The organism is Brevundimonas naejangsanensis (assembly GCF_000635915.2).
In the GTDB taxonomy this organism is placed as follows: Bacteria; Pseudomonadota; Alphaproteobacteria; order Caulobacterales; family Caulobacteraceae; genus Brevundimonas; species Brevundimonas sanguinis.
On sequence record NZ_CP015614.1, the window covers coordinates 1543266 to 1599116 of the forward strand.

Annotated in this window: 57 protein-coding genes and 1 pseudogene (2 of these 58 running past the window's edge); 8 read left to right on the forward strand and 50 right to left on the reverse strand. The window is 67.6% G+C overall.

Features of this window, described 5'->3' with window-relative positions; all coding sequences use genetic code 11:
- Positions 1-2243, forward strand: the 3' portion of a protein-coding gene (locus DA69_RS07285; RefSeq protein ID WP_025978116.1) for a TonB-dependent receptor. Its footprint begins 511 nt before the window's first position; the window shows 2243 of its 2754 coding nt (coding positions 512-2754); the start codon falls outside the window, past its left edge; it ends in the stop codon at positions 2241-2243.
- 196 nt (positions 2244-2439) lie between these two features.
- Here the strand turns inward: DA69_RS07285 and mce are convergent, their stop codons facing one another.
- From mce to DA69_RS07310, 5 genes are read right to left on the reverse strand one after another with little or no spacing between them, the layout of a single operon-like run.
- On the reverse strand, positions 2440-2862 hold the full coding sequence (gene mce, locus DA69_RS07290) for a methylmalonyl-CoA epimerase (protein ID WP_025978117.1): 423 nt from the start codon (positions 2860-2862) through the stop codon (positions 2440-2442).
- The gene (gene scpA / locus DA69_RS07295; RefSeq protein ID WP_025978118.1) at positions 2859-5018 is read right to left on the reverse strand and encodes a methylmalonyl-CoA mutase; all 2160 of its coding nucleotides are present in this window, start codon (positions 5016-5018) and stop codon (positions 2859-2861) included. The genes mce and scpA overlap by 4 nt, the downstream gene beginning before the upstream one ends.
- Positions 5015-6394, reverse strand: a complete 1380-nt coding sequence (locus DA69_RS07300; RefSeq protein WP_025978119.1) for a methylmalonyl-CoA mutase family protein — start codon at positions 6392-6394, stop codon at positions 5015-5017. The genes scpA and DA69_RS07300 overlap by 4 nt, the downstream gene beginning before the upstream one ends.
- Positions 6395-8371: an acetyl-CoA carboxylase biotin carboxylase subunit gene (locus DA69_RS07305; protein ID WP_025978120.1), complete on the reverse strand. Its 1977-nt coding sequence runs from the start codon at positions 8369-8371 to the stop codon at positions 6395-6397.
- Between the two features lie 9 nt (positions 8372-8380).
- Positions 8381-9916: an acyl-CoA carboxylase subunit beta gene (locus DA69_RS07310; RefSeq protein WP_025978121.1), complete on the reverse strand. Its 1536-nt coding sequence runs from the start codon at positions 9914-9916 to the stop codon at positions 8381-8383.
- Between the two features lie 144 nt (positions 9917-10060).
- On the opposite strand from DA69_RS07310, the gene DA69_RS07315 reads away from it, so the two are divergent.
- Positions 10061-11473, forward strand: a complete 1413-nt coding sequence (locus tag DA69_RS07315; protein WP_025978122.1) for a short-chain fatty acyl-CoA regulator family protein — start codon at positions 10061-10063, stop codon at positions 11471-11473.
- Positions 11474-11611: 138 nt separating this feature from the next.
- Here DA69_RS07315 and DA69_RS07320 read toward each other — a convergent pair whose 3' ends face one another.
- Positions 11612-13114, reverse strand: a complete 1503-nt coding sequence (locus DA69_RS07320) for a CoA-acylating methylmalonate-semialdehyde dehydrogenase (protein ID WP_025978123.1) — start codon at positions 13112-13114, stop codon at positions 11612-11614.
- Between the two features lie 103 nt (positions 13115-13217).
- On the opposite strand from DA69_RS07320, the gene DA69_RS07325 reads away from it, so the two are divergent.
- The 4 genes from DA69_RS07325 (at position 13218) to DA69_RS07340 (ending at position 18582) form a co-directional block, all read left to right on the forward strand.
- Positions 13218-14111, forward strand: coding sequence for a LysR family transcriptional regulator (locus DA69_RS07325; RefSeq protein WP_025978124.1), 894 nt, complete (start codon positions 13218-13220; stop codon positions 14109-14111).
- 102 nt (positions 14112-14213) lie between these two features.
- The gene (locus tag DA69_RS07330) at positions 14214-14924 is read left to right on the forward strand and encodes a response regulator transcription factor (protein ID WP_025978125.1); all 711 of its coding nucleotides are present in this window, start codon (positions 14214-14216) and stop codon (positions 14922-14924) included.
- Positions 14925-14945: 21 nt separating this feature from the next.
- Positions 14946-16283 (forward strand): FecR domain-containing protein, encoded by a 1338-nt coding sequence (locus DA69_RS07335; RefSeq protein ID WP_025978126.1) that lies wholly within the window; start codon positions 14946-14948, stop codon positions 16281-16283.
- A gap of 1 nt (position 16284) precedes the next feature.
- Positions 16285-18582, forward strand: coding sequence for a CHASE2 domain-containing protein (locus tag DA69_RS07340; RefSeq protein ID WP_025978127.1), 2298 nt, complete (start codon positions 16285-16287; stop codon positions 18580-18582).
- On the opposite strand, the gene DA69_RS07345 is transcribed toward DA69_RS07340, so the two are convergent.
- The 14 genes from DA69_RS07345 to DA69_RS07410 form a co-directional block, all read right to left on the reverse strand.
- Positions 18579-19082, reverse strand: coding sequence for a hypothetical protein (locus DA69_RS07345; RefSeq protein ID WP_025978128.1), 504 nt, complete (start codon positions 19080-19082; stop codon positions 18579-18581). The genes DA69_RS07340 and DA69_RS07345 overlap by 4 nt on opposite strands.
- A 69-nt stretch (positions 19083-19151) precedes the next feature.
- Complete coding sequence (gene gspM, locus DA69_RS07350) at positions 19152-19619, reverse strand: type II secretion system protein GspM (RefSeq protein ID WP_082891463.1); 468 nt, start codon at positions 19617-19619, stop codon at positions 19152-19154.
- Positions 19616-20719: a type II secretion system protein GspL gene (gene gspL / locus DA69_RS07355; protein ID WP_025978130.1), complete on the reverse strand. Its 1104-nt coding sequence runs from the start codon at positions 20717-20719 to the stop codon at positions 19616-19618. Before gspL ends, gspM begins: the two co-directional genes overlap by 4 nt.
- 10 nt (positions 20720-20729) lie before the next feature.
- Entirely contained in the window at positions 20730-21716 is a 987-nt protein-coding gene (gspK, locus tag DA69_RS07360; RefSeq protein WP_025978131.1) for a type II secretion system minor pseudopilin GspK, read from the reverse strand.
- Positions 21713-22300 (reverse strand): type II secretion system minor pseudopilin GspJ, encoded by a 588-nt coding sequence (gspJ, locus tag DA69_RS07365; RefSeq protein ID WP_025978132.1) that lies wholly within the window; start codon positions 22298-22300, stop codon positions 21713-21715. Before gspJ ends, gspK begins: the two co-directional genes overlap by 4 nt.
- Positions 22297-22692 carry a type II secretion system minor pseudopilin GspI gene (gene gspI, locus DA69_RS07370; protein ID WP_051582125.1) on the reverse strand — a complete coding sequence of 132 codons (396 nt, stop codon included), beginning with the start codon at positions 22690-22692 and terminating at the stop codon, positions 22297-22299. The genes gspJ and gspI overlap by 4 nt, the downstream gene beginning before the upstream one ends.
- A gap of 112 nt (positions 22693-22804) precedes the next feature.
- A complete protein-coding gene (locus DA69_RS07375; RefSeq protein WP_419177550.1) occupies positions 22805-23401 on the reverse strand; it encodes a GspH/FimT family pseudopilin in 597 nt (198 codons plus the stop codon).
- A complete protein-coding gene (gene gspG, locus DA69_RS07380) occupies positions 23310-23762 on the reverse strand; it encodes a type II secretion system major pseudopilin GspG (protein ID WP_025978135.1) in 453 nt (150 codons plus the stop codon). The genes DA69_RS07375 and gspG overlap by 92 nt, the downstream gene beginning before the upstream one ends.
- Before the next feature lie 11 nt (positions 23763-23773).
- Complete coding sequence (gene gspF, locus DA69_RS07385) at positions 23774-24988, reverse strand: type II secretion system inner membrane protein GspF (protein ID WP_025978136.1); 1215 nt, start codon at positions 24986-24988, stop codon at positions 23774-23776.
- Complete coding sequence (gene gspE, locus DA69_RS07390) at positions 24988-26481, reverse strand: type II secretion system ATPase GspE (protein ID WP_025978137.1); 1494 nt, start codon at positions 26479-26481, stop codon at positions 24988-24990. Before gspE ends, gspF begins: the two co-directional genes overlap by 1 nt.
- Positions 26478-28598 carry a type II secretion system secretin GspD gene (gene gspD, locus DA69_RS07395; RefSeq protein WP_025978138.1) on the reverse strand — a complete coding sequence of 707 codons (2121 nt, stop codon included), beginning with the start codon at positions 28596-28598 and terminating at the stop codon, positions 26478-26480. Before gspD ends, gspE begins: the two co-directional genes overlap by 4 nt.
- On the reverse strand, positions 28595-29407 hold the full coding sequence (locus tag DA69_RS07400) for a type II secretion system protein N (protein ID WP_235599132.1): 813 nt from the start codon (positions 29405-29407) through the stop codon (positions 28595-28597). Before DA69_RS07400 ends, gspD begins: the two co-directional genes overlap by 4 nt.
- A 250-nt stretch (positions 29408-29657) precedes the next feature.
- Positions 29658-32363: a TonB-dependent receptor domain-containing protein gene (locus DA69_RS07405; RefSeq protein ID WP_025978140.1), complete on the reverse strand. Its 2706-nt coding sequence runs from the start codon at positions 32361-32363 to the stop codon at positions 29658-29660.
- A gap of 89 nt (positions 32364-32452) precedes the next feature.
- A complete protein-coding gene (locus DA69_RS07410) occupies positions 32453-33958 on the reverse strand; it encodes a hypothetical protein (RefSeq protein ID WP_029972656.1) in 1506 nt (501 codons plus the stop codon).
- Positions 33959-34258: 300 nt separating this feature from the next.
- Between DA69_RS07410 and DA69_RS07415 the strand changes: the two genes are divergently transcribed.
- Entirely contained in the window at positions 34259-35686 is a 1428-nt protein-coding gene (locus DA69_RS07415; protein WP_025978142.1) for an amino acid permease, read from the forward strand.
- A gap of 74 nt (positions 35687-35760) precedes the next feature.
- On the opposite strand, the gene DA69_RS07420 is transcribed toward DA69_RS07415, so the two are convergent.
- The 29 genes and pseudogenes from DA69_RS07420 to rpsJ form a co-directional block, all read right to left on the reverse strand.
- A complete protein-coding gene (locus tag DA69_RS07420; protein WP_025978143.1) occupies positions 35761-38523 on the reverse strand; it encodes a M14 family metallopeptidase in 2763 nt (920 codons plus the stop codon).
- Positions 38524-38726: 203 nt separating this feature from the next.
- Positions 38727-39146 carry a 50S ribosomal protein L17 gene (rplQ, locus tag DA69_RS07425; RefSeq protein ID WP_025978144.1) on the reverse strand — a complete coding sequence of 140 codons (420 nt, stop codon included), beginning with the start codon at positions 39144-39146 and terminating at the stop codon, positions 38727-38729.
- Positions 39147-39262: 116 nt separating this feature from the next.
- Complete coding sequence (locus DA69_RS07430) at positions 39263-40282, reverse strand: DNA-directed RNA polymerase subunit alpha (protein WP_024353160.1); 1020 nt, start codon at positions 40280-40282, stop codon at positions 39263-39265.
- 88 nt (positions 40283-40370) lie between these two features.
- On the reverse strand, positions 40371-40760 hold the full coding sequence (gene rpsK, locus DA69_RS07435) for a 30S ribosomal protein S11 (protein ID WP_003164390.1): 390 nt from the start codon (positions 40758-40760) through the stop codon (positions 40371-40373).
- A gap of 16 nt (positions 40761-40776) precedes the next feature.
- On the reverse strand, positions 40777-41145 hold the full coding sequence (gene rpsM / locus DA69_RS07440; RefSeq protein ID WP_025978145.1) for a 30S ribosomal protein S13: 369 nt from the start codon (positions 41143-41145) through the stop codon (positions 40777-40779).
- 141 nt (positions 41146-41286) lie between these two features.
- Positions 41287-41979 (reverse strand): energy transducer TonB, encoded by a 693-nt coding sequence (locus tag DA69_RS07445; RefSeq protein WP_029972657.1) that lies wholly within the window; start codon positions 41977-41979, stop codon positions 41287-41289.
- 84 nt (positions 41980-42063) lie between these two features.
- A complete protein-coding gene (locus tag DA69_RS07450) occupies positions 42064-42627 on the reverse strand; it encodes an adenylate kinase (protein WP_024353163.1) in 564 nt (187 codons plus the stop codon).
- A 24-nt stretch (positions 42628-42651) separates the two neighbouring features.
- Entirely contained in the window at positions 42652-44028 is a 1377-nt protein-coding gene (secY, locus tag DA69_RS07455) for a preprotein translocase subunit SecY (protein WP_025978147.1), read from the reverse strand.
- Positions 44029-44340: 312 nt separating this feature from the next.
- Positions 44341-44781: pseudogene (rplO, locus tag DA69_RS07460) on the reverse strand (50S ribosomal protein L15); the annotation flags it as partial.
- Between the two features lie 162 nt (positions 44782-44943).
- A complete protein-coding gene (gene rpmD, locus DA69_RS07465) occupies positions 44944-45138 on the reverse strand; it encodes a 50S ribosomal protein L30 (protein WP_025978149.1) in 195 nt (64 codons plus the stop codon).
- Between the two features lie 3 nt (positions 45139-45141).
- On the reverse strand, positions 45142-45741 hold the full coding sequence (rpsE, locus tag DA69_RS07470) for a 30S ribosomal protein S5 (protein WP_024353167.1): 600 nt from the start codon (positions 45739-45741) through the stop codon (positions 45142-45144).
- Between the two features lie 13 nt (positions 45742-45754).
- The gene (gene rplR / locus DA69_RS07475; protein ID WP_025978150.1) at positions 45755-46111 is read right to left on the reverse strand and encodes a 50S ribosomal protein L18; all 357 of its coding nucleotides are present in this window, start codon (positions 46109-46111) and stop codon (positions 45755-45757) included.
- A 3-nt stretch (positions 46112-46114) separates the two neighbouring features.
- The gene (gene rplF, locus DA69_RS07480) at positions 46115-46648 is read right to left on the reverse strand and encodes a 50S ribosomal protein L6 (protein WP_024353168.1); all 534 of its coding nucleotides are present in this window, start codon (positions 46646-46648) and stop codon (positions 46115-46117) included.
- 1 nt (position 46649) lies between these two features.
- A complete protein-coding gene (rpsH, locus tag DA69_RS07485; protein ID WP_025978151.1) occupies positions 46650-47048 on the reverse strand; it encodes a 30S ribosomal protein S8 in 399 nt (132 codons plus the stop codon).
- Between the two features lie 15 nt (positions 47049-47063).
- On the reverse strand, positions 47064-47369 hold the full coding sequence (rpsN, locus tag DA69_RS07490; protein ID WP_003170022.1) for a 30S ribosomal protein S14: 306 nt from the start codon (positions 47367-47369) through the stop codon (positions 47064-47066).
- A gap of 19 nt (positions 47370-47388) precedes the next feature.
- Positions 47389-47946 carry a 50S ribosomal protein L5 gene (rplE, locus tag DA69_RS07495; protein WP_025978152.1) on the reverse strand — a complete coding sequence of 186 codons (558 nt, stop codon included), beginning with the start codon at positions 47944-47946 and terminating at the stop codon, positions 47389-47391.
- Positions 47946-48254 carry a 50S ribosomal protein L24 gene (gene rplX, locus DA69_RS07500; RefSeq protein ID WP_025978153.1) on the reverse strand — a complete coding sequence of 103 codons (309 nt, stop codon included), beginning with the start codon at positions 48252-48254 and terminating at the stop codon, positions 47946-47948. Before rplX ends, rplE begins: the two co-directional genes overlap by 1 nt.
- Before the next feature lie 2 nt (positions 48255-48256).
- Positions 48257-48625 carry a 50S ribosomal protein L14 gene (rplN, locus tag DA69_RS07505; protein ID WP_003164378.1) on the reverse strand — a complete coding sequence of 123 codons (369 nt, stop codon included), beginning with the start codon at positions 48623-48625 and terminating at the stop codon, positions 48257-48259.
- An 18-nt stretch (positions 48626-48643) separates the two neighbouring features.
- Positions 48644-48886, reverse strand: coding sequence for a 30S ribosomal protein S17 (rpsQ, locus tag DA69_RS07510; protein WP_003164377.1), 243 nt, complete (start codon positions 48884-48886; stop codon positions 48644-48646).
- 10 nt (positions 48887-48896) lie between these two features.
- Positions 48897-49094, reverse strand: coding sequence for a 50S ribosomal protein L29 (gene rpmC, locus DA69_RS07515; protein ID WP_003164376.1), 198 nt, complete (start codon positions 49092-49094; stop codon positions 48897-48899).
- Positions 49094-49531 carry a 50S ribosomal protein L16 gene (gene rplP / locus DA69_RS07520; protein ID WP_003164375.1) on the reverse strand — a complete coding sequence of 146 codons (438 nt, stop codon included), beginning with the start codon at positions 49529-49531 and terminating at the stop codon, positions 49094-49096. Before rplP ends, rpmC begins: the two co-directional genes overlap by 1 nt.
- A gap of 6 nt (positions 49532-49537) precedes the next feature.
- Positions 49538-50281, reverse strand: coding sequence for a 30S ribosomal protein S3 (rpsC, locus tag DA69_RS07525; protein WP_025978154.1), 744 nt, complete (start codon positions 50279-50281; stop codon positions 49538-49540).
- On the reverse strand, positions 50281-50661 hold the full coding sequence (rplV, locus tag DA69_RS07530; protein WP_003170028.1) for a 50S ribosomal protein L22: 381 nt from the start codon (positions 50659-50661) through the stop codon (positions 50281-50283). The genes rpsC and rplV overlap by 1 nt, the downstream gene beginning before the upstream one ends.
- A 3-nt stretch (positions 50662-50664) precedes the next feature.
- The gene (rpsS, locus tag DA69_RS07535) at positions 50665-50943 is read right to left on the reverse strand and encodes a 30S ribosomal protein S19 (RefSeq protein ID WP_003164372.1); all 279 of its coding nucleotides are present in this window, start codon (positions 50941-50943) and stop codon (positions 50665-50667) included.
- A gap of 2 nt (positions 50944-50945) precedes the next feature.
- Positions 50946-51782, reverse strand: a complete 837-nt coding sequence (gene rplB / locus DA69_RS07540; RefSeq protein ID WP_025978155.1) for a 50S ribosomal protein L2 — start codon at positions 51780-51782, stop codon at positions 50946-50948.
- A gap of 4 nt (positions 51783-51786) precedes the next feature.
- A complete protein-coding gene (locus DA69_RS07545; protein ID WP_003170030.1) occupies positions 51787-52092 on the reverse strand; it encodes a 50S ribosomal protein L23 in 306 nt (101 codons plus the stop codon).
- A complete protein-coding gene (gene rplD / locus DA69_RS07550; protein ID WP_025978156.1) occupies positions 52092-52730 on the reverse strand; it encodes a 50S ribosomal protein L4 in 639 nt (212 codons plus the stop codon). Before rplD ends, DA69_RS07545 begins: the two co-directional genes overlap by 1 nt.
- Entirely contained in the window at positions 52730-53476 is a 747-nt protein-coding gene (gene rplC, locus DA69_RS07555) for a 50S ribosomal protein L3 (protein WP_025978157.1), read from the reverse strand. The genes rplD and rplC overlap by 1 nt, the downstream gene beginning before the upstream one ends.
- Before the next feature lie 23 nt (positions 53477-53499).
- Positions 53500-53805: a 30S ribosomal protein S10 gene (gene rpsJ / locus DA69_RS07560; protein ID WP_003164367.1), complete on the reverse strand. Its 306-nt coding sequence runs from the start codon at positions 53803-53805 to the stop codon at positions 53500-53502.
- 582 nt (positions 53806-54387) lie between these two features.
- Between rpsJ and DA69_RS07565 the strand changes: the two genes are divergently transcribed.
- Positions 54388-55146, forward strand: a complete 759-nt coding sequence (locus DA69_RS07565; RefSeq protein ID WP_025978158.1) for an outer membrane protein — start codon at positions 54388-54390, stop codon at positions 55144-55146.
- A gap of 157 nt (positions 55147-55303) precedes the next feature.
- Here DA69_RS07565 and DA69_RS07570 read toward each other — a convergent pair whose 3' ends face one another.
- Positions 55304-55851 carry the 3' portion of a GIN domain-containing protein gene (locus DA69_RS07570; protein WP_025978159.1) on the reverse strand. The gene runs 343 nt beyond the window's last position, so the window shows 548 of its 891 coding nt (coding positions 344-891); its start codon lies off the right edge, out of view; it ends in the stop codon at positions 55304-55306.

Sequence of the window (55851 nt, forward strand, 5' to 3'; positions counted from 1 at the left end):
CCGACCAGGGCGGCCGCACAATGACCGACCTGGAAAGCAACATCCTGCGCATCTCGGGCAAGCAGCGCTGGACGCTGGACCTGGAATACGAACGCGACACCCCCCTGTTCGAGACCGAGCGCAACATCACCCGCGACGGCGTTCCCTACGACCTGATGGGCAATGTCACCGCGCCCGGCGGCGGCGAGATCGACCCCGCCCTGTCGGCCCTGCTGGGCCAGAGCGTGACGACCGCCTCGGTCGGGGCGGGCGCGGCGGGCGGCGCCAGCCTGTCCGACTTCGGCGTCGGGCCGCGCACCGACGACCTGACCGCCTATCGCACCTTGTCGCCCAAGCGCGAGAACAGCTCCATCTCCGGCTCCCTGGTGCGCGACCTGAACCAGACCATGTCGATGACGCTCAGCGGCGAACTGGAGGATACATCCAGCTTCTCCTACCTGGGCCTGCCGGGCCTCAGCCTGGCCCTGCCCTCGGCCAGCCCCTATTCGCCCTTCGCCGGCGACGTCCTTCTGCATCGCTATATCGACGCGCCCGGCGCGCTGGGGCGGCAGACCGACACCCTGTCAGGCCAGTTGGGCTTCCTGGTCGACGGCTATCTGGGCGACTGGCGCTGGACGGTGAACGGCGGCTACGACCGCACCGAGACCAAGACCCGCACCGGCCGAGGCCTCAACGACGACGCCCTTCAGGCGGGCGTGACGGCGGGAACCATCGACCCGTTCGGCGATCTGGGCCAGCTGCCGGCCAATCCGTTCGACACGGCGCGCTCCATCTCCAGCAAGTCCAGCCTCGAGGGCGTCATCAACGGCACGGCCTGGGAAGGCCCGGCCGGATCGCTGACCTCGACCTTCAAGGTCGGCTTCGACAGTCAGTCGCTGGACTCCGAGAACCTGCGCTTCTCCGAGGAACAGCAGGCCAGCGTCTTCTCCGAACGCTCCCTGTCGCGCGACCGCACCAGCGCCTCGGGCAACTTCAACCTGCCCATCGCCAGCCGCGACCGCGAGGGGCTGGGCGCGCTTGGCGACCTGTCGGCCAACCTGAACCTCGCCTATGAAGACCTGTCCGACTTCGGCGGCCTGTCGGCCTATACGGTCGGGCTGAATTGGTCGCCGTGGGAGCCGGTCAACTTCACCGCCAGTTGGGCCGACGAACAGAAGGCCCCGTCGATGTCGCAGCTGAACGACCCGACGATCTCGACCCCGAACGTGCCGGTCTATGACTTCGCCACCGGCCAGTCGGTCAACATCGTCCGCATCGAGGGCGGCAACCCCAACCTGTCCGAGGAGACCAAGCGAGTCCTGAAGTTCGGCGTCAACCTGACCCCGCTGAAGGACAAGGATCTGCGCCTCACGGCCAACTACACCCGGACCGAGACGGAAGGCTCCATCGCCTCCTTCCCGACCATCACGCCCGAACTGGAAGCCGCCCTGCCCGAGCGCTTCACGCGCGACCTGGACGGCAATCTTTTGTCGATCGACGCCCGGCCGCTGAACTTCCAGAAGGCCGAGCAGCAGGAAATCCGCTGGGGCCTCAACTTCTCGACCGCCTTCGGCAAGCCGGACCCGGCGGCTATGGCCCGCATGAACACGCGCAGCGGCGGCGGCCAGCGCGGACCGGGCGGCGGCGCGCCGACCGTCATGCGCGTCCAGGGCGGCCCGCCTCCGGGAGGTCACAGCGCGGGCGGCGCGCCCTCTGGCGGCGGAATGCGGATGCAGTCTGGCGGCGGACGCGGCCGGGGCGGCGGCATGATGCCGGGCCAGGGGCGCTTCAACATCTCGCTCTACCACACCTATCGCATCCAGGATGAGATCACGATCCGCGACGGCCTGCCGGTGTTCGACCTGCTGGACGGCGCCGCCATCGGCGCGCGCGGCGGCCAGTCCCGCAATGAAGTCCAGCTGCAGATGGGCGCCTTCAAGAGCGGCATGGGCGGCTTCCTGAACGCCAACTGGAAGGAATCCACCCGCATCAACGGCGGTTCGTCGCCGGACGACGACCTGAGCTTCTCGGACCTGACGACGGTGAACCTGAACCTGTTCGCCGACCTTTCGTCGCGGGAGAGCCTGGTCTCGCGCTACCCGTGGCTGAAGGGCGCCCGCGTCAGCGTCGGCGTCGAGAACATCTTCGACCAGCGCCTGAAGGTCCGCGACGGCCTGGGCGAGACGCCGCTGTCCTATCAGCCCGACTACCTCGACCCGCTGGGCCGCACGTTCCGCATCAGCCTGCGGAAGATCTTGTACTGAGCCGACACCTCCCGCCGTCATCCTCGGACTTGATCCGAGGATCGAGGAAACCCGCGCACTCTTCCTGTCCGCCGCCCCTCAGGCGGATGGCCCGATCCTCGGATCAAGTCCGAGGATAACGGCGAAGAAGGCATCAAGAAAAAGGCCCGGTCTCGCGACCGGGCCTTTTGTCTGCATCGGTTTACAAAACCGGAGCTCAATGCGCCTCTTTCGGCGTCTCCATCAGTTCGATCAGCACCCCGCCCATCTCCTTGGGATGCAGGAACACCACCGGCGTCCCGTGCGCCCCGATGCGAGGCTCGCCCGTGCCGAGAATGGTCACGCCCTTGGCGCGCATTTCGGCGATGGCGGCGTGGATGTCGGCCACCTCGAAGCAGACGTGGTGCTGGCCGCCCTTCGGGTTCTTGGCCAGGAAGCCTGTGATCGGGCTGGTCTCGTCGAACGGCTCGATCAGTTCGATCTGGGCCGTCGGCGTGTCGATGAAGCAGACCTTCACCCCTTGGGCGGGCAGGTCGAACGGCTCGCCGATCTTCGTGGCGCCCAGAATATCGCGATACAGCTTGATCGACTCGGCGATGGAGGGCGTGGCGACGCCGACGTGGTTCAGATTGCCGATCACTTCTTCGTCTCCACAGGCGCGGGCTGGGCGTAGCCCAGGCGCTGGTTCAGCTTCTCGATCAGGTCCGCCGCCGTCTCGGCGATGACCGACCCCGGCGGATAGACGGCCGCCGCGCCCATATCGAGCAGGGGCTGCACGTCCGACGGCGGAATGACCCCGCCGACTACGATCATGATGTCCTCGCGCCCCAGCTTGGCCAGTTCGGCCTTCAGCTCGGGCACCAGCGTCAGGTGCCCCGCCGCCAGCGACGAGGCGCCGACCGCATGGACGTTCTTCTCGACCGCATCCTTCGCCGCCTCGGCCGGCGTCTGGAACAGAGAACCGGCCGTCACGTCGAAGCCGATGTCGCCGTATCCGGTGGCGACGACCTTCTGGCCCCGGTCGTGGCCGTCCTGCCCCAGCTTGGCGATCAGGATGCGCGGCGGGCCGCCGTCGTTCTCGACGAAGGCGGCGACCATCTCGCGGGCGCGAGCGACCTTGGGATCGTTCCCGGCCTCCTTGGCGTAGACGCCCGACACCGTCTTCACGGTAGCGATGTGGCGGCCGAAGGCGGCCTCGAGCGCGTCGGAGATTTCGCCGACGGTGGCCTTGGCGCGGGCGGCCCGCACCGACAGCTCCATCAGGTTGGCGTTCCCGCGCGCACCTTCGGTCAGGGCGTCGAGAGCCGCCTGCGTCGCCGCCTCGTCGCGCTCGGCCTTCAGCCGTTGCAGCTTCTCGATCTGGCGAGCGCGCACCTCGGCGTTGTCGACCTTCAGCATCGGAATGTCGTCGACGACCGGGTTCAGATATTTGTTCACCCCCACGACCGTCTGCTGGCCCGTGTCGATGCGGGCCTGCGTCTTGGCGGCGGACTCTTCGATCCGCAGCTTGGGAATGCCCGCCTCGATGGCCTTGGCCATGCCGCCGTAGGCCTCGACCTCCTCCATCAGGGCGCGGGCCTTGGTCGCCAGCTCCTGGGTCAGGCGCTCGACGTAGAAGCTGCCGCCCCACGGGTCGATGACGCGCGTCAGGCCCGTCTCGGCCTGCGCCAGGATCTGGGTGTTGCGCGCGATCCGAGCCGAGAAGTCGGTCGGCAGGGCCAGCGCCTCGTCCAGCGCATTGGTGTGCAGGCTCTGCGTCTGGCCGCCCGCCGCCGCCATGCACTCGACCATGGTGCGCGGCACATTGTTGAACACGTCCTGCGCCGCCAGCGACCAGCCCGAGGTCTGGCAGTGGGTCCGCAGGGACAGCGACTTCGGATTGACGCCGCCTTCGCGCTTGACCGCCTCGGCCCACAACAGGCGGCCGGCGCGCATCTTGGCCACCTCCATGAAGTAGTTCATGCCGATGGCCCAGAAGAAGCTCAGGCGCGGCGCGAAACGATCGATCTCCATGCCCGCAGCCTTGCCCGCGCGCAGGTATTCGATCCCGTCCGACAGTGTGTAGGCCAGTTCGATATCCGCCGACGCCCCCGCCTCCTGCATGTGATAGCCGGAGATGGAGATGGAGTTGAACTTGGGCGTTTCCTTCGCCGTCCACTCGAAGATGTCGGCGATGATCCGCATCGAGGGCGCGGGCGGATAGATGTAGGTGTTGCGGACCATGAACTCCTTCAGAATGTCGTTCTGAATGGTCCCGGTCAGTTTGGCGTGGTCGACGCCCTGCTCCTCGCCCGCCACGACGTAGAGCGCCAGGATCGGCAGCACCGCCCCGTTCATCGTCATGGACACCGACATCTGGTCCAGCGGAATGCCGTCGAACAGGGTCCGCATGTCCAGAATGCTGTCGATGGCCACGCCCGCCATGCCGACGTCACCCTTCACCCGCGGGTGGTCGCTGTCATAGCCCCGGTGGGTGGCCAGATCGAAGGCGACCGACAGGCCCTTCTGACCGGCGGCCAGGTTGCGGCGATAGAAGGCGTTGGACTCCTCGGCGGTCGAGAAGCCCGCATACTGGCGGATCGTCCACGGCGCGCCCGCATACATGGTCGGATACGGCCCGCGCACGAAGGGCGCAAAGCCCGGCAGGCCGTGGATGAAGTCCAGCTCGTCCAGCGCATCCGGCCCATAGGCCGTCTCGACCGTCAGGCCTTCGGGCGTGGTCCACGGCGCGCGATCCGGCCCGACGCCGGTGGCGTCGAGGTCGAGGGCGATCTTGGAGAAGTCAGGGAAACTCATTGAACGGCCTCCTCGAAGGCGGCGGCGAAGCGGACAGGCGACAGGGCCTCGAACGCCCCGATGACGGCAGGCGCGGCGGGCGCAGGCGTCACGGGCGCGGGGCGCACATCCGGGTCGACGAATTTGGTGACGCCGACGATCTGAGCAGCGCCGTCCCGATACGCCTTCTCAGCCATGTCGCGGGCGCGGGCGATGCGGGGCTGGATCACCCCGCCCTCCAGGCAGGCGATGACGCCGCCTTCGGCCTCATAGAGCTGGAACTCGGCCCAGGCCGCCTCGGCCAGCTCGCGGGTGCGGGCGTCCAGATACCAGGAGCCGCTGGCCGGATCATCGACGCGGCCCAGGTTGGATTCCTCCATGAGGATCAGTTGGGTGTTGCGCGCCTGACGCCGGGCGAAGTCGTCCGGCAGGCCGGCCGCGCGGGTGAAGCTGTCCAGCACCACCGCATCGGCCCCGCCCACGGCCCCGGCGAACCCGGCCGCCGTCAGGCGCAGCATGTTCGGCCACGGATCGCGCGCCGACAGCATCCGCCGCGACGAGCGCGCTTCGATCTTTGCTTGAACTTCAACGCCAAAGGCCTTGGAAAGACTGGCCCAGATCAGGCGCAGGGCGCGGTTTTTCACCAGAGAGTCGAAATAGGCCTGATCCACGGCGACGCCCAGAACCACGCCCTTCAGCGCCGCCTCGACCGACAGATCTGCCTCGACGGCGGCCTTCACATAGGCCACGGCCGACGACGCGGCGAAGGCTAGTTCCTGCGCGATGGAGCCGCCCGCCTCATGCGCCACGCGGCCCGAGGCCATGAACAGCGTCGCCTCGGGATAGGTCGCAGCGTGGGTCGCCGCCGCCTTGGCCGTCTCGCCCATGATCGCCGCGACACCGCCCGGCGCCCCGCCTGCCTCGGCATAGGCCGAGATCGGGTCGAGGTGGAAGGCCAGCTTGGCGCGGGGCGAGCCCTTGGCGGCCGCCGACAGGGCCTCCGCCGCCTTCACGCCGTCGAACCCGGCGTCCAGCGCCACCGGCGCCAGCTCCAGCGCCACCCCGTCCAGCGCGCGAGCCAATCGGCCTGCGTCCGCCGCGACCGGCCCGGCGATCAGGACGGAGGCCGCCCCGTTCTCCAGATCGGTCAGGATGGCGCGGTTCAGGGCGTCCGCATCCTCGCCTTCATTCAGCGCCCGCACGTCCCACGCCCGGCCTTCGGAATCCGAGGGCCGGGGCGCGAACACCGGCTCGCCGCCATTCGCCGCCCCATACAGCGGCTTCGTCGCCAGATGGTCCGCATCCAGATGGATGAGGCTCTCCAGCGGACGCTCCTTCAGCGCCTTGACGGCGGCTTCGCGCCACTCCAGCGGGGTCGGGACGGCGAACTCGGTCATTTACTCGAACTCCACCAGCACGTCGTCGGCGGCGACCGGGTCGCCGGCCTTGGCCTTGACGGCCTTCACCTTGCCGTCGCGCTCGGCCTTGAGGATGTTCTGCATCTTCATGGCTTCGATGATGGCCACGGTCTCGCCGGACTTGACCTCCTGGCCCTCGACCACAGGGATGTCGACCACCAGACCCGGCATCGGCGAGAGCACCAGTTTGGACGTATCCGCCGCCTGCTTCTCGGGCAGCAGGGCGTAGAGATGCGCCACGTCGGGGCGCAGCACGCGCACCCGCGCCCGCGCCGCGCGGTGGCGGATGTCGAAGCCGTCGGCGGCGCGCTTCACCTCGGCGGTGAAGGCGTCCTCGTCCAGCACCGCCTTGAACAGCGACAGGCCCGGACGCCAGTCGATCTCGGACAGGGAGACCTCTTCGCCGTCGATGGCGACGATCAGGTCCTCGGCCTCGTCATAGCCGACCTCGACCTCATAGGCCGTCTTGTCGACCAGGACGGTCCAGTCGGTGCGCTCGCTGGGGTCGCCGTCCTGTTCGGCGATGACCTCGTTCATGGCCACAGCCGAGGCGATCAGGATCTTCACCTGCTCGGGGCTCGGCGCCAGGCCGTGGAAGCCCTCGGGGAACTCGTCCTTGATGTAGCTGGTCGACAGCTGGCCGGACTGGAAGCGTTCCTGATCCATGACCGCCGCCAGGAAGGGCACATTGTGGCCCAGCCCCGCCAGATGGGTGTCCTCCAGCGCGCGGGCCATGCCGCGCACGGCGTCCTCACGCGTCTCGCCCCAGGCGCACAGCTTGGCGATCATGGGGTCGTAGAACATGCTGATCTCGTCGCCCTCGCGGACGCCGGAATCGTTGCGGACCGTATAGTCGCCCTGATCGCCCTCTTCCGGCTGCTCATAGCGCACCAGACGGCCGATCGACGGCAGGAAGCCGCGATAGGGGTCTTCGGCGTAGATGCGGCTCTCGATGGCCCAGCCGTTGATCGACAGGTCGTCCTGCTTGATCGCCAGTTGCTCGCCCCAGGCCGAGCGGATCATCTGCTCGACGAGATCAACGCCGGTGATCAGCTCCGTCACCGGATGCTCGACCTGCAGACGGGTGTTCATCTCCAGGAAGAAGAAGGACTTGTCCTGACCGGCGACGAACTCGACCGTGCCGGCCGAGTCATAGTTCACCGCCTTGGCCAGGGCGACGGCCTGCGCCCCCATGGCGGCGCGGGTCGCCTCGTCCAGCAGGGGCGACGGCGCCTCCTCGATAACCTTCTGGTTGCGGCGCTGGATCGAGCATTCGCGCTCGAACAGGTGGATGACGTTGCCGTGCTTGTCGCCCAGCACCTGAATCTCGATGTGGCGCGGATCGACGATGAACTTCTCAAGGAAGACGCGGTCGTCGCCGAAGGCGTTCAGCGCCTCGGCCTTCACGGCGGCGAAGCCCTCGGCCATGTCGTCGTCCGAATGGGCGACGCGGATGCCCTTGCCCCCGCCCCCGGCCGAGGCCTTGATCATCACCGGATAGCCGATCTCACGCGCGATCTTCACCGCCTCGTCCGGCGTTTCGATCAGACCCATGTGGCCCGGCACGGTCGAGACGCCCGCCTCGGCGGCGAACTTCTTGGACGTGATCTTGTCGCCCATGGCGTCGATCGCCTCGGGGTTCGGCCCGATGAAGGCGATGCCCTCGGCTTTCAGCCGCCGCGCGAACCCGGCGTTCTCCGACAGGAAACCGAAGCCGGGGTGCACGGCCTGCGCCCCCGTCTGCTTCACGGCGTCCACGATCTTGTCCTGGATCAGATAGGACTGGGCGGCGGGCGACGGGCCGATGTGAACCGTCTCGTCCGCCATCTCGCATGCCAGCGACCCGGCGTCGGCGTCGGAATAGACAACCACCGTCTTGATGCCCATGCGACGGCAGGTCTTGATGACGCGAACCGCGATCTCGCCCCGGTTGGCGATCAGAATTTTATCGAACATTTCTGGGCCTTACAGCGGGATGTTGTCGTGCTTCTTCCAGGGATTTTCCTGGGTCTTGTTCTTCAGCGTCTTCAGAGCCCTGATCAGGCGACGGCGGGTGCCGTGGGGCATGATGACGTCGTCGATGTAGCCCAGGCCGGCCGCGACGAAGGGGTTGGCGAAGCGTTCCTTGTATTCGGCCTCGCGCGCCGCCAGGGCCTCGGGGTCGCCGGCCTCCTTGCGGAAGATGATCTCGACCGCGCCCTTGGCGCCCATGACCGCGATCTCGGCGGTCGGCCAGGCGTAGTTGACGTCGCCGCGCAGGTGCTTGGAGCTCATGACGTCATAGGCGCCGCCATAGGCCTTGCGCGTGATGACCGTCAGCTTGGGCACCGTGGCCTCGGCATAGGCGAACAGCAGCTTGGCGCCGTGCTTGATCAGTGCGCCGTACTCCTGCTTCGTCCCCGGCATGAAGCCCGGCACGTCGACGAAGGTCACCAGCGGGATGTGGAAGGCGTCGCAGAAGCGCACGAAGCGCGCGGCCTTGCGGCTGCTGTCGATGTCCAGCACGCCCGCCAGCGTCTGGGGCTGGTTGCCGACGATGCCGACCGGCTGGCCGTCCAGACGGCCGAAGCCGCAGATGATGTTCTTTGCGAAGTCGGCGCCGATCTCGAAGAAGTCGGCCTCGTCGACCGTCTTCAGGATCAGCTCCTTCATGTCATAGGGCTGGTTCGGATTGGCCGGGACCAGGGTGTCCAGCGAGGCCTCATCGCGATCCGGCTCGTCATAGGTTTCGCGGACCGGCGGCGTCTCGCGGTTCGACAGCGGCAGGAAGCCGATCAGGCGGCGCACCTCCGACAGGGCCTCCAGATCGTTCTCGAAGGCGCCGTCGGCGACCCCCGACTTGCCCGCATGGACGCGGGCGCCGCCCAGGTCCTCGTGGCTGACCACCTCGTTGGTGACCGTCTTCACCACGTCGGGGCCGGTCACATACATGTAGGAGGTGTCCTTCACCATGAAGATGAAGTCGGTGATGGCGGGCGAATAGACGTCGCCGCCCGCGCACGGCCCCATGATGACCGAGATCTGCGGAATGACGCCGCTCGCCAGGGTGTTCTGCAGGAAGATGTCGGCGTAGCCCGCCAGCGACTCCACCCCTTCCTGAATGCGCGCGCCGCCGGCGTCGAACAGGCCGATGATCGGCGCGCCCGCCGTCAGGGCCATCTTCTGGATCTTGACGATCTTGGCCGCGTGAGCGCCCGACAGCGAGCCGCCGAACACGGTGAAGTCCTTCGAGAAGACATAGACCAGACGGCCGTTGATCGTGCCGCGCCCGGTGACGACGCCGTCGCCGGGGATGCGCTGCTTCTCCATGCCGAAATCGTGGCTGCGGTGCTCCACGAACATGTCGGTCTCTTCGAAGGAGCCTTCGTCCAGCAGGACGCCGATGCGTTCGCGGGCGGTCAGCTTGCCCTTGGCGTGCTGGCTGGCGATGCGCTTCTCGCCCCCGCCCAGCTTGGCGGCGGCGCGACGGCGCTCGAGCTCCTCGAGGATGGCCTGGCTCATGGTTGGGCGACTCCCTGACTTCGTTCAGAGTCCAACAAGCCGCTTGGTTGCAAAAAGGCAATCGCAACTTTGCAAAAGGCTTCCAAGTGCGTAAGCCTGCCAAGGCGGACAAGCGTTTTTGCAAAGTTGCAATGCCCGACAATCATGGCTGAAAAACTCTACCTCGGGACCAAGGTCCGCAAGCTGCGCGAAGCGCGCGGCTGGACGCTGGAACAGTGCGCGGGGCGGCTGGCGCTGTCGCCGTCCTATCTGTCGCAGATCGAGACCAACCAGCGCCCGGCCACGGCGCGTGTGCTGATCGCCCTGACCCGCGCCTTCGATGTGGACGCCAGCCTGTTCGACCTGGACGGCGACGCCCGCCTGATCGCCGACCTACGCGAAGCGACCACCGACGTCGCAGGCCACGCCGAGGCGCCGACGGCGGGCGAACTCAAACAGGCGGCGATGAACGCGCCCCGGCTGGCGCGGCAATTTCTGGCTCTGCATCAGGACTATCGCCGCCTGGACGAGCGGCTGAAGACGTTGAACGAGACCCTGGGCCGCGACGAACGCGCCACGGTCGCCGCCCCAGCCCTGCCCTATGAGGCGGTGCGCGACTTCTTCCACTATCGCGACAACTACATCGACGCCCTGGACCGGGCGGCGGAGGATCTGGCGGCGCAGCTGAACCTCGGCGACGGCGTCCACCCGGAACGTGAGTTGGAGACCGCCCTCAACGACCTGTGCGGCGTGCGCGTCGCCACGGGTCAGGCGCGCGGCGCCATGCGGCGCTTCGATCCGAGCGCGCGCATCCTGTACGTCGACGCCAGCCTGCCCGGCGCCACCCGCGCCTTCCAGATGGCGCACCAACTGGTTCGCTTACGGTTCGAGGAGTTGATCGAGCACGAACTGGACCGCGCCGCCTTCGACATCCCCGCCGCGCGCGACGTGTGCCGGGTCGGCCTGGCCAACTATGCGGCGGGGGCGCTGCTGCTGCCCTATCGCGCCTTTCTGGAGGCGGCGCGGGAGCTGCGGCACGACGTGGACCGCTTGCGCAACCGCTTCCACGTCAGCTTCGAACAGGCCTGCCACCGGTTGAGCACCCTACAGAGGCCCGGATGGCGCGGCGTGCCCTTCTACTTCGCGCGGGTGGACATGGCGGGGAACATCACCAAGCGGCACAGCGCCACGCGCTTCCAGTTCGCCCGCTTCGGCGGCGCCTGCCCGCTGTGGAACGTGCACGAGGCCTTCAGCGCGCCCGACCGCATCCTGGTCAATCTGTCGGAAATGCCGGACGGCGCCCGCTACGTCTGCATCGCCAAGAGCGTGTCCAAGCCCGGCGGATCGTTCCTGGAGCCGGACCGGCGCTATGCGCTGGGTTTGGGATGCGAGATCGAGCACGCGGCGCAGCTGGTCTATGCGGATGGACTGGACCTGAACGGCCCGCCGACCCGCATGGGCGTGAACTGCCGCATCTGCGAGCGGACGGACTGCACACAGCGGGCGTTTCCGCCGATCGACCGGACGCTGGCCGTGCCGGAGAATGAGCGGGGGGTGATCCCGTATACGCTGAGCTAACTTTCTCCTCCCCATGAAATGGGGAGGTGGATCGGACGCGGAGCGGCCGAGACGGAGGGGCCGCTTGGTTCCGCTGTCCCAAGAGGCCCCTCCACCACTTCGTGGTCCCCCTCCCCACTGACGTGGGGAGGAAACGCGTCAGCTCATCGTCGGGATGATGAAGCTGGAGTCCTCGTGCTCCAGCGCGCTGTCGGGCCAGCGGGCGGTGACGGTCTTGGTCTTGGTCCAGAACTTCACGCCTTCCATGCCGTACTGGTTGGTGTCGCCAAAGCCCGAACGCTTCCAGCCGCCGAACGAGTGGTAAGCCACCGGCACCGGGATCGGCACGTTGATGCCGACCATGCCGACGTTGACGCGGGCGGCGAAGTCGCGGGCCGCGCGGCCGTTCTGGGTGAAGATGGCGACGCCGTTGCCGTACTGGTGCTTGCTCGGCAGGCTCAGCGCCTCTTCGAAGTTGGCGGCGCGGACGATCTGCAGCACCGGGCCGAAGATCTCTTCCTGATAGGAGGACATGTCGGTCGTCACGTGGTCGAACAGCGACGGGCCGATGAAGTAGCCCTTCTCATGCCCCTGCAGGCTGAAGTCGCGGCCGTCGACGACCAGTTCGGCGCCTTCCTCGACACCCTTGCTGATCCAGCCGGCGACGCGGTCGCGGTGCTGGGCCGAGACGACCGGGCCGTAGTGGGCCTGATCATCGGTCGAGATACCGACGCGCAGGGTCGGGATTTCGGCGACCAGACGCTCGCGCAGTTCATCGGCGGTCTTCTTGCCGACCGGAACGACGACCGGCAGAGCCATGCAGCGCTCGCCCGCCGAGCCATAGGCCGCGCCCGACAGGTCCTTGATGACCTGGTCCAGATCGGCGTCGGGCATGACGATGCCGTGGTTCTTGGCGCCGCCCATGGCCTGGACGCGTTTCCCGTGCTGGGCGCCCGTTTGATAGACGTAGTGGGCGATGTCCGACGAGCCGACGAAGCTGACGGCGTGGATGTCGGGGTGGGCCAGGACGGCGTCGACCGCCGTCTTGTCGCCGTGGACGACGTTCAGCACGCCCTTGGGCGCGCCCGCCTCCATCATCAGTTCGCCCAGACGCACCGGCACGGACGGATCGCGCTCGGACGGCTTCAGGATGAAGGTGTTGCCGACGGCGATGGCGACGCCGAACATCCACATCGGGATCATGGCCGGGAAGTTGAACGGGGTGATGCCCGCCACCACGCCCAGGGCCTGACGCGAGGAGTAGACGTCGATGCCCGGACCGGCGCCCAGCGTGTATTCGCCCTTCAGCGCGTGCGGGATGCCGCAGGCGAACTCGATCACTTCCAGACCACGCTGGATGTCGCCCTTGGAGTCAGCGATGACCTTGCCGTGCTCGCTGGACAGCATCTCGGCCAGTTCGTTCATGTTCGCCTCGACCAGGCGCTTGAACTCGAACATGACGCGGGCGCGGCGCTGCGGGTTGGTCGAGGACCAGCCTTCGAAGGCGGCCTGCGCCGACTGCACCGCGCGGTCCATCTCGCTGACGGTCGCCAGCTGGACCCGGGCTTGAACCTCGCCGGTGTTGGGGTTGAAGACGTCGCCGAAGCGGCCCGACGCCCCTTCGAAAGCCGCACCGTCGATGAAGTGGCGAATGTCGCGCATTGGCGTCTCTCCCGCTGATTATGGTTCTTCGTGAGCCTGCCCTAGCAGAGCGGACCGGTCAGGCCCATTGCAATCTTGCAGGTGATGGTGTGCATATCTGCATATGTTCGACTGGGATGATCTGAGAGTATTCTTGGCCGCCGCCCGCGCCGGGTCTCTGGCCACGGCGGCGCAGCGGTTGGGCGTGGACGCAGCCACCGTCGGGCGACGCGTGGCGCGGCTGGAGACGGCGCTGAAGTCGACCCTTCTGGTCCGCTCGGCCGCCGGGCTGCACCTGACGGCCACCGGCGCCCAACTGCTGGAGCGAGCGCTGGACGCCGAAAGCGCGATGGAGGCCGCCGGGCGCGTCACCCAGCCCGACCTGGTCGCGGGCGCCGTGCGGATCAGCGCCTCGGAGGGCTTCGGCGGCGCGGTGCTGGCTCCCGCCCTGCCGGGCCTGCTGGCGACGCATCCGGGACTGAACGTCGAACTGGCGGCCAGCTCCGGCTTCCTGTCGCCCAGCCGCCGCGAGGTGGACATGGCCATCACCCTCAGCCCCGCCGACAGCCCGCGCCTGATCGTCGAGCCGCTGACCACCTATCAACTGGCGCTCTACGCCTCGCCGCAGCATCTGGAACAGCACGGCGCGCCCGATAGCATCGACGACCTGAACCGCTTCGACATGGTCGGCTATGTCGACGACCTGATCTATGCGCCCGAGCTGCGCTACCTGGAGGAGATCCGCCCCAACCTGCGGCCGCGACTGGCGTCCTCGTCCATCCGCGCCCAGCGGGACATGGTGGCGGCGGGCGGCGGCATCGGCGTCCTGCCCTGCTTCCTGGCCGAGGGACTGACGCGGATTCTGCCCGATCAGGTGCTGATCGAGCGCCGCTTCTGGCTCAGCACCCACCGCGAGGTTCACGGCGCCGCCCGGCTGAAAACAGTGCGGCGATGGATCAAGTCCCTGTGCCGCGATCAGACGCCCCGCTTGACGCCCCTGCCAGGCTTGTCACAGTGAATTTCAACCTTTCCGCGAGGTGACTATATTTTACATTTTACACTCGCCTAATGCGCCACTTCCACGGCTATGGTTCAGCCATTCCCCGGAGCGTGCAGAACTATGAAAATCGCGGTGTTGGACGACGATCCTGTCCAGTTGGAGTTCATCTCCGACGTGGTCGAGGACGCCGGTTATCGCGCCACTCTTTTTTCGCGAGGCCAGGCGCTGATCTCGGCGCTGCGCAAGGACACCTTCGACATGATCATTGTCGACTGGAACCTGCCGGATCGGTCGGGGCTGGAAATCCTGACCTGGGCGCGGAACAATCTGAAGCCCGCGCCGCCCATGCTGCTGGTCACCAGCCGCGCCGAGGACGAAGACGTGGTCGCGGGCTTGGACGCCGGGGCTGACGATTATCTGCCCAAACCTCTGTCCAAGCCGGTGCTGGCCGCACGTATCAACGCCCTGATCCGCCGCGCCTACGCCCAGCCGGTCACGCCGGGCATAGAGACCTACGACGACATCGTCTTTCACCAGGCGGCAGGCAGCGTGGCGCGCAATGGCGAGACCATCGCCTTGACGGCCAAGGAATACGCCCTGGCCCTGCTGCTGTTCCGCAACCTGCATCGGGCGCTGTCGCGCACCTATATTCTGGAAACGGTCTGGGGCAATGAGCCCAACCTGAACAGCCGCTCGCTGGACATGCACGTCTCGCGGGTGCGCAACAAGCTGGAGTTGCGGCCAGAGCAAGGCTTCCGCCTCACACCCATTTACAGCTACGGTTACCGCCTTGAGCGCGTCGCGGGGGCCGATTCCGCCGTCGACGCCTGAGGTCCGCGGATGAGGCGAGGCATGAAGTCCAACTGGTCCTGTGTTCTGGCGGCTGCGGTTCTGCTGTCGGCGGCCCCGGCGGCGGCGCAGTCGACCGCCCCTGCACGCCCGACCGAGACCCTCGGCTATGTGGTTCGCCCCGGCGACACCCTGATCGACCTCGCGACCGCCTATATGAACCGGCCGCTGGATTACCGTCGGGTGCAGCGCGAGAACCGCGTCGTAAACCCGCGCCGCCTGTCGATCGGACGCACTCTGGCCTTGCCCGTGGATCTGCTGCGCGCCGATCCGGACGAGGCGCGCATCGCCGGCTTTCGCGGCGCCGTAACCTTGCATCAGGGCGGCGTCGCGGCCGCGCCCACAGCCGGTCAGATCGTTCGTGAGTCCGCCGTCCTGAGCACCGGCGCCAACGCCTTCGTCCGCCTGGCCTTGTCCGACGGCAGCCATGTGGTCGTGCCTTCCAACAGCCGCGTGCGCGTCAGCCGCCTGCGCCGCTACGCCATCAACGGCGCCGTCGATCACGCCCTGACGGTCGAGGCGGGCCGCGCGGAATCCAGGGTCACGCCGCGCACCCGGCCGGGCGGCTTCGCCATCCGCACCCCTGTCTCGGTTTCGGCCGTGCGCGGCACCGACTTCCGCGTCTCCTTCGACGAAGCCAGCGAACGGTCGGCCACCGAAGTGCTGGACGGCGCCGTCGCCGTGGCCTCTGGCGAGGACGAAGCGCTGGCCGCCGCCGATCAGGGCGTCAGCGCCGCCGCAGGCGCGGTTCGCCTGCTGCCCCTGCTGCCCGCGCCGGCCCTCGCCCGCCCCGACGCGCCTCAGACCCAGGCCCAGGTCGTGTTCGAGATCCAGCCCCTGGCCGGCGCCGAGCGCTATCGCGGCCGCATCGCCCAGGACGCCGGCATGATCGAGGCTTTCGCCGAGGCCGACAGCGCGCCCGGCGGCCCGCTGGTGTTCGCAGACATGGAGGAAGGGGCCTATTTCCTGCGCCTGACCGCCCTGTCGCCCGAGGGGCTGGAGGGCAAGGCCACGACCTACAGCTTCATCCGCGCCCGCAACGGCGTCGGCGGACTGGCCTCGGTGATGGACCAGCGCGACCGCAGGCGTTTCTATCGCTTCCGCTGGGAGGCCGAGGGCGTGGGCGAAGCCGCCTTCCGCTTCCAGTTGTGGCGCGAGGCTGAAGACGGCGGCGTCGACGGCCCGCTTCTGATCGACCAGCCCGGCCTGACCGACGAAGCCTTCACCCTCAGCGACCTGCCGCCGGGCGTCTACAGCTGGCGCGTGCAGAGCGCACGTCACCGTTTCGGCCGCCTGCTGGAAGCCTGGTCCGAGCCGCAACAGCTGCGCATCGGGCGCTAGGGTGGCGCCCGCGCCTTCCGGGCTGAAAGGCGGCTGGAAACGCTGGTTCGGCGCTCGCCTCACCGGTCGCCGCGCCCTGGTCGAATGGGTCGTCGTTGCGGCTTCATCCGCCCTGCTGATCAGTTGGCTGGCGCTGACGCCGGTCGCCGACGGGCCCGACCACCTAGTCTATGACGCCCTGATGCGGGCCAAGGCCGGGCCGGCTGACGAGACCATCGTCATCATCGCCATCGACGACCGCAGTCTGGAGGCCCTGGGCCAATGGCCCTGGCCGCGCGACCTGCACGCCCGCCTGATCGACCGCCTGACCGAGGCGGGCGCCGGGCCGGTCGCCTACGATGTCCTGTTCACCGAGCCCTCGTCGCAGGATGAGCCGCTGGCCGTCGCCTTGACCCGCAACGGCAAGGTCCAGCTCCCGGTCGTCGTGGATGCGCCGGGCCTGAACGGCTCCGCCTTTCGCGAAGACGCCCCCGCCGCCCGACTGGCCACGGCCGCAGCGGGAATGGGTCACGTTAATCTGACGGTCGACAACGACGGCGTCGTGCGCCGCCTCCCCCTTTATCTCCAGTCGGGCGATCAGAGTTGGCCGCATCTGATCCTGCCGCTGGCCGCCACGAGAACCGCCATCCCGCCGCCGCCCGCGCCACAGACCGATGACGCCCTCTATCCCGCCGCATCGGAGGCCGTGGTCTATCGCGGCCCGCCAGGCGCCTTCCGCACCCTGTCTTTCGTAGACGTTCTCAACGGCGAGACGCCGGCCGACTTTCTGAAAGACCGTCTGGTGCTGGTCGGGGCCACGGCGCCGGGACTGGGCGACCGCTACGCCACCCCGGCCACGCCGCACGGCGAGCTACGCCCCGGCGTCAAGGTGCAGGCCGCCCTGCTGCAAACCCTGCTGCAAGGCGGCGGCCCGCGCAGCCTTTCGCACGGGTGGGTGCTGGCCTTTTCCCTGCTGCCGCTCAGCCTGCTGGTCGGCGGCTTTCTGATCCTGCGTCCGGCGGCCAATATGGCGCTGGGCGTCGGCCTGATCATCCTGACCTTGCTCGCCACGGCGCTGGCCTTCCTGGCAGGCGGCCTGTGGTTCCCGCCCTCGGCCGCTGTGGCGGGGCTGGCTCTGGCCTATCCTCTGTGGAGCTGGCGTCGTCTGGCCGCCGCCTCGGCCTATATGCAGAGCGAGGTCGAGGCCTTCGAGCGCGACGGCGTGCGCCTGACGAGCCCGGCCCGAGGCGGCGACGTCGTGGCCCGTCAGGTCGACGCCCTGCGCGCCGCCGTGCGCCAGGTCCGCGACCTCGAACGCTTCATCTCCGACGCCCTGCGCAGCCTGCCCGACGCCACGGTGGTGGCCGATCCCTACGCCCGCATCATCCTGTCCAACGACCGGGCCGAGGCCCTGTTCGGCGACCAGTTGCAGGGGGACGCCGACCTGCCCCTGCTGTTCCAGTCGCTGGGCGAGCCCGCCTGGCGCCGCTTCCTCGACCCGGACGGCGATCCCGGCGAGATCGCCACGCCCGACGGCCGCATCCTGAAAGCGGCGGCCTCGGTCCTGACCGACGCCGAGGGGCAGCCGGTCGGCCACATCGTGCGCTTCGCCGACATGACCCGTTTCCGCGCCGCCGAGCGCCAGCGCACCGAGGCGCTGCAACTGCTCAGCCACGACATGCGCGCGCCCCAGGTGTCGATCCTGACGCTGCTGGACGGCCCCGCGCGGCGTCTGGACGCAGCGGTCCAGAAACGCATCGCTGATTACGCGCGTCAGACCCTCGACCTGGCTGAAGGCTATGTGCAGCTGGCCCGCGCCGAGAGCCAGCCCTATCGCTCAGAGCTCATGGACCTGGGTCAGGTGGCGATGGACGCCGCCGACATCCTGTGGCCCCAGGCGTCGAAGAAGGGCGTCCGCATCCTGACGCCCGACGGCGAAGAAGAGTTCCTGGTTCAGGGCGACCCGGCCCTGCTGCGTCGCCTGACCACCAATCTGCTGGACAACGCCCTGAAATACGGCCCCAGCGGCGGAACCATTCAGGTCAGCCTGAGCGGCGCCGAAGAAAACGGCCGCCCGGTCTGCGTCCTCAGCGTCAGCGATCAGGGGCCCGGTCTGTCCGAAGACGCCGCCCGGCGCCTGTTCCAGGCTTTCGGTCACGGCGGCGCCGACCACCGAGGCGCGGGCCTGGGCCTCGCCTTCGTCCGCACGGTCGCAGAGCGCCACGGGGGAAGCATCCGTCACCAGGCCGGATCGCCAGGCGCGACCTTCATCCTGACCTTGCCCCGGGTGATGGACCCCCAGGCCAGTCCGGTCAGCTAGTCAACTGCGCCCAGCTGGGACACAGCCGCATCCGCCAGCAGGCCCGGCGCCTCGTCGGCCTGACCTCGCCCCAGGACCGAAGTCGCCGACACGCGATAGGCCCCCGGCGCATCACCCGGCCCTGTCAGGATCAGGCTCAACGTATGAACCTGACGGCGGCGGCTCCAGAACTGCGGCAGGCGCGGCGCCTCGGTCCATTCGCCGTCTCGCGCATCGACATCGGTGAAGACGCCGGTCTTCTGAGGCCGCACGGCATAGGCCGTCTCGACCCGCCAGGCGGTCTTGTCGTCGACCTCGCGCCAGCCGCGCGCGGCCAGCGCCTGTCGTACCGCCACAGCCGCCGCGCGGTCGGTCTCGGTCGAAGCTTCCCCCTCGAACAGGCGATAGGCGGTCACAGCATCGGGCACGGCGGCCGATCGTACGGTCTCGACACGCGGCGGCGAGGCGCATCCCGCCAGGACCGCCAGCGTGATCAAAGGAAGAGCCAGACGAGATATCATGATTGCGATACCTGCCCCGCCCGGACGCTCAAGTCCACAACCCACTAACGGGCCGAGACGGAAAAGCCGCTAGGCGCCGGAAGCGAGCGCCCCGCTGACGCCCAGCGTCCCGTCAGCGTTTTCGACAACGCCCAGTTCTTCGATCCGCGCCCCGCCTTCCTCGAGCGCCGCCAGCCAGCCGAAGGCCTGGGCCGTCGTGACCCGCTCCAGGCGAAAGCCGAGCCGCCCGCCTTCGGACATGCCTAGCGTCGGCTGCACGCCCGCCGTCAAGGCCGTCGACGCGACGAGCGCCTGCAGGTCAACCGCCTCAGTCGGTCGCGCGCCTCGTTGGGCCACAGCGGTCTGAACCTGCGCCATCTGCCGCTCGGCCGCGACGCGGGCGCGCGCCTGATCGGCCTTCCAGCCCTCCAGCGGACGCACCACGCCCAGCCACGCGATGACGCCCAGCACCACAACGCCCATGACCGCCAGCATCCGCCGTTCGCGTAATGACCGCCCGTCCCACCAGGCGCCGGTGGAAGAGAATAGGGCCTTCATCGGTCGCCTCCTATCGTCAGCGTGCTGATCATCCGTCCGCCCTCCTCAGCCGAGGTTTCGTCGACCACCGCCAGACCGGCCTCGGCCAGATCGGCGCGCACGGCGTCCAGATCATTAAAGGCCGCGTGGTTCATCGTGACCCGCAGCCCTTCGCCGCCCAAGGTCGCGTCATCCAGTTCGGCGCCCGGCACGCGCTCGACGGCGGCGAAAACGGCGGACATCGCGCGCGCAGTTCCGCCCGGCGGCGGCCCAGCGTCCAGACGGCGCAAGGCTTCGGCCGCCGCATCCTTCGTCGTCGCCAGTTCGGGATAGAGTTTCACCGCCCCGATCCTCGCCTCCGCTCCGGCGCCGTCCGCCGCCGCCCGATCACGCAGACCTTCCGCCGCCATCATGATCAGCGGCGAGATCAACAGGGCCGCCGCCAGACCCGCCGCAAGACGCCAGCCCTTTGCCGCCTGCCCGCGCTCGCGCCGATCATGGACCTGCAACAGATCGACCGGCGCCGCCATCGCCCCCGCCGCCAGAGCCGCCTCAAGGGCCTCGCCTTCCAGCCAGTCGAGCGCGCGCCCCGCCGCCATCGCCTCCACCAGATCAGGCTGCACCGTCACGGCGAAGGTCGGACCGCGCAAAGCCACGTCCGCGCCCATCTGCGCAGCGGTCCACGTCTCAGCCTCCAGCGGCGCGGGCAGGCACAGATTATCCGGCACGACGGCGTCAGGCCGGATGTCGAAGGTCTCCATCCAGCGCAGCCAGGCCTGCAGCAGCTTGGACGACACCGCCGCCGTCAGGCGCAGGCCGCCGTCGGCAGGCGCCGCGCTCAGGGCCACGTCCAGCCCGTCGACCTCGCCCGCCGCCTGATCGCGCAGCGCCCAGCGTGCGGCGGCTCTGGCCTGGGCCATATTGCACGGCGGCAGGTCCAGCCAGCGCGTCATGACGTCGGCACCGGGCGCCACAGCGATTGTGCGGATCGACGGCGGGGCTTCGGCCTGATGCGGGTCCAGCTCGCCGCGCGCGACGACGCGGCCCTCGCGATCAACCAGTAGGAAACGCGCGGGCAAGGTCGCGTGGGTCGGGATGAACAGGATGCGGGCGTGGCTCATGTCCTGGGGCTCATTCTTCTGGCGTCCAGCGGCGGATGACGGTGCGCGCCGCGCCATCGGGCGCGACGTGGATCAGGGCGGTGCGGACGGCGCGGGCGTCGCCGTGCTCGATCTCGACCCTCAGGTCGAAATAGCGGGTGGCCAGGGTGATCTGACCTTTGGCTTCTTCATCGACGACCACGCCTGACAGGGCGGGCTGGGCCCAGAAGGCGTCGGGGCTGGACCAGCCCGCGGCCGGGCGCGCCGCGATCGCCGACTTGGCCGCATTCAGCCCCACCACGCCCCGGCTGATCGCGAACAGAAGCACGGCGTCCTGCGGCTCCAGCGTATTGGGGTTCAAGGGCGACAGCCGCGCCTCGGGCAAGGCGCACAGATGCGGCCTCAGACGCCGATAAAGTTCGTCGTCCACCCCCGTCACGGCGCGCAGTTCGCTAACCTCGGCCAGCATTACCCCGCCGGTGCGATAGGGCGTCGGGCGGCTGGCGTAGGTGGAATCTTCCGCCCCCTGCGGCGACACCTGGGCGTCGCCGTCCATCCAGTCGGTCAAGGCTGCCGCGACCGCCGCCATCCGCCCGCGCGGCACGCCCAGCGCCTCGCCGAGCGCGATGAACTGCGCCGCCCCTTCAGGCCTCGCGATCAGATCCTCGCCCTGGCCCAGCACCAGGCTGTTCAGGTTGAAGCAGGACTGGCCGTCGCGGATCACCGCCCGCCCCTCGCCGTCTTCCAGCGGCAGCGCGAACACGCGGCCGTTCCAGTGCGGCTGAAGCGACGTGCGCGCGGGATCGGCGCGGACCAGATCGGACAGTCGTCGTCGCGCCAGCGCCTCGGCCCCCGCCGCAAAGCCTTGCGCCTGCGCCTGGGTCTCGGCGTTGGTCGTGCGGCGCACCGAAAAGCGCACATCGTCCAGCAGCACCACGCACAGCGCCGCCATCACCGCCACCAGCAACAGGACGGTCAGCAGGGCCATGCCCCGGCGATCGCGCGCGCCCCGCTTCATGCGGCGGCGACCAGAAACAGCTGCTCGACCGGGCCGAAGCCGTCGAGCGTCAGCGTCACCCGCACCGCGTCCGGCAGGGGCCGGTCGCTGCTGGCGGAAAAGGCGGGCGCCTCGGAGCCGTTCTGGATGAAGGCGACGCGGGCGTCCTTCACCCCGCGATACAGCACCTGCGGCGGCCCGGCCCGCGCCCCATCCAGATAGGGGGCCACCCGGCGCTCCAGCCGATCCTCGACCAGCCGGTACTCGATCCGTTGCAGGGAGGCGCGCGGCGCTCCGTCCGGGTTGCTCCAGCCGCTGCGGGCCAACACCAGCAAAGGATCGCCCGGCAATTGCGGGCCCATGATCGCCTGAGGCGCCGGACGCCCCGTCTGCCCGCGCACCCGTCGGCCCGTCGCCTGAGCCAGATCGGCGCGCAGCAGCGCCCGCGTGCGTTGCAGCGCCGCCGTCCGGTCAGCGTTGGCCTTCACCGCGAACCGCGTCTCGATCGACTGCCCCAGAACCAACGCGCCCGCCCCCGCCAGAAGGGCGAAGATCAGCAGGGCGATCAGGACCTCGACAAGCGTAAATCCAGTGCGCGACTTCATGCGCCCGCCGCCCGGAACAGCACGCGCTCGGCGGCCTGTTCCTCATCGGCGAAGACGCGCACGTCGATGCGGCCGACGCCCGGCATATCCGTCGCGCTGACCACCCGCACCCATCGCCACTCGCGCCCGCCCAGCGACGCCTGACCACCCGTACTGCCGCTGGGCAGGTCGCGCGCGATCATCGCCTCAGCGGCCACATTGTCGGCGACGATGCCGCCCAGCGTCCGCGTCTCGACCCGCGCGGCCGAGCGCGTGCTCTCGCCCGACAGGTTCAGCAACGCCATCGCCGCCAGGCCGAATACGGCCAGGGCGACGAGGCATTCGATCAGGGTGAAGCCGCCCCTAATAGCCCTCCCACTCGAGGGGGGAGGGTTGGGTGGGAGTGCAGGCAAGGCGATGGCCGTCGAGGCGCGGAGACGCCGCGCCTCCTGCGCCCTCTCCCGCAAGGTCGCGGCCACACCCCCATCCCCGCCCCTTCCATCGAGGGGGAAGGGAGCAGACGCGCTATTCATGGATCGTCACCTCGCCCGCGCCGTCGATGGCGACGGTGACGGCCTGGCCCTCGCGCTCCAGCCGCACGCTGGCGGCGTCGGCGCCGCCGGTGGGGTCGAAGACGGCGCGGGCGGGCGCGCCGACGGCGGCCCCCTCGCCCCACGCCTTGGGCGCCAGCACGCCGGTCAAAGGCGTCCAGACGGCGCCGTCGAAGCTCTCAAAGCCATAGCCGGCGACATCAGCGCGCAGGGCCACCGGGCGGTTGGTCATCACGGCCTCTTCGCGCGCCATGATAAGGCGCGCGGCGAACCGCTCCGCTTCGACCGCCAGCGTCGGGCGCGGGTCCGGCATGGACAGCACCACCGCCCCCGCCGCCACGCCGATGATGGCGATCACGACCATTAACTCGACAAGGGTAAACCCTTGTCGTGCGCTACCGCTCGCCGCGCGGCGGCTCGCTTCTTCAGCGCGTTTGGGCGTTTCCACGGCTACCGAACCGGCCGGGCGAGAGAGCGCCTCAACCCTGCCAGTTGCCGATATCGGCGTCATTTCCCTCGCCCCCTGCCTGGCCGTCGGCGCCGAAGGACCAGATGTCGAACTGGCCGCCATGGGCGCTGCGGCGGCGGTACTGGTAGTGGTTGCCCCACGGGTCTTCGGGCAGGCGGCGGACATAGCCGCCCTGGCGATAGCGTTCCGGCCGCGCCAGATCGGCGGGCGGCGCCGTCAGGGCCTTCAGCCCCTGCTGGTCCGTCGGGAAGGTCAAGTTGTCGAGGCGATAGGTCTCCACCGCCTGCTCCAGCACCGAGATATCGGCCCGCGCCTTGCCGACCATGGCCTTGTCCTGACTGGGCAGGACGTTGATCGCCACCACCGTGGCCAACAGGCCGATGATGACGATGACGACCATCAGCTCGACCAGGGTGAAGCCTTGGCGTTTCTGGCGCTTGTCCTGAATATCTTCACTGCGCATGGAAGGTCTCCTCACCCCAAAGCCAGGGTGTTGATCTGAAGGATGGGAAGCAGGATCGACAGCACGATCACGGCGACGATCCCGCCCATGACCACGATGATCGCCGGCTCCAGCAGGCTGAGCATCACGGCGGTGAAGTTGGAGAACTCGCGCTCCAGATAGTCGGCGGCCCGCTCCAGCATGGGCTCCAGCCGACCGCTGCTTTCGCCAGAGGCGGTCATGTAGACGAGGATGGGCGGAAAGACCTCGGCGCGGCGCATGGCGGCCGACAGGCCCCCGCCTTCGCGCACGGCCTCGGCCATCTGTTCGGTGGCGCGGCGCAGGGCGCGGTTGGAGACGGTGCGGGCGGTGATGGTCAGCCCCTCCAGCACCGGCAGGCCCGCCGCGATCATGGTCGACAGGGTGCGGGCCATGCGCGCCCCGTGCAGGTCGCGCGTCAGCCGCCCGATTAGCGGCAGCCTGAGCACCCAGGCGTCCAGCTTCAGCCGCACCGCCTCGCGCCGCCGCGCGATCAGCCCCGCGGCGACCACGGCGGCGAGGATCAGCGCCATCAGCCAGCCCCAGTCGCGCATCAAGTCCGAAAGGCCGATGACCAGGCGCGTCAGCAGCGGCAGGGTCTGGCCCATGCTGTCGAACTGATCGACCACCTTGGGCACGATATAGGTCATCATGGCGACGATGACGCCCAACGCCACCACCGCCAGCACGCACGGATAAACCAGCGCCGTCAGCACCTTGCCGCGCACCACCTCGTCCCGCTCTAGCCCATCGGCCAGGCGTTCGAGGATGGGCTGAAGCGCGCCCGACTGCTCGCCCGCCGCCGTCATGGCGCGATACAGTGGGGGAAAGGCCGCGCCCTGCTGGGCCATGGCGTCGGACAGGCGCCGCCCCTCGATCACCCCGGCGTGGACGCCTTCCAGCACGCGGCGGACGTTGGGCCGGTCCGCCTGAAGCATCAGGTTTCGCAGCGCCTCTTCCAGCGGGGAGACCGAGATCAGCGTCGCCAGTTGCCGCGTCGTCAGCGCCAAAGTCTTGGGCGACAGCCGCCCGGCCTTGCCCGCCTTCGATGGGGCGGCGACCGCGCCCGAACGACCGGGCGACAACTGCAACGGCGCCAGCTGACGCTTCGCCAGCGCCGTGCGCGCGGCGGCCTCGTCGGCGGCGCTCAACGAGCCGCTGACCGTCCGCCCGGCCGCATCGGCGGCGATGTAGTCGAAGGCCGCCATCAGGCCACGACCTCTTCGGCGGCGGTCTCCTGACGCGCCACGCGCAGGGCCTCCTCGACCGAGGTGACGCCTTCCAGCACCAGCGCCCGCGCCCGGTCAGCCAGCGTCCCGCCGCGCGCGAAGGCGGCGTCGAACACGGCGTCCTCGTCGGCGCCCGAGGCGATCAGGCGGCGCACCTTCTCGTCCACCGTCAGCGTCTCATAAAGGCCGATGCGGCCGACATAGCCGGTCGAGCCGCAGTCGGCGCAGCCGTGCGGCCGCCAGACGCGCGCGCCTTCCTCAGCCCCGATCAGCCGCGCCATCGCCCTGTCCGCCGTCTCCTCGATCCGGCAATGCGGGCACAGGCGGCGCACCAGCCGCTGGGCCACCACCAGCCGCAGGGTCGAGGCCAGCAGGAAGGGCTCGACCCCCATGTCGCGCAGGCGCGTCACCGCCCCGGCCGCGTCATTGGTGTGGACCGTCGACAGCACCAGGTGGCCGGTCAGGGACGCCTGAACGGCGATGGCCGCCGTCTCCGTGTCGCGGATCTCGCCGACCATGACCACGTCCGGATCCTGACGCAGGATGGCGCGCAGCCCGGCGGCGAAGGTCATGCCGACCTTGGGGTTCACCTGGGTCTGGCCTACGCCCTCCATGGCGTATTCGACCGGATCTTCGACCGTCAGGATGTTGCGCGAGCCGTCGTTCAACAGCGACAGCCCGGCGTAGAGGCTGGTCGTCTTGCCCGAGCCGGTCGGCCCGGTGACGAGGATGATGCCATTCGGCTCGGCCAGCGCATGACGGAAGGCCTCCAGCGCCGCCGGGTCCATGCCCAGCCGGTCCAGCGTCAGCCCGGCCTGATCCTTGTCCAATATCCGCAGCACCACCCGCTCGCCAGCCCGCGACGGCAGGGTCGAGACGCGCACGTCCAGCGACTTGCCGCCCAGCGTCAGGGGAATGCGTCCGTCCTGGGGCTTGCGCTTCTCGGCGATGTCGAGGCGCGCCATGACCTTGATGCGCGACACCAGCAGCGGCGCCACGCGCGGGTTCAGGCTCAGCGCCTCGCGCAGCACCCCGTCCACCCGCATCCGCACCAGCAGGCGCGTCTCATAGCTTTCCAGATGCACGTCCGAGGCGCCGATGCGGGCGGCCTCGGCGATGACGCCATTGATCAGGCGGATGACCGGCGCGTCGTCCGTGGCGTCCAGCAGGTCCGCCGCCGCCGGAATGTCGTCCACCAGACTGTCGAGGCCCACCGGCAGGGACAGGTCGTCGCCGTCGGCCGCTGTCAGTTGCTCGCCCGCATAGACTTCCGACAGCTTGCGGTCGAAGGCGGCCGCGCTGAGAGGCGTCGCCTCCAGCGGACGGCCCAGCGCGCGGCGCGCCTCGACCAGGGCCAGAGGGTCGGCGCCCTCGCGCACTCCCACCGCCATCACCTCGCCCGCCGCCAGCAGCAGGACGCCGTGGGTCTTGGCGAAGCCGTAGGGCAGACGCGGATCGACGACGGTGATCACCGGACGCCCTCCGTCACGGGCGGCAACGGCCGGGCCGCGACCGGCGCTACAGGAGCAATCACCAGCGGCTCGCCCGCCACAGGCGCCGCAGGCGGCTGGGCCTGCATATAGTCGCGCAGCAGGGCGTCGAGGCTCGGCTCTCGATCTGGGTGAACGCGCTGCTGCTCGCCGCGCATATAGCCCCAGCGATCCGCCGCCAGCCCCTGCGCGTCCGCCGTGGTGCGCAAGATGGTCGGGCGCAGGAAGACCATCAGATTGGTCCGTCCCCGCTCGCGGCTGGTCGAGCGGAACAGGACGCCGACGCCCGGAATGTCGCCCAGCCCCGGCACCTTGCTGGTCTCCAGCCGGTCGTTCTGATCCAGCAGGCCGCCCGCCACGGCGATGTCGCCGTCATCGACCACCAGCGTCGTCTCGAGCTCGCGCTTGTCCAGGATCAGGTCGTTGGCGCCGCTGGTCAGCAGGCCGTTGATGCTCGACACCTCCTGCCGCAGCGTCAGGGTGATGGAGCCGCCGGCGTTGATCTGGGGCCGCACCGTCAGGCGCACGCCGATGTCCTTGCGCTCGGTCGTGGTGAAGGGGTTGGAGTTGCCGTCCAGAATGGCCCGGCCGGTGGTGATCGGCACCTCCTGCCCGACCAGGAAGGTCGCCTCTTCATTGTCCAGCGTCATGATCGACGGGGTCTGCAACAGGTTGGAGCCCGCGTCCGTCTTGGCCGCATTGATGATGAAGCCGAACAGGCCGTCGCCCCATTTGCCGCCCGCCCCGCCGACGAATCCGTTGGCGCCCAGCAGGCTGTTCAGCGCCAGATTCTGCAGCCGCTCGCGCAAGGGATCGTCCTTGTCGAGCTGGCCCGCCGCCGCCCCGCCCGCAATGGGGACCAGCGGCGCCGCGCGGTCGGAATAGTTGGTCAGGCCGACGCCCTGCTCGCCCGTCAACAGCCACTGCACGCCCAGATCGCGCACGGCCTTGTCGCTCAGCTCCACGACGATGGCCTCGATCAGCACCTGCTGGCGACGCACGTCCAGTTGGCGGATCACCTCCGTCAGGGTGCGTTGCAGGTCCGCCGGGCCGGAGATGACCAGGGCGTTGGCGCCGGGGAAGCGGGCGATGACAGCGCGCTGGCCGGTGGCGGTCACGGTGGTCGAGCCGATCGGCCCGCTGTCAGCCTCGCCCGTCGTCGTCAGCCCGCCCTGCCCCATGCCGCTGGTCGTCTGGCTCGCCCCGGCGCGCGCGGTGCGAAGGCGCGGAGACGAGGTCGCCGCCGCATCCGCCGGCTGACCGACGATCTGTTGCAGGACCGGCAGGAGCTGCTCGGCGTCGGCGTGCTCCAGGAAGACGACGTTGACGTCCTGACTGGCCCGCGCGCGGCCGTCCAGATCCGCGATCAGGCCGCGCACCCGCGCCAGCGCCTGGCCGTCCCCGCGCAGGACCAGGGCGTTGGAGCTTTCGACCGGGGTGATCGTCACCAGCCCCGGCCCGCCGGGGCCGCCTGTCACCTGTTGCAGCGCGCCCGCGATCTCGCGCGCCGAGGCGTTCTCCAGCGCCACCACCTCATAGGCGGAACGGTCCACGTCGATGCGGCCGACCAGCGCCCGGATGCGCGCCAGATTGTCGGCGAAATCGGCCACCACCACGCTGTTGGCGCCGGGGTTGGCCAGCACCTGCCCCTGCGCCCCGACCAGCGGCCGGATCGTCTCGGCGGCCGAGGCGGCGTCGATGTGGCGAAGGGTGAAGACCTCTGTCGAGAACCGCTCGGCGCCGACCGTGGCCGGACCCTGCGCCGCCCCCTGCGCCGGGCTGATGCGATAGGCGCCCGACGACGTCGGCGTCACCACCAGGCCGTTGGCCCGCAGCGTCGACAGGAAGACCTCGAACAGCTGGGCGCGGGTCAACGGGCGCGGGCTGGACACCGTCACCGTGCCCGTCACCGCCGGATCGACGATGAAGGTGCGCCCCGTCGTGCGCGCCACATCCTGCACGAAGGCGCGGATGTCGGCGTTCTGGACGTTCAGCGTCTGACGCGTCTCCTGCGCCATCACCGGCGCGGCGGCCAGCGGCTGGACCGCCAGGACGGCGGCCAGAACGCCGGTAAGCAGAGAGCGGTTACGGGCCTTCATGGGCGCGTCCTTACGGTGGTGGAGCGGACCTGACCGTCGCGCTCGAACTGGATCTGGGCCGAGGGGGCGTCGGCCAGTTGGCCGCGCAGGGCGACGAGCGCCTGCGGGCTGTTCAGGGCTATGCCGTTGACCGACAGGATGACGTCGCCCGAGCGCAGGCCGGCGTTGCGAAGCTCGCCCCCGTCGCCCGAGGCGGAGACGGTCAGGCCGTTGACGCCGAGGCCTTTGATGCGCGGACGCAGGCCCGCCTGGGCGATCAGGCGCTGGGGATCGACCACCGCGCCCTCGGCGGAAGCCGTTTCGGGCGAGGGCGCAGCCGGTTGCGCCGCAGCCTCGGGCGCAGCGGGCGCCGCGCCGGAAATCATGTCAGGAAAGTCGAGACGGAACGGCGCGCCGCCGCGCGACAGCATGACGTGATCAGGGGCGACGGAGGTCAGCTTAAGCCCCGGCTCCAGTTCCTCGCCCGCGCCGACCGAAACCTGGCGGCCGTCCGCCAGGCCGATGATGGCCGAGCCGCCGCCCGCACCGTCCGCGCGCACCCCGAACAGAGTCAGCCCGCCGCCATCCGACGGCGCCGTTTGCTCGCCTGCCCCCCCGTTGCGGAAGAAGGCGTCAAAGCGCGACAGCACGCCCAGGTCGACCTCCGGCAGAGGCCGCGCCTGCGTCGCTTGCGGCGTCGGCGCCGCGAACAGCCAGACCAGCCGCCCGCCCTGCACCAGAAGAAGAAGGATCAGCGCCGCCTCGACCACGCGCCGTAGGGGCGGACGGCGAAGGGACAGGCCGCCCTTGCCCAACGAAACGGCGCTCAATTTGCGAAGGCCAGCGAGCAAGGAAGACATCCCCAACGGCCTCTCGCGGCCGCCTCGCCTCCCTAGGCGGATGCTCCGTACCCGGCTCGCTCCGAACCATGACAGCGTCGAGAAGTTGTCACGACACATGAAGCGGGTTCGGATGAAATGATGCGCAACCGTCACCCGCCGCTCCCACCCTAGAGAGGCAATAAAAAAGCCGGGAGACCGCTGAGGGCCTCCCGGCTCAAATGTCAGACGCGATCCGCGCCTAGAAACGCGCGGTCAGGCTGACCGAGGCGCTCTGGCCCAGGTCGTACTGGTTGATGCGGATCCGGTTGCCCTTCTCCTGATACTCCTCGAACTCCGTGCCGAGCAGGTTGCGCAGCTCCAGGGCGAAGCCCAGGTCGCGGCCCTTCACGGTGAAGTCCTTGCGATAGACGAAGTCGAGGAAGGCGCCCGGCTCCTGCAGGTAATCCGGCTCGCGCGCCGTACCGACGCCAGCGCCGCGCGCGGTGATCCGCTCCGAGACGTAGTTCAGGATGAAGGTCGCCTGCGAGCGGGCCGTGTCGTCTTCCCATCCCAGTTGCAGGTTGGCGACGTGCTCGGACTGGCCTTGCAGACGGCTGCCGTCCTGGATGAAGAAGGCCGCCTGTTCGGGACGACCGCCGCCGCCCAGGGTGATGACGGTGTCGCCCTCGCCCACCGAGACGTCAGAGTCCGACCAGGTGTAGTTGGCCTGCACCAGCCAGCGCTTGTTGGAGATGAAGGACGGCTGGTCGGCGAACTCGAAGTATTTCTTCACCTCGGCCTCGACGCCCATGACCGTCGCTTCCGGCGCGTTCAGGAAGGTCTGCTGACGCTGGTTGCCGACGTCGACGATCACCGCCTCGACCGGCTTGTCCAGCTTCTTGTAGAAGACGCCCGCCGTTACGAACTGCTGGCGGCCGAAATACCATTCCCAGCGCGCGTCCAGGTTCAGGATTTCGGTGTCGGTCAGATACGGGTTGCCGATGAAGACGCGGTCGCTTTCCGGGTCCGTATAGGCCTGGGGCGCCAGCTCGCGGAACTGCGGACGGCCGATGGTCTTGGACGCGCCGAAGCGCAGCTGCTGGTCCTCGGTGAAGTTCCACGTCGCCGTGAACGACGGCAGCCAGTACTGCTCCTCGATCTCCGTCGCCTCATAGGACGTCGTGCCGCCGAACAGGTCGCGCGGGGTCACGCTCTGCTGGCCGTCCTCGAAGCGGACGCCGAAGGTGGTGCGCACGGTCGGCACGAACTCGGCGTCGACCATGGCGTAAACCGCGCTGACCTTCATGTCGGCGTCGTAGGCGTTGGCGCCGTTCGAGCCGGCGATCTCACGCAGCTGCAGGGTCCACGGATTGATGTTGAAGTCCGAGAACAGATAGTCGATGCGCGAGCGCCGCTGGCTGTCGGTCAGGCCGTTGACGGCCTCGAACTGCAGGTCGTGACGCTCGGCTGAGCGGGTGTTGTCCAGCGTCGAGGCGCCGACGCTGATGGTCGCCTCGCGGCCCGCCGCCATCGGCAGGTTGTAGGCCAGGTCTACGCCGCCGGACCAGACTTCGTCGTCCAGTTCGCTGAACGAGATCTGATTGCCCTGGACGTTGTGGATGAAGCGGTCCTGAGCGTCCACGCCGTACTGGAAGCGCGTTTCATAAGGGGCGTCGCGCGACGTCGTGGCGTAGGCCGCACGCCAGTCCAGCTTCCAGGCGCCGTCCTGACCGAAATAGTGCTCGCCCGCCAGCTGGCTGGTGAACAGCTGGCGCACGAACCACTCGGTGTAATCGTTGCGGATCACGCTGCCGCCGGCGTCGAAGTCCGGCCCGGCCGAGGTGCGAGCGCGCTTGGTCGTGGTGCGAACGTAGAGGTTGGTCCACTTCACCTCGTGATCGTCGGTCGTCAGCGACAGACCGCCCAGCAGGTTCAGGCGCACGTCGTTCTGGTTCGACTCGACGTCGAAGGTCGACACCGGCACCAGGTCGTCGCCCTGGAACTGGCCCTCTTCCTGGATCGCCTGACGGGTGCGCCAGGAGTTGTCGTAGCCGGCGACGGCGATGACGCCCAGGTCGCCGATCTCGGTCGGCGTGCGGAAGCCGCCCGCCAGTTCCAGGCTGCCGTCGACCGGCGTCTGCTGGCGCTGCATCAGGCGCAGCGGCGCATTGACCAGCGAGCGGCCCATGGCCTGCACTTCAGAGGCGGAGAAGTTGGCCAGGTTGATCTGCTTGCCCGTGCGGAAAGCCATGTCGATGGCGCCGGGGACCTTGCGGGTGTCATCGTCGAAGCCGGTCCAGTCGGAATCCGAGCCGTAGTAGACGAGGTTGTCGCGCGCGGTGGTCTCAGTGTTGCCGCCGACGCCGACCTTGAAGGTCAGGAAGGGCTCGGCCGGGGCGTCCACGGTGCGCAGGTCGATGACCCCGCCGCCGAACTCGCCGGGATAGTTGGGGGAATAGGACTTCTGAACCGTCACGCCCGCCAGGATGCTGGAGGGGAACAGGTCCAGCGGCACAACGCGCTGCAGCGGCTCGGGGCTGGGCAGCGGCGAACCGTTCAGCAGGGCCGAGGAATAGCGCTCTCCGAGGCCGCGCACATAGACGAAGCGGCCATCGACGATCGACAGGCCGGTCACGCGGGTCAGGGCGGCCGCGGCGGTGGAATCGCCGGTGCGTTGCAGGTCCTCGGAGGTCAGGAAAGCAGCCACTTCGGCGCTCTGGCGATTCTCCTGCGGGATGTTGCGGCCCAGGACGACGATGTCGCCCAACTGGGTGGCCGGGGTTTGCGACACCTGATCCGGGCTCTCCGGATCGGCGGGCAGTTCGGCGCTCAACGCCACGGCGGCGGCGGGGGCGGCCGTCTGTGCGACAGCCTGGGCGAGCGCGAGGCTGGGCGCGCCGAATACGGCGACGAGGGCGCTGCTGGCCAGCAGCACCCCGTTACGGGTCAGGGTCTTGTTCTTCATGTTCGGCTGCCTTGCGAAGGTCGAGATAGGCTGGACGCTCAATGGGTCGGCGGCGGCCCTTTCGGACCGCCGCCTCGCCAGAGGGTTCATCAGCACTTCAGATTGGCCGTCAGGCCGCAGGTCCAGCCCTGCCACCAGGTGTCCGAGGCGTTCTTCACGGCGCCGATGTAGTCGGTGTCGGTGAAGGCGGCGTGGACGCTCGAGGCCTTGACCGGGGTCACGGCGGTCTCGTTGGGGCCGTTGATGAAGGTCAGGGTCTGGTTGGTGATGGTGACGCCCGAGGTCGGGGCGGCCAGGGTCGAGGTTCCCTTTACCGTGTTGTTCGAACCGGCCGTGAAGACCGGCCCCGAACGGGCGGCGCCGCTGGCGCGGTAGGAGACGCCGCAGGACATGAAGACCGAGTTGAACACCGGGTTCACGCTGGCGGTGTCGGCGTCGGCGATGTCCAGGCAGCCGGCCAGCGAGCCGGCGGCGCTGGTGAAGACCGAGTTGACAACGGTCGCCTTCGTGCCCGTGTCGAAGTGGGCCACCGTGTGGGCGTCAGTCGGCGAGTTGCGGCCCACCAGCGTCCAGTTGGCGATCTTCGGCTGCGAGTTGTAGCGCTGGGCCAGCGGCGTCGAGGCCGGGGCGGCCGAGAACTCGAACCCGGCCGAGCGGCTGGTCGCGTTCGGGGCGCGCTGGGTCACGATGCCGAACTGGGCGCCGCCGCGCCAGCCGGTGTCGGTGTCGAAGGCGTCGTCGTCGGCGCCGTTGATGACGATGTGCTTCAGGTTGACGTTGCCGCCAAAGATTTCGATGCCGTCATCCGACGAGTTGAAGGACTGGACGTATTCGATGGTGGTGCCCGCGCCGACGCCGGCCAGGGTCAGGGCTTGCAGTTCGTTGCCGGTCGAGATTTCAAAGCCCGAATAGCGGATCTGGACGTAACGCAGACGGCCCGAGTTGTCGTTGGCGTTGCCGCCGCCGTAGAAGGCGTTGGTGCCCTCGACCTGGCCGGTGCAGGTGACCGGGGCGGTAAGCTGGCAGTTGGCCTGGGGCGCGCGGCCGGCGATGACGATGCCGCCCCACTGACCTTGCGAGGTCTCGGTCGTCGTGCCTTCCACGTTCTGACGGCTGGTGAAGATGATCGGCTGGGAAGCCGTGCCTTCGGCGTAGATCTGCGAGCCGCGGTTCACCAGCAGATAGTCGCCGCCGCCCGATGCGAAGATGGTCACGCCCGGCTCTACCGTCAGGATGCCTTGCGTGCCGGCATTGGCGGAGGCGTCGACGCCTCCGTCGGTGCCCACGGCCGTGCGGCCCGAGATCGAGTAGATGGTGCCGGCGCGCAGCGGCACGGTCAGCGAGCCGTTGATCTGCTGGGGCAGCTGGCAGTTGCGAAGGGTGCCGTTGGCGATGGTGCCCACGTTGGCGAAGCCGGTCGGGCAATCCGCCGCCGCCTGGCCCGTGCCCGGCGTGCCCGGACCGCCGGGGTTGCCGCCGCCGCCATTGCCGAAATCGCCTTCGCCGGGCGAGGCCACCTCGGCGGAGCCGCCGCAGGCCGCCAGGGCCAGGGTGCTGGCCGCCGCCACGAGCAGGGTCTTGAAGCTGCTGTTCATCATCGTTCCACCGGTTGGGTCAAATAGCTGCGGCGGGAGACGGTCTTTGCCGACGATGACGTCGACGCCCCTCCTGCCTGGCGGCGAGGGATAGCGAAAAGCGGGGCGGAAGCTTGCGCGAGGCGGTGACGGATCAGCCTCGGTTTCGTGCCGTTTCAACTGAGAAACCGTGACGAAAATTCCGATATCGGAACAGAAACCAGAGCCGCCTGTCGGCCGATAGGCCCACGGCCCTTGTATTGCCCGGCCATCCGCCGCAAACCGGCGAGCTTTATGACCTCCCCCAGACAGGAGCCACCGATGGGCGGCCCAGACGCGCAACCGCGCCCCACCTCAAGCCTTGGCGCAGAGCCCGGCGCCACGAGCCTGGCGCGCAACCTCAGCTGGCCGCATCTGGTGGCGATGGGCGTGGGCGCCATCGTCGGCACCGGCATCCTGACCCTGATCGGCATCGGCGCGGACAAGGCGGGCCCCGCCGTCCTGCTGTCTTTCCTGATCGCCGGCTTCGTCTGCGCCTGCGCCGCCATGTGCTACGCCGAGATGGCCAGCACGGTGACGGCTTCGGGCAGCGCCTATACCTATTCGCGGGTGGTGCTGGGCCAGATGGCGGGATGGGTCATCGGCTGGAGCCTGATCCTGGAATACAGCCTGGTGGTCAGCGCCGTGGCCGTCAGTTGGTCGGGCTATGCGGCGCCCCTGCTGCGTGACTGGCTGGGCCTGCCCATGGCTCTGATGCAGGGGCCGCACGCGGGCGGAATCGCCAACATCCCCGCCCTGTTCATCATCATCGCCGTCGGCGCCCTTTTGCTGACCGGCGCCAAGAAAAGCGCCACGCTCAACCTGATCCTGGTGGCGGTGAAGCTGTCGGCCCTGGCCCTGTTCGTCTGGTTCGCCCTGCCCCACTTCAACGCCGCCAACCTGGAGCCCTTCAGCCCCTATGGCTTCGCCCGTCACATGGGCCCCGACGGCGTCGAGCGCGGCGTGATGGCGGCGGCGGCCATCATCTTCTCGGCCTTCTACGGCTTCGACGCCATCGCCACGGCGGCCGAGGAGACGCGCAATCCCAAGCGCGACCTGGCCATCGGCATTGTCGGCTCCATGCTGATCTGCGCGGCGATCTACACCATCATCGCCACGGTCGCCCTGGGCGCGACGCCCTTCACCCGCTTCGCCAACAGCCCCGAACCGCTGGCCCTGATCCTGCGCGAAATCAGCCAGCCCGGCGCCGCTCATTTCCTGGCGGTCACGGCGGTCCTCACCCTGCCCACGGTGATCCTGGCCTTCTTCTACGGTCAGAGCCGCATCTTCTTCGTCATGGCGCGGGACGGCCTGCTGCCGCGCGGTCTGGCCCGCGTGTCCAAGGGCGGCGCCCCGGTGCGCATCACCGTGTTCACCGCCTGCGTGGTGGGGACCATCGCCCTGTTCTTCCCGCTGGACGAAATCGTCGCCCTGGCCAACGCCGGCACTCTGGTGGCGTTCAGCGCCGTGGCCCTGTGCATGTTGATCCTGCGTCGTCGCGCGCCGGACATGGCGCGCGGCTTCCGCACGCCGCTGGGCTGGGTGGTCGGTCCGGTCGCCATCGCCGGCTGCCTGTATCTGTTGGCCAGCCTGCCGCAGAGTACGCAGATCTGGTTCGTGATCTGGAACGTGGTCGGCCTGGGCGTCTACTTCATCTACGGTCGCAAGCGGGTAGCGAAAGCAGCGCAAGGCGACGACACGGAAAGCTGAACCGACACTTGCAACGAACAAAAAGGCCGCCCTAGCGAATCGGGCGGCCTTTTCATTTGCATCTGTGCGCAAGCTTAGTCGTCAGCGCCCGTCACGGCCGGTCCGTAAAACAGAGCGTTGAACAGCAGGCGCGAGGAAGCCCGAGCCTGCGCTCGGTTCACCACGTCGGGACCCAGAACGATCACGCGGCCTTCGCCGTGCTCCAGGTCCAGCACCGCATCGGCGCCCGACAGTTTGTCCGCCCCGATCGCCCAGCCGCTGGAGACCTCGACCTGTTGCGGATAGCGCACCATCGACGCCCCTTCGCCCGCAGGACGGAAGCCCGCATTTCGGTTGAAGAAGACGTTCATCCGCGACGGCGCCCCAAAGGTCAGCGGACGGCTGTTGTCGACCTCGGTCTGCATCACCGCGCCCGGGATGAAGAAGTCGGTCGAGGCCACGGGCTTGCCGTCGGCGCCCCTCAGAACGTCCTGCACCGGCGCCCCCATGGCGGCGGCCAGTCGGTGGGCCGAGCCGATGGTGACGACGCTGCCGCCCGCCCGCGCGAAGGCGTCGATCTGAGGCACCGTCTTCTCGGCGGTGATGTGGCCCAGCCAGCCGCGATACTCGGCGGGAATGCTGTCCGGCGCCGGCTGTTCGCGCTGGGCGGCGGCGGAGAGGTCGGCCGGGATCATGTCCGAGGCGAAGACCAGAACATCGAAGTCCTTGTTCAGGTCGCCTGCATCGAGGCGCTGGGGATAGATGACCTCGAACGGATATTCGAACTGCTCCAGCATCCACTGGGTCCAGCCCGAGGCCATCGAGCCGCCGTAGCGGTCGACCAAGCCCACGCGCACCGGCTTCAGTGCGATGCGCTCTCCGCCCGGCGCGCAGGCGACGGCGTGGGCGTTCAGGCCGAGGTCGCGCACCGCCGCCTCGACGATCGGGCGAGCCTTGTCATCGGCCGGGATCCACAGGGCGCCGGGCGCGAGGGTCTGGCGACCCGCGCGGGTCTCGCCTTCCTGCCAGAAAACCGGCACGCCCGCCGCCAGAAGGCGGTTGGTCAGGACGTAGCCGTTGATCGGCGCGTGATCGATCAACCAGCCTGCGCGGCCATTGCCTTCGATCCGGCCAGGCGGCGGGGCCATGACGTCGGCGACGCGCTCAGTCGGCGCCTCGAAGCCGTCCAGGATGCGGTCGAACTGCACGCCCATCTGCATCGCCAGGGTGTAGCCGGTCGCGTCGTAGGGCAGTTTGGGCGGGCCGCCCGGATACTGCAGGTCGTGCGGGTGGTCCTGCGGCTCGAACATATCCAGCACGTGCGGGCGGTAGGCCTGGGCCGTCTTCACCACATAGGACCCGGCCGGATAGGTCTTAGCCCCGATGGTGAAGGCGCGCGTCGCCCGTTCCACGTCCACGCCGGTCTTGATCAGGCTGTTCAGGAAGGCGACGGCCGTGGGCAGGTCGGCCTGGTCCGCCGGGATGACATAGCCGCGCGGATCGCGCCGGGCCGGGTCGCGCAACACGCTCTCATACAGCGCCGGATCCACCCGGCGAGCGTTCTCGCCGGCCGCTGCGTTCATGGCGTCGATCGCCGAGGGCGTGACCCGCCAGGTGTCGGCGTTGCCCTTGTCGATGGCGTTCTGGCCCATGCGCCAGATGTTGAACAGCACCCTGTCCTTGTTGCGCGATGCGTAGTTCAGCACCGCCCGGTTGATCGACTGGGAGTATTCAATCGACTGGGCGAAACGCCAGGTCTGGGGCGCGACCGGCAGGGGCAGGTCGTTGCGCGGCAACTGGTTGTCCGGGATCAGGCTGATCTGGCTGGGGGTCGGATGGCCCGTGATCTCGGTCAGCAAGCCGACCGCATTGTGGAAATAGGTGACGGAGCGCTCCATCCCGTTGTTCCACGTCGAATAGTTGGCCCCGCTGCGCATGGTCGAGCCGGGCTTGCCCTCCTCGATCAGGCGGCTGTGCATGGCGGCCCCGACCTCGGACAGGGTGCTCATGACCAGCGGGTCGTAGTTGTAGTTGAACGGGTCCCGGAACGGCGGCATGAACACCACGGTCCCCGCCGGCGCCGTCTGGTGATGGTTATAGATGATCTGCGGGAACCACTCGCGGAAGAACTGCCGATTGACATTGGTCGTCTCGGTCATCGCGGACAAATAGTAGTCGCGGTTGTTATCGTGACCGACGTACTTCTGATACAGGCGAGGAATAGAGGCGTACTCGCGCTTCAGCGGGTCCTCGTTGCGCATATACCAGGTCGAGACCAGCTCCCATCCGTCCGGGTTCAGCGGCGCGAATAGGATGACCACGTCGTCCAGGATGCGCCTCGCCTCGGCGTCCTCGGCCGTCAGCCATTCATAGAGGGCGGCGATCAGGGCTTGGGGCGGCACGGTTTCTGTGGAGTGCAGACCCCCGTCGATCCAGACCACGGCCTTGCCCTCGGCGGCCAGGGCGCGAGCCTCGGCTTCGCTGACGCCCTCGGCCTTCGCCAGGCGGCGCGCGATCTCCTGATAGCGGTCGATGTTCGCCAGGTTCTGCGGCGAGGAAACGACCGACAGATATTGCGTCCGCCCCTCGGACGATTTGCCGATCTCCAGCAGCTTCATCCGGTCCGACTGCCCGGCCAGTGTCTGCAGATAGCGTTCGAACTGGCTGTAGGTGATCAGGCGATAGTCGGCGCCGACCTCGTGGCCAAAGGCCTCCAGCGGCGTGGTCAGGCCCCGCGCGGGCGCCGCCTGCGAGACGACCCCCGTCGGCGCGGAAGCGGCGTCGAGCGCCAGGGCGCTGACGGATGACAGGGCCAGAATGGCCAGGCTGGCCGCGAGCACGGCGGGCGGACGGGTCATGGAATCTCCTGATGCGTTCACTCTCAGCCTTCTGCGAGGCTTGGCGACAGCTTGGCGTCTTCGCGACCCGGACGCAATTTACCCTCAGCCTGAAAAAGGCGGCGACGGCGATTACCCACAGCCGAGCCACGGCGGAGGCAAAAAGAAAGGGCGACCGGATTGCTCCGGCCGCCCTTTCGGCATTTCAGCAGTGAAGTCTGAAATCAGGCCTCGTCGTCGCCCTCGATGGCGAAGACCGGACCGGAGTCCAGGCCCTTGGCCGCGACGTCGCGATCGACGAACTCGATCACCGCCATGGCGGCGTTGTCGCCGTGACGGAAGCCCGCCTTCATGATGCGGATGTAGCCGCCGTTACGCTCGGCGTAACGAGGAGCCAGGGTCTCGAACAGCTTGCCGACTTGCGGCACGTCGCGAACGGCGCTGATGGCCTGACGACGAGCGTGCAGGTCGCCCTTCTTGGCCAGGGTGACCAGCTTCTCGACGAAGGGACGCAGTTCCTTCGCCTTGGGCAGAGTCGTCGTGATCTGCTCGTGCTTGATCAACGAGGCGGCCATGTTGGCGAACATGGCCTGGCGGTGGCTGGCCGTGCGGCCGAGCTTGCGATAGGCGGCGCCGTGGCGCATCGGGGTCTCTCCTACTCGACCCTGGTTTCTCGTCCCTACTTTTCGGACGAGACCTGGGGCCTCTCATTCTAACCGCCCCAACCGATCCACGCGGGACCTGGGCGGAGGGTTAATGATCAGATCTGGTCGTCGAACTTCTTGGCCAGATCTTCGATGTTTTCCGGCGGCCAATTCGGCACATCCATGCCGAGGCTCAGGCTCATGGACGCCAGAACTTCCTTGATCTCGTTCAGCGACTTGCGGCCGAAGTTCGGGGTGCGAAGCATTTCGCCCTCGGTCTTCTGGATCAGGTCGCCGATGTAGACGATGTTGTCGTTCTTCAGGCAGTTGGCCGAACGGACCGACAGCTCCAGCTCGTCCACCTTCTTCAGCAGGGCCGGGTTGAAGGGCAGTTCGGGCTTGCCGTCCGACTGCTCGACAGCCTTGGTCGGCTCATCGAAGGTGATGAAGATCTGCAGCTGGTCTTGCAGGATGCGCGCGGCGTAGGCCACGGCGTCAACCGGCGAGACGGCGCCGTTGGTTTCAACTTCCAGGATCAGCTTGTCGTAGTCCAGCGACTGGCCCTGACGGGTCGGCTCGACGCGATAGGCGACGCGCTTCACCGGCGAATACAGGGCGTCGACGGCGATCAGGCCGATCGGAGCGTCTTCCGGGCGGTTCAGTTCGGCGGCGACGTAGCCCTTGCCGTTCTGGACCGTCAGTTCCATGCGGACCGAGGCGCCGTCATCCAGGGTGCAGATCACGTGATCCGGGTTCAGCACCTCGATGTCGGCCGGCAGCTCGATCTGAGCCGCGGTCACCGGGCCAGGGCCCGTGGCGCGCAGCGTCATCCGCTTCGGACCCTCAGCGTGCATGCGCAGGGCCAGTTGCTTGATGTTCAGAACGATGTCGACGACATCCTCGCGAACGCCTTCCAGCGACGAGAACTCGTGAACAACGCCGTCGATCTGAATGGCCGTGACCGCCGCGCCTTGAAGCGAAGACAGCAGAACGCGACGGAGCGCGTTGCCGAGCGTCACACCGAAACCGCGCTCGAGAGGTTCGGCGATCAGACGCGCCTTGTGCTGCGGGTCAGACCCGCCCTCGACTTGCGGTTTCTCGGGACGGATCAGCTCTTGCCAGTTTCTTTCGATCATAAAGTCCCTCGAACGGGTTTCGACGGCTCCGTGTCCTCACGTTCAGAACAACAGGAGCCGCCGGGAGAAGGGGTAGGCGGCGTGAACCTTAGACGCGACGGCGCTTCGGCGGACGGCAGCCGTTGTGCGGCATCGGCGTCACGTCGCGGATCGTCGTGATCGTCATGCCGACGGCCTGCAGGGCGCGCAGGGCCGACTCACGGCCCGAACCCGGACCCGAGACGTTCACTTCCAGCGTCTTGACGCCGTGCTCGGCGGCCTTCTTGCCGGCGTCTTCCGCAGCCATCTGAGCGGCGTACGGCGTCGACTTGCGCGAGCCCTTGAAGCCCATGTGGCCGGCCGACGACCAGGAAATCGCGTTCCCTTGAGCGTCGGTGATGGTCACCATGGTGTTGTTGAACGAAGCGTTCACGTGGGCGACGCCCGAGGTGATGTTCTTGCGTTCGCGGCGCTTAACGCGACCCGGTTCCTTAGCCATCCGTCAGGCCTCTCTCTTACTTCTTCTTGCCGGCGATCGGCTTGGCCGGACCCTTGCGGGTGCGAGCGTTGGTGTGGGTGCGCTGGCCGCGGACCGGCAGGCCCTTGCGGTGACGCAGGCCGCGGTAGCAGGCCAGATCCATCAGACGCTTGATGTTCATCGACGTCTCGCGGCGCAGGTCGCCTTCGACGGTGAAGTCGCGATCGATGGTTTCGCGGATCTGCAGGATCTCCGCGTCGGTCAGCTGGTTCACGCGGCGAGCCGGCTCGATGCCGATCTTGGCCGTGATCTCCTTGGCGTTGTGCGCGCCAATGCCGTGGATGTACTGAAGCGCGATTTCAACGCGCTTGTTGGTCGGAATGTTGACGCCTGCGATACGGGCCACGAAATTCTCCAAGTACGCGTTAATCAGACGCAGAAACCGCTCCGGTCAACAGACCAGGAGCGTGTACGCCCTTCGCGGAAGGCCGCCCTTATACAGGGGATTCCCGATGCGTCAACGGGCAAGCGCCGTGAGCAGGATGGTTCAGGGCCATTCGACCCCCACCCGGACCTCTCGACCATCAATCGGCGCTCCGTTCTGCGTCGGAGGACGAAAGCGGAAATATCGGGAGGCCGCAAGGGCCGCCTGGCCGAATCCCATTCCCGGCGGCGTTTCGTCCACCAGGCGGCAGTCGCTCAAAGTGGTGTCCAGACGAACCCGGCAGGCCAGCGTCGCCCGCCCTCCCCGGCGCTGGCGGAAGGCTTCGCGCGGGTGCAGGCCCCGCAGTTCGCCAACCGTCGGGCCGCGAATGATGCGCGGCGGGCCGTCGCCGACGCCGGGGCCGACGCCGGACCCGCTTCCGCCGCCGCTGCCCGTGCCCTGTCCGCCCTGACCTTGGCCCGGTGTCGGGCCGGGCTCGGGCGCCGCGCCGACGACCAGCGGCTGTTCGGGAGCGGCACGCGGGGGCGCGACGACTTCGGGCGGAGGCGGCGCCGGACGCGGTCGCGGGGGACGCACGCTTGAGGCGGCGGCGGGCGCTCCGCCCCCTTGCGTCACGGCCGATTCTGCAGGCGGAGGCGGAGGCGGCTCAGGGCGCTCAAAGGGAATCAGGTCGACAATTATCAGCGGCGGCGGGGCGTCCAGGGTTGTCTGGGGCCGCCCTACGCCCAAAAGCACAAGGGCGCCGAGGTGCAGCAGAGCCACCAGCCCCGCCGCGCCCCAGCGCCATTGTTTCATTCGTTCCGGTCGCAACCGTCTCTCCCGCACAGGCTTCCGAACGCTAACGCTTCAGAAGTCGAGGAGATCAGATCGCGCGCCCGATCAGGCGTCCAGCGCCGCGTCGATGGCGGCGGCCACGGCGGCGATGTCGCCCATCCCGTCCACCTCGGTCAGCTTGCCCTGGCCTTCATAGTAGGGAAGCAGCGGCGCGGTCTGACGGTTGTAGACGGCCAGCCGGTCCTTGAAGGTCTCGGGATTGTCGTCGGCCCGACCCTGTTCGGCGAACCGCTTGCCGATCCGGTCGGTCAGGGCGGCGTCGTCGACCTTCAAGCGGATGACGCTGTCGATCTTGGCGCCGCGCTTGGCCAGCATGGCGTCCAGGGCCTCGGCCTGAGCCACCGTGCGGGGGAAGCCGTCGAAGATGGCTCCGCCGGCGGCCTCAGCCTCCGGCAGACGGGCTTCGATCAGAGCGATGACGATCTCGTCGGTGACGAGGTCGCCGCGCGCCAGCACGTCCTTAACCTTCAGCCCCAGTTCGGAGCCGGAAGCGATCGCCGCGCGCAGCATGTCGCCGGTCGAGAGCTGGACCATGCCCCGCCCCTCGACCAGCCGCTTGGCCTGGGTGCCCTTGCCGGCCGCAGGCGGCCCGAACAGGATCAGGTTCATTATGTCTTCGGGCCCCCTACCCGATCAGCGACGGGCAGGAGCGGAACCGCCCCGGCCACGGCCGCGCAACTTGGCCTTCTTGATCAGGCCCTCATACTGGTGAGCCAGCAGGTGCGACTGGATCTGGGCGACAGTGTCCATCGTCACCGAGACCACGATCAAGATAGACGTTCCGCCAAAATACACGGCGTTGCCCAGGCTGCTGATCATGAACTCCGGCAGCAGGCAGACGGCGGTGATATAGCCGGCGCCGATCACCGTCAGGCGGGTCAGCACATAGTCCAGATACTCGGCCGTGCGCTTGCCCGGACGGATCCCCGGCAGGAAGCCCCCGTATTTGCGCAGGTTCTCGGCCGTGTCCTCGGGGTTGAACGTGATCGAGGTGTAGAAGAAGCAAAAGAAGATGATCAGGGCGGCGTACAGCACCATGAAGACGGGCTTGCCGTGCGTCAGCTGCGCCGTCACCAGCGGCAGCCAGCTCATCCACTCAGGCAGGTTCGCGTTCGCCGTGAACTGAGCCACCGTCGTCGGCAGCATCAGCAGCGACGAGGCGAAGATGGCCGGGATCACGCCTGCGGTGTTGACCTTCAACGGCAGGAAGCTGCGCTCGCCGCCGGTCATGCGGTTGCCTTCCTGGCGCTTCGGATACTGGATCAGAAGGCGGCGCTGGGCGCGTTCCATGAAGACGATGAAGACGATGACCGCCACCGCCATGATGGCGATAAAGAACAGGGTGAAGGCCGACATCTGGCCCTGCTGGGCCAGGCCCAGCATCCGCGCCACCGTCGACGGCAGAACCGCCACGATGCCCGCGAAGATGATCAGGGAGATGCCGTTGCCGACGCCGCGCGCCGTCACCTGCTCGCCCAGCCACATCAGGAACATGGTGCCGCCGGTCAGAACGGTGACCGTTGAGATGATGAAGAACAGGCCGGGCTGGTCGATCAGGCCGGGCTGGGCGTTCAGGCCCACCGCGATGCCGAAGGACTGGGCCAGGGCCAGGAACACCGTCAGATAGCGGGTGTACTGGTTCAGCTGCTTGCGGCCCGACTCGCCGCCTTCCTTCTTCAGCTTCTCCCACGGCGGATACACCGCGCCCATCAGCTGGACGATGATCGACGCCGAGATGTAGGGCATCACGTTCAGCGCGAACACGGCCATGCGCTCGACGGCGCCGCCCGAGAACATGTTGAACATGTCCAGGATGCCGCGCTGGCCATCCGGATTCTGGAAGAAGGCCAGGAAGGCCTCGCCATTGATCCCAGGGATCGGAACATAGGTGCCGATCCGATAGACCAGCAGCGCGCCCAGCGTGAACAGCAGGCGCTTGTGCAGCTCGGTCGCTTTCGCGAACGAGCCGATGTTCATATTGGCAGCAAGTTGTTCAGCGGCCGAAGCCATCAGGCGCTCCCCACACGGTCACCATAGTCATGCCCGTGCTCAGATAGGCGGAAAGCGGCGCTCTTGCGAGGGCCGCTTTCGGAAAATCGTCATCCCTGTCCGGACGTTCCCGGCGGAGGCGCAGCGAACCGCGCCCCCGACGGATGACGATATCGGATTTTAGGCCTTGGCCGCGGCGCGCTTGGCGCGAGCAGAGACCTTGTTGGCGTCGCCCAGCGGAGCCTTCGGCGCCGGGGCCTTGCCGCGCGCGGCGTTGCGCTTCTCGAGACGGGCGGCAGCCTTGGCTTCAGCCTCGATGCGCTCTTGCTTGACCGAACCGCCGGCGGCTTCCACCGCCTTGATGGCGCCGGCCGAGGCCGACCAGACCACCAGGTTCAGCTTGGCCTTCAGTTCGCCTTCGCCCAGGACGCGCACGCCGTCCTTGACGCGACGGATCACGCCGGCGGCGACCAGGGCCGCGCCGTTGATCTCGGCCTTGGCGTCCAGCTTGCCGCCGTCGATGGCTTCTTGCAGGCGCCACAGGTTGACTTCAGCCAGCTTGGGGGCGTTCGGCACGTTGAAGCCGCGCTTGGGCATACGCATGTACAGCGGCATCTGGCCGCCTTCGAAGCCGACCTTGCCGCCGCCCGAACGCGAGTTCTGGCCCTTGACGCCGCGACCGGCGGTCTTGCCCTTGCCCGAGCCCGGGCCACGGCCGACGCGCATGCGCTTCTTGGTTGCGCCTTCGTTGTCGCGGATTTCGTTCAGTTTCATTGCCTGATCCTTTCGGGTTCTAGCGCCAGGTCCGCCAGGCGGTCCTGACTCGGCGTTGGATAAATTGAAGGGCCGCTGATTAAGCGACCCGCGTCTGCATCGCAAGATGCTTCTTCATAAAGCGAGACGCCCTCCCCCGCGAACGGGAGAGGGCGAAGCGTCTTATTTCTCGACCACTTCCACCATGTGGGCGACCTTGGCGATCATCCCACGGACGGAAGGGGTGTCTTCCAGGGTCGACTCACGGCCGATCTGGTTGAGACCCAGGCCCACCAGGGTGGCGCGCTGATCGCCCTTGCGGCGGATCGGGCTGCCGACCTGACGGACGGTCACAGTCTTGTTCTCGGTCTTGGCCATCTATCAGCCCTCCACGGCTTCCGGCGCCGAAGCGCCGTCATTGCGGCGGCCCATCAGGTCGGACACCTTCTTGCCCCGCTTGGAGGCGATCTGGCGCGGCGACGACTGAACCTTCAGAGCTTCGAAGGTGGCGCGGATCATGTTGTACGGGTTCGACGAGCCGGTCGACTTGCCCACGACGTCCTGGACGCCGAGGGTTTCGAGGACTGCACGCATCGGACCGCCCGCGATGACGCCGGTGCCCGGAGGCGCCGCGCGCATCATGATCTTGCCGGCGCCCCAACGGCCGTTGCCGTCGTGGTGCAGGGTGCGGTTCTCGCGCAGCGGAACCTTGATCATGGTCTTCTTGGCTTCTTCGGTCGCCTTGCGGATGGCTTCCGGCACTTCGCGCGCCTTGCCATGACCGAAGCCGACGCGGCCTTTGCCGTCGCCGACGACCATCAAGGCCGCGAACGAGAACCGGCGGCCGCCTTTGACGGTCGCGGCCACGCGGTTGATGTGCACCAGCTTCTCGACGATGTCCGAATCCGGACCATCAACGGGAGCGTTGCGGTTGTCGCGACGGTTGCGGTCGCCGCCGCCGCGTTGGGGTTCACGAGCCATGCTTGCCGTTCCCTTAGAAGTTCAGGCCGGCTTCGCGCGCGGCTTCCGCCAACGCCTTGACCCGGCCGTGATAGATGTAGCCGCCACGGTCGAAGACGACGTCGGTGACGCCCTTCTCGATGGCGCGCTCGGCGATCAGCTTGCCGATCATGGCAGCGGCTGCGACGTCCGAACCCTTGGACCCCTTGCCGCCTTCCAGCGACGAGGCGGCAGCCACCGTGACGCCCTGGGCGTCGTCGATGATCTGGGCCGAGATGTTCTTGTCCGAACGGTGAACCGACAGGCGCAGGCGACCGTTGGCGACAGCCTTCAGGCGACGGCGAGTGCGCTCGGCGCGGCGCTTGGCTTGTTGTTGAAGAGAGAGAGCCATGACTTACTTCTTCTTGCCTTCCTTGCGCCGGACGAATTCGCCCTGGTAGCGCACGCCCTTGCCCTTATACGGCTCCGGCGGACGCATCTTGCGGATGACGGCGGCGATTTCACCAACGACCTGCTTGTCGGCGCCCGAGATCTTGATCTCGGTCTGCTTCGGCACAGCGAAGGTGACGCCTTCCGGCGGAGCGATGTCGACGTCGTGCGAGAAGCCGAGCTGCAGCGAGAGATCCTTGCCCTTCAGGGCGGCGCGGTAACCGACGCCGACCAGTTCCAGGGTCTTCTCGAAACCGTCGGTCACGCCGGTCACCATGTTGGCGACCAGGGTGCGCGACAGGCCCCACATGGCCTTGGCGCGCTGCGTGTCCGAACGCGGGGTCAGCGACAGTTCGTCGCCTTCCTGCTTGACTTCGATCTCTTCGGCGACGGTCCAGGAGCGTTCGCCCTTGGGACCCTTCACGGTGATGTCCTGGCCGTTGAGCGTGACAGTCACGCCCTTCGGCACAGCGATGGTTTTCTTGCCGATACGAGACATATCAGTAGACCCTGCACAGGACTTCGCCGCCGACGTTAGCGTCGCGCGCGGCGGCGTCAGACATGACGCCCTTCGAAGTCGAAAGGATCGAGATGCCGAGGCCGTTCTTGACCGGCTTCAGATCGCCGATGGCCGAATAGACGCGACGGCCGGGCTTCGACACGCGGGCGATCTCGGCGATCACCGGCTGGCCGTCGAAGTACTTCAGCTCAATCTCGAACTGCGGGAACTCGCCGGGGTTCTGAACCAGCGAATAGCCGCGGATGTAGCCCTCGTCCTGCAGCACGTCCAGGACGCGCTGGCGCAGGCGGGAAGCCGGGGTGAGCACCGTCGAACGCTTGCGGGTGGCCGCGTTCTTGATGCGAGCGATCATGTCGCTCAGGGGATCGTTGATCATCATGTCTGTTCGCTCCCCTTACCAGCTCGACTTCGTCAAGCCGGGGATCTGACCCATGTTGCCCAGCTCGCGCAGGGCCACACGGCTCATCTTGAGCTTGCGGTAGTAAGCCCGCGGACGACCCGTCACTTCGCAACGGTTGCGAATGCGGCTCGGAGCCGAGTTGCGCGGCAGAGCCGCCAGCTTCAAGCGCGCATCGAAACGCTCCTCAAGCGGCAAGCTCTCGTCGTTGGCGATAGCCTTCAGGGCGTCCCGCTTCGCGGCATACTTCGCAACCAGGGCCTTGACGGCTTCGTTGCGGTTTACGGCGCTTTTCTTAGCCATTGTTCTCTTCCCTTCCCGCTCAGTTCACGAACGGGAACTTGAACTCGGTGAGGAGAGCCTTGGCTTCCTCATCGGTCTTGGCCGTGGTGCAGACGATGATGTCCATGCCCCACATCTGATCGATCTGGTCGTAGTTGATCTCCGGGAACACGATGTGCTCCTTCAGACCCGTGGCGTAGTTGCCGCGACCGTCGAACGAGGTGCCCTTCAGGCCACGGAAGTCCTTCACGCGCGGCAGGGCGATCGTGATGAACCGGTCCAGGAACTCGTACATCTGGGCGCCACGCAGGGTGACCTTGCCGCCGATGATCATGCCTTCGCGCAGCTTGAAGCCGGCGATGGAGTTACGAGCCTTGGTCGGCACGGCCTTCTGACCGGCGATGGCCGTCAGGTCCTTGAGGGCCGCAGTGGCCTTCTTGGAGTCAGCGACGGCTTCACCGATGCCCATGTTCAGGACGATCTTGTCCAGCTTGGGAATCTGCATCTCGTTCGTGTAGCCGAACTTTTCCTTCAGGGCGCCGCGGATGCGGTCCTGATATTCGGTCTTGAGACGCGGCATGTACTTGGTGTCGGCCATCAGATGACGTCTCCCGTCGACTTGGCGAAGCGGACCTTCTTGTCCCCCTCGACCTTGAAGCCCACGCGGGTCGCCTTGCCGTTGCCGTCGACGATCGCGACGTTCGACAGGTGAAGCGAGGCTTCCTTGTGCTTGATGCCGCCTTGCGGGTCAGCCTGGGTCGGGCGCGTGTGGCGCTGGACCATGTTGACGCCTTGCACGACGACGCGGTTCTCGGTCGGCAGGACCCGGATCACCTGGCCGGTGCGGCCCTTGTCCTTGCCGGTGAGGACGACGACGTTGTCGCCCTTCTTGATCTTCGCGGCCATGGTTACAGGACCTCCGGAGCCAGCGAGATGATCTTCATGTGGTTCTTGGCGCGCAGCTCGCGCGGAACCGGGCCGAAGATACGGGTGCCGACAGGCTCGTTCTGCTTGTTGACGATGACGGCGGCCGACTTGTCGAAACGAATGACAGAGCCGTCCTTGCGTTGGATGTCCTTCGCGGTGCGCACGACGATGGCGCGAACGACGTCGCCCTTCTTCACGCGGCCACGCGGAATCGCTTCCTTCACCGAGGCGACGATGGTGTCGCCGATCGAGGCGTAACGGCGCTTAGAACCGCCGAGCACCTTGATGCACATGACCCGGCGAGCGCCCGAATTATCGGCGACCTCCAGGTTAGTTTGCATCTGGATCATGGGATCCGATCCTTCTTCTTACGAAGCCGAAGACGGGGAAATGATTTCCCAGCGCTTCAACTTGGACTTGGGGGCGCATTCGATAATGCGCGCGATATCGCCGACTTTGAGAGCGTTCGCCTCATCGTGAGCGTGGTAGTTCTTGGACTTACGAACCGTCTTGCGGAGCAGCGGGTGCAGCAGGGTGCGCTCGACCTTCACGACGACGGTCTTGTCGCCCTTGTCGGAGACGACCACGCCTTCAAGAATGCGTTTGGGCATCGGTGTTTCCTTACGAGGCCGCACGCTTCTCGCGCAGAAGCGTCGAGATGCGAGCGATGTCCTTGCGCACTTCCGAGACCCGGTGGGTCTTTTCCATCTGGCCGGTAGCGGCCTGGAAGCGCAGGTTGAACTGTTCCTTCTTGAGCTTCAGCAGCTCGTCGGACAGTTGGTCGACGGTTTGCGACCGGAGATCGGCGATCTTGGTCATTAGGCGGCTTGCTCCGTAACGATGCCGGCGTCCAGGCGGGTGACCACCTTGGTGCGGATCGGCAGCTTGGCGGCGCCGAGGCGCAGCGCTTCACGAGCCACGTCGTCCGGCACGCCGTCGATTTCGAACATGATGCGGCCCGGGGCCACGCGAGCGGCCCAATGGTCCACCGCGCCCTTGCCTTTACCCATCCGCACTTCGGCCGGCTTGCCGGAGACCGGCACGTCGGGGAAGATACGGATCCAGACGCGGCCCTGACGCTTCATCTGACGGGTGATCGCGCGGCGAGCCGCTTCGATCTGACGCGCCGTGATGCGCTCCGGCTCGACGGCCTTCAGACCGTAGGAGCCGAAGTTCAGCGAGAAACCACCCTTGGACGAGCCGTGGATGCGGCCTTTGAAGGCCTTGCGGTACTTGGTCTTTTTCGGTTGCAACATGGCCTATCAGCCCTCACGACCACGGCGAGGACCGCGATCACCGCGGGGGCCGCCACGGCCTTCGTTGGACGACGGACCCGAGGCTTCCTGGGCCCAGCGCTTGTCCTGAGCCATCGGGTCGTGCTCGAGCACTTCACCCTTAAACACCCAGACCTTCACGCCAATGATGCCGTAGGTCGTCTTGGCTTCATAGAAGCCATAGTCGATGTCGGCGCGCAGGGTGTGCAGCGGCACGCGACCTTCGCGGTACCACTCCATCCGAGCGATTTCGGCGCCGCCCAGACGGCCCGAGACGTTGATGCGGACGCCCTTGGCGCCCAGGCGCATGGCCGACTGCATCGAACGCTTCATGGCGCGGCGGAACGCGATACGGCGCTCCAGCTGCTGAGCGATGTTCTCGGCGATCAGCTGAGCGTCGGTTTCCGGCTTGCGGACCTCGACGATGTTCAGGTGAACTTCGCCTTCGGTGCGAGCGGCGATGTCCTTGCGCAGCTTCTCGATGTCAGCGCCCTTCTTGCCGATCACGACACCCGGACGGGCGGCGTAGATCGTCACGCGGCACTTCTTGTGCGGACGCTCGATGATGATGCGCGACACGCCAGCGGCCGACAGGCGTTCCTTCAGCCACGTGCGCAGCTTCAGGTCCTGATGGAGCAGTTTGGCGTAGTCGGCGCCGCCGGCGAACCAGCGGCTGTCCCACGTGCGGTTCACGCCGAGGCGCAGACCGATCGGATTGATTTTCTGACCCATCAGGCGGCCTCACCTGCTTCGCGAACCACGATGGTGATTTCGCTGAACGGTTTCAGGATGCGCGACGAGCGGCCGCGAGCACGGCTCGCGAAACGCTTCATCACCAGGTTCTTGCCCACGAAGGCCTCGGCGACGACCAGGTTGTCGATGTCGAGGTTGTGGTTGTTCTCGGCGTTCGAGACGGCCGAGTACAGGACCTTGCGGACGTCGCCGGCGATGCGCTTGCGGCTGAATTCCAGCTCGTTGAGAGCCTTCTGCACCGGCAGGCCGCGGATCGATTGAGCCACCAGGTTCAGCTTCTGCGGGCTGATACGGACGTTGACCAGCTTGGCGCGGGCCTCGGTCGCAGCAACGCGACGGGGGTTCTTGGTCTGGGCCATGGATTACTTCCTCTTGGCCTTCTTGTCCGCCGCGTGGCCCGGGAAGTTCCGGGTCGGGGCGAACTCGCCGAACTTCATGCCGACCATTTCTTCGGAGACCGACACCGGCACATGCTTCTGGCCGTTGTGGACGCCGAACGTCAGACCGACGAACTGCGGCAGGATGGTGGAGCGGCGCGACCAGGTCTTGATCACGTCCTTGCGGCCCGACGATTGAGCGGCGTCGGCCTTCTTGAGCAGATACCCGTCGACAAACGGGCCTTTCCAGGAGGAGCGGGCCATTCTTAGCGAGCCTTCTTCACGTGGCGAGTACGGATGATGAACTTATCCGTAGCCTTGTTCTTGCGGGTGCGGGTGCCCTTGGTGTCCTTGCCCCACGGCGTAACCGGGGTACGACCACCAGAGGTCCGGCCTTCACCACCACCATGCGGGTGGTCGATCGGGTTCATGGCGACGCCGCGGACGTGCGGACGCCAGCCCATGTGACGCTTGCGACCAGCCTTGCCCAGGTTCTGGTTCATGTGCTCGGGGTTCGACACCGCGCCGACCACGGCCAGGCACGAGTCCAGAACCATGCGCAGTTCGCCCGAGCCGAGACGGATCTGGGCGTAGCCCTGGTCGCGACCGACCAGTTGGGCGTAGGCGCCGGCCGAACGGGCCAGCTGAGCGCCCTTGCCCGGCTTCATCTCCACGTTGTGGATGATGGTGCCGACCGGCATCGAACGCAGGGGCATGGCGTTGCCCGGCTTCACGTCGACCTTTTCACCCGCGACGATGGTGTCGCCGGCGTGCAGGCGCTGAGGCGCGATGATGTAGGTCTTCTCGCCGTCGGCGTAGTTCACCAGAGCGATGAACGCCGTGCGGTTCGGGTCGTACTCCAGACGCTCGACCGTGCCGACCACGTCGAACTTGCGACGCTTGAAGTCGATCTTGCGGTACAGCTTCTTGGCGCCGCCGCCGCGGAAGCGGACAGCGATGCGACCGCCCTGACCACGGCCGCCCGACTTGGTCAGGCCCTCGGTCAGCGACTTCTCCGGGCGGCCTTTGTGCAGCTCGGAGCGGTCGACCAGCACCAGGGCGCGGCGGCCCGGCGACGTCGGATTGTAATGCTTCAGAGCCATGGTCTTAGAGCCCCGTCGTGACGTCGATCGACTGACCATCGGCCAGCGTCACGATCGCTTTCTTGATGTCCACGCGGCGACCGAGGATGCCCCGGAAGCGCTTGGTCTTGCCCTTTTGAACCAGGGTGTTGACCTTGAGGACGTTGACTTTGAACAGGCTTTCGACCGCAGCGGCGATCTCGTCCTTGGTCGCCGTGCCGGCGACGCGGAACACGACCTTGTTCTGCTCCGACAGGATCGTGGCCTTCTCGGTGATCACCGGAGCCAGGATGGTGTCGTAGTGCTTGGCGGTGGGTTGAGCGGCGGCCATTATGCGGCTTCCTTCTCAGCGAAGCGGGCCTCGATCGCCTCAACGGCGGCCTTGGTCAGCACCAGTTTGTCCGCCCGCAGGATGTCATAGACGTTCAGGCCGGCGTTCGGCAGCACGTCGATGTGCGGGATGTTGCGCGCGGCCAGGCCGAAGTTAGCGTCGACTTCCGGACCCGCGATGATCAGAGCCTTGGTCCAGCCCAGCTTGCCGAAGGTTTCGCGCAGGGAAGCCGTCTTGGGCTCCTTGACCGAAACGCTGTCGACGACGACCAGGTCGCCGGCCTTAACCTTGGACGACAGGGCGTGCTTCAGCGCCAGGGCGCGGACCTTTTTCGGCAGCGAGAAGCCGTGGTCGCGAACGACCGGGCCGAACGCCGGCGAACCGCCGACGAACTGGGGCGCACGACGCGAGCCGTGACGGGCACCGCCCGTGCCCTTCTGCTTGTACATCTTCTTGCCCGTACGAGAGTTCTCGTTGCGGGTTTGAACCTTGTGGGTGCCGGCGCGGCGCTTGGCCAGCTGCCAGTTGACGTAACGGGCCAGCAGGTCGCCGCGGATGTCGGAGATGCCGAAGACGGCGTCCGACAGCTCAACGTCGCCAGCAGCCTTGCCGTCGAGTTTGATGACCGAGAGTTTCATTACGCTTCACCGCCTTCGGTCGCTTCCACGGCCGGAGCTTGTTCAGCCGGCGTCGAAGCGGGTTGAGCAGCAGCCGACTTCACGGCGCCCGGGAACGGAGCGTCCGCAGGGCGGGCCTTCTTGATGGCGTCGCTGACCTTGACGTAGGCGCCGTCGTGACCGGGGACAGCGCCCTTGATCATGATCAGGCCACGCTCGGCGTCCACGCGGACGACGGTCAAGTTCTGGGTGGTGACGACTTCCTGGCCCAGGTGACCGGCCATCTTCTTACCCTTGAAGACGCGACCCGGATCCTGACGCTGGCCGGTCGAACCGTGCGAGCGGTGCGAAATCGACACGCCGTGCGAAGCACGCAGACCGCCGAAGTTCCAGCGCTTCATGGCGCCGGCAAAGCCCTTACCAATGGTATGGCCCTGGATGTCGACCTTCTGACCCGCGAGGAAGTGGTCGGCCGACAGTTCGGCGCCCACGTCCAGCAGGGCGTCTTCGCCCACGCGGAACTCGGTCACATAGGCCTTCGGCTCAACCTCGGCCTTCGCGAAAACTTCGCGTTGAGCCTTGGCCGTGTTCTTGGCCTTCTTAACGCCAGCGCCCAGCTGAAGGGCGACGTAACCGTCGCGCTCCTTGGTACGTTGGCCGACGACTTGGCAGCCGTCGAGCTGGAGTACAGTGACCGGAACGTGTGCGCCGTCATCGGCGAACACGCGGGTCATCCCCAGCTTCTTGGCGATCACGCCCGTGCGCATGTCGGATCCCGCCTCTTTCTTTCTTAGATCTTGATCTCGACGTCCACGCCGGCGGACAGGTCGAGCTTCATGAGCGCGTCCACGGTCTGCGGGGTGGGGTCGACAATGTCGAGCACGCGTTTGTGCGTGCGGATTTCAAACTGCTCGCGCGACTTCTTGTCGACGTGCGGCGAGCGGTTCACGGTGAACTTTTCGATCAGGGTCGGCAGCGGGATCGGACCGCGAACGGTCGCGCCCGTGCGCTTGGCGGTGTTGACGATTTCGCGCGTCGAAAAGTCGAGGACGCGATGATCGAAGGCCTTGAGCCTGATGCGGATGCTTTGATCCATATCGGTTGTTATTCCCATGCGGCCGGAGCCGCGTCCCTGTGAACCATTTCAAAGACCGAAGCCCCGAGACGAAAACTCGTCCCCAGGAAACGCAAATCCGCAAAAACGAGCGGCCCACGCAGTCCCCCGCGAAGGCCGTAAGTTCCCAAGAAGCTGCAAAGAACAGTAACTTAGGTCGTTCCTGCGAACCGCGTCTGCACCCGAAAGTGCACAGCCGGTCCAACAAGAGGGGCGCTTATGCCCTCCGATTCCGTTTCCGTCAAGCGTGGAAATCCCCGTCCCGTCAGGGTTTGCGACTCACCGCCCGCGCGGCCCCTGAAACGGTGCGCCGCAACATAACGCGGGCTGATCGTTAGGGACTGCGGCCGGAAAGCGGCCATATGAACGCCCCGGAAAGGCGCCGCCGCAATGATCGCCGTATACTGACGCAGTTATGCCTCAATGCGTCACTTTTGGGCAACATCGCCCCCAGTGTGACAGCGCCACGACATGTTTGTTACGGCAAAGCGCCAAACTGCGACCTATGTCTTGCCCATCGCCGGGCGGCTCAGCTTCCTGGCGGCAGTACATAAGGACAAAAAAATGAAAACCGTCTTTCTCGCTTCGGTCGCCGCCGCGACCCTGATCGCCGCTCCCGCCTTCGCTCAAGACGCCATCGGCTCGGCCGGCATCGCCTATAACTACGCCGACGTGGACGGCACGGACGTGAACCGCGGCGTCATCGACGGCACCGTCGCTTCGTCGGTGTTCGGCGACTGGACCGTGACCTTCAACGCCGAAGCCGCCTACACCGACGTCAAGGACGCTGGCGACGAAACCACCCTGGCCGGCGCCGTCCACCTGTCGAAGAAGATCGAAGACATGCGCTTCGGCGGCTTCTACGGCGCTTCGGAACTGGGCGCGACGACGCTGAACACCTTCGGCCTGGAAGGCCAGAAGTACCTGGACGGCGCCACCCTGACGGGCGTCGTCTCGTACGGCACGGCGGCTGACGCCGACATCTGGACCGTGGCCGGCGACGCCGCCTTCTACGCCACGCCGCAACTGCGCCTGAGCGGCGGCGCCGCCTACACCAACGTCGACGCCGACAACATCTTCATCGGCGCTGGCGACGTGGACGCCTGGTCGGCCGGCGTGGCTGCTGAGTATCAGTTCGCCAACTCGCCGTACTCGGTCTTCGGCGGCTACGACTACGTCAAGTCCTCGGACCTGGACGTCGACGCCAACGTCTTCAAGATCGGCATGCGCTACAGCTTCGGCGGCGGTCTGCAAGCCCGCGACCAAGCCGGCGCCAACCTGGGCCGCACGCACAACGGCGTCGCCGCCCTGTTCGGCTACTAAGACGTCTACGCGGTCCGCAAGGGCCGCCTGGAATGACGAAACCCCGGCGGAGCGATCCGCCGGGGTTTTTGTTTGGCTCATGCCCGACTGCAGACATGAAAAAGGCCCGGAGGGTTCCACGCTCCCGGGCCTTTTCCTTCAGAAACCGCGCGCGGCGTCAGCGGCCGATCCGCAGGTCTCCTGATCCGACGATCGAGCGCGACACCCGGCCGGTCGCCTCGGCCACCCGGACATCGCCCGACCCGGCGATGGCCGCTGACACATCGCCGGCCGTTCCCTCGAAGCGGACATCGCCCGAACCGCCGATCGACACCTTGAGCGACGGAGCGCGCCCAGCACGCACCCGCACGCCGCCCGAACCGCCGATGGCGATTTCGGTTTCGCCATCCACCCGCGCCACTTCAATACTGCCTGAGCCGCCGACATTGGCCTCCAGCCTGCCTGTCGCCCCGGCAAAGACCGAGCCGGAGCCGCCGACCGACGCTTCCAGATTGCGGGAGGTCCCGGCACGGATGCTGCCCGAGCCGCCGACCGACAGGTCCACGTCGCCGTCGACATTGGCCACCGTCCACGATCCGCAGCCGCCAGACCCAAGGTCAACCGAGCGTGCGCCGCGCCCGACGGAGCCGAACACAGCCCCTCCCCCGTTGAGGTCCACGTCGCGCGGCGTGCGCAGGACGATCATCGGGGCATCCTCCATCCGGA

Coding starts and splice junctions, on each gene's coding strand:
- DA69_RS07405 (WP_025978140.1), bottom strand. CDS start 32,363: ATGAAGAACAAGACCCTGACCCGTAACGGGGTGCTGCTGGCCAGCAGC.
- DA69_RS07310 (WP_025978121.1), bottom strand. CDS start 9,916: ATGAGCCAGGCCATCCTCGAGGAGCTCGAGCGCCGTCGCGCCGCCGCC.
- secY (WP_025978147.1), bottom strand. CDS start 44,028: ATGGCTTCGGCCGCTGAACAACTTGCTGCCAATATGAACATCGGCTCG.
- DA69_RS07545 (WP_003170030.1), bottom strand. CDS start 52,092: ATGGCCGCCGCTCAACCCACCGCCAAGCACTACGACACCATCCTGGCT.
- rpsH (WP_025978151.1), bottom strand. CDS start 47,048: ATGATGATCAACGATCCCCTGAGCGACATGATCGCTCGCATCAAGAAC.
- rpsE (WP_024353167.1), bottom strand. CDS start 45,741: ATGGCTCGTGAACCCCAACGCGGCGGCGGCGACCGCAACCGTCGCGAC.
- DA69_RS07410 (WP_029972656.1), bottom strand. CDS start 33,958: ATGAACAGCAGCTTCAAGACCCTGCTCGTGGCGGCGGCCAGCACCCTG.
- DA69_RS07305 (WP_025978120.1), bottom strand. CDS start 8,371: ATGTTCGATAAAATTCTGATCGCCAACCGGGGCGAGATCGCGGTTCGC.
- DA69_RS07430 (WP_024353160.1), bottom strand. CDS start 40,282: ATGATCGAAAGAAACTGGCAAGAGCTGATCCGTCCCGAGAAACCGCAA.
- DA69_RS07315 (WP_025978122.1), top strand. CDS start 10,061: ATGGCTGAAAAACTCTACCTCGGGACCAAGGTCCGCAAGCTGCGCGAA.
- DA69_RS07565 (WP_025978158.1), top strand. CDS start 54,388: ATGAAAACCGTCTTTCTCGCTTCGGTCGCCGCCGCGACCCTGATCGCC.
- gspG (WP_025978135.1), bottom strand. CDS start 23,762: ATGCGCAGTGAAGATATTCAGGACAAGCGCCAGAAACGCCAAGGCTTC.
- rplE (WP_025978152.1), bottom strand. CDS start 47,946: ATGGCCGACACCAAGTACATGCCGCGTCTCAAGACCGAATATCAGGAC.
- gspD (WP_025978138.1), bottom strand. CDS start 28,598: ATGAAGGCCCGTAACCGCTCTCTGCTTACCGGCGTTCTGGCCGCCGTC.
- rpsN (WP_003170022.1), bottom strand. CDS start 47,369: ATGGCTAAGAAAAGCGCCGTAAACCGCAACGAAGCCGTCAAGGCCCTG.
- DA69_RS07415 (WP_025978142.1), top strand. CDS start 34,259: ATGGGCGGCCCAGACGCGCAACCGCGCCCCACCTCAAGCCTTGGCGCA.
- rplV (WP_003170028.1), bottom strand. CDS start 50,661: ATGGCCCAGACCAAGAACCCCCGTCGCGTTGCTGCGACCGAGGCCCGC.
- rplD (WP_025978156.1), bottom strand. CDS start 52,730: ATGAAACTCTCGGTCATCAAACTCGACGGCAAGGCTGCTGGCGACGTT.
- rpsS (WP_003164372.1), bottom strand. CDS start 50,943: ATGGCCCGCTCCTCCTGGAAAGGCCCGTTTGTCGACGGGTATCTGCTC.
- DA69_RS07300 (WP_025978119.1), bottom strand. CDS start 6,394: ATGACCGAGTTCGCCGTCCCGACCCCGCTGGAGTGGCGCGAAGCCGCC.
- DA69_RS07320 (WP_025978123.1), bottom strand. CDS start 13,114: ATGCGCGACATTCGCCACTTCATCGACGGTGCGGCTTTCGAAGGGGCG.
- DA69_RS07345 (WP_025978128.1), bottom strand. CDS start 19,082: ATGATATCTCGTCTGGCTCTTCCTTTGATCACGCTGGCGGTCCTGGCG.
- rplF (WP_024353168.1), bottom strand. CDS start 46,648: ATGTCTCGTATCGGCAAGAAAACCATCGCTGTGCCGAAGGGCGTGACT.
- DA69_RS07420 (WP_025978143.1), bottom strand. CDS start 38,523: ATGACCCGTCCGCCCGCCGTGCTCGCGGCCAGCCTGGCCATTCTGGCC.
- rpsJ (WP_003164367.1), bottom strand. CDS start 53,805: ATGGATCAAAGCATCCGCATCAGGCTCAAGGCCTTCGATCATCGCGTC.
- DA69_RS07335 (WP_025978126.1), top strand. CDS start 14,946: ATGAAGTCCAACTGGTCCTGTGTTCTGGCGGCTGCGGTTCTGCTGTCG.
- rplQ (WP_025978144.1), bottom strand. CDS start 39,146: ATGCGCCACGGCGCCGCCTATCGCAAGCTCGGCCGCACGGCCAGCCAC.
- gspL (WP_025978130.1), bottom strand. CDS start 20,719: ATGAGCCACGCCCGCATCCTGTTCATCCCGACCCACGCGACCTTGCCC.
- rpsK (WP_003164390.1), bottom strand. CDS start 40,760: ATGGCTAAGGAACCGGGTCGCGTTAAGCGCCGCGAACGCAAGAACATC.
- rplX (WP_025978153.1), bottom strand. CDS start 48,254: ATGGCCGCGAAGATCAAGAAGGGCGACAACGTCGTCGTCCTCACCGGC.
- DA69_RS07330 (WP_025978125.1), top strand. CDS start 14,214: ATGAAAATCGCGGTGTTGGACGACGATCCTGTCCAGTTGGAGTTCATC.
- gspF (WP_025978136.1), bottom strand. CDS start 24,988: ATGGCGGCCTTCGACTACATCGCCGCCGATGCGGCCGGGCGGACGGTC.
- gspM (WP_082891463.1), bottom strand. CDS start 19,619: ATGAAGGCCCTATTCTCTTCCACCGGCGCCTGGTGGGACGGGCGGTCA.
- DA69_RS07375 (WP_419177550.1), bottom strand. CDS start 23,401: ATGGCGGCCAGTTCGACATCTGGTCCTTCGGCGCCGACGGCCAGGCAG.
- gspJ (WP_025978132.1), bottom strand. CDS start 22,300: ATGAAGTCGCGCACTGGATTTACGCTTGTCGAGGTCCTGATCGCCCTG.
- rplP (WP_003164375.1), bottom strand. CDS start 49,531: ATGTTGCAACCGAAAAAGACCAAGTACCGCAAGGCCTTCAAAGGCCGC.
- DA69_RS07445 (WP_029972657.1), bottom strand. CDS start 41,979: ATGAAACAATGGCGCTGGGGCGCGGCGGGGCTGGTGGCTCTGCTGCAC.
- scpA (WP_025978118.1), bottom strand. CDS start 5,018: ATGAGTTTCCCTGACTTCTCCAAGATCGCCCTCGACCTCGACGCCACC.
- rpsC (WP_025978154.1), bottom strand. CDS start 50,281: ATGGGTCAGAAAATCAATCCGATCGGTCTGCGCCTCGGCGTGAACCGC.
- rpmD (WP_025978149.1), bottom strand. CDS start 45,138: ATGGCCAAGACCGAGAACAAGACTGTGACCGTCCGTCAGGTCGGCAGC.
- DA69_RS07450 (WP_024353163.1), bottom strand. CDS start 42,627: ATGAACCTGATCCTGTTCGGGCCGCCTGCGGCCGGCAAGGGCACCCAG.
- gspK (WP_025978131.1), bottom strand. CDS start 21,716: ATGAAGCGGGGCGCGCGCGATCGCCGGGGCATGGCCCTGCTGACCGTC.
- rplB (WP_025978155.1), bottom strand. CDS start 51,782: ATGGCTCTGAAGCATTACAATCCGACGTCGCCGGGCCGCCGCGCCCTG.
- rpmC (WP_003164376.1), bottom strand. CDS start 49,094: ATGACCAAGATCGCCGATCTCCGGTCGCAAACCGTCGACCAACTGTCC.
- rplN (WP_003164378.1), bottom strand. CDS start 48,625: ATGATCCAGATGCAAACTAACCTGGAGGTCGCCGATAATTCGGGCGCT.
- rplC (WP_025978157.1), bottom strand. CDS start 53,476: ATGCGCACGGGCGTGATCGCCAAGAAGCTGGGGATGACCCGCGTGTTC.
- rpsQ (WP_003164377.1), bottom strand. CDS start 48,886: ATGCCCAAACGCATTCTTGAAGGCGTGGTCGTCTCCGACAAGGGCGAC.
- rplR (WP_025978150.1), bottom strand. CDS start 46,111: ATGGCTCTCTCTCTTCAACAACAAGCCAAGCGCCGCGCCGAGCGCACT.
- DA69_RS07325 (WP_025978124.1), top strand. CDS start 13,218: ATGTTCGACTGGGATGATCTGAGAGTATTCTTGGCCGCCGCCCGCGCC.